This window comes from Pseudomonas sp. Lz4W (assembly GCF_000346225.2).
GTDB classification, from domain to species: Bacteria; Pseudomonadota; Gammaproteobacteria; order Pseudomonadales; family Pseudomonadaceae; genus Aquipseudomonas; species Aquipseudomonas paraversuta.
Window position 1 is genome coordinate 1,709,441 of record NZ_CP017432.1, and the last position, 57,017, is coordinate 1,766,457.

At 59.3% G+C, this 57,017-nt stretch carries 49 protein-coding genes and 1 other RNA gene (2 of these 50 running past the window's edge); 17 read left to right on the plus strand and 33 right to left on the minus strand.

Going from position 1 to position 57,017, the window contains the following annotated elements; translation table 11 throughout:
* Nucleotides 1-114, minus strand: partial view of an NADP-dependent oxidoreductase gene (locus B195_RS08115; RefSeq protein WP_003447151.1) — the 5' end (the start) only. It extends 891 nt beyond the left edge of the window; 114 of the gene's 1,005 nt are visible here — the first part of the coding sequence; the start codon lies at nt 112-114; its stop codon lies beyond the left edge, outside the window.
* Nucleotides 115-322: 208 nt separating this feature from the next.
* Between B195_RS08115 and B195_RS08120 the strand changes: the two genes are divergently transcribed.
* Nucleotides 323-1,084 carry an SDR family oxidoreductase gene (locus B195_RS08120; protein WP_003447153.1) on the plus strand — a complete coding sequence of 254 codons (762 nt, stop codon included), beginning with the start codon at nt 323-325 and terminating at the stop codon, nt 1,082-1,084.
* Nucleotides 1,085-1,181: 97 nt separating this feature from the next.
* Here the strand turns inward: B195_RS08120 and B195_RS08125 are convergent, their stop codons facing one another.
* On the minus strand, nt 1,182-2,372 hold the full coding sequence (locus tag B195_RS08125) for a benzoate/H(+) symporter BenE family transporter (protein ID WP_003447155.1): 1,191 nt from the start codon (nt 2,370-2,372) through the stop codon (nt 1,182-1,184).
* 229 nt (nt 2,373-2,601) lie between these two features.
* Here B195_RS08125 and B195_RS08130 point away from each other — a divergent pair, with 229 nt between their 5' ends.
* On the plus strand, nt 2,602-3,369 hold the full coding sequence (locus B195_RS08130) for a GntR family transcriptional regulator (protein WP_003447157.1): 768 nt from the start codon (nt 2,602-2,604) through the stop codon (nt 3,367-3,369).
* Between the two features lie 87 nt (nt 3,370-3,456).
* On the opposite strand, the gene guaD is transcribed toward B195_RS08130, so the two are convergent.
* Genes guaD through xdhA form a run of 4 tightly spaced genes read right to left on the minus strand, consistent with a single transcriptional unit; the run spans nt 3,457 to nt 9,439 of the window.
* Nucleotides 3,457-4,755, minus strand: coding sequence for a guanine deaminase (guaD, locus tag B195_RS08135; RefSeq protein ID WP_003447159.1), 1,299 nt, complete (start codon nt 4,753-4,755; stop codon nt 3,457-3,459).
* A complete protein-coding gene (gene xdhC / locus B195_RS08140) occupies nt 4,752-5,621 on the minus strand; it encodes a xanthine dehydrogenase accessory protein XdhC (protein WP_003447161.1) in 870 nt (289 codons plus the stop codon). The genes guaD and xdhC overlap by 4 nt, the downstream gene beginning before the upstream one ends.
* On the minus strand, nt 5,614-7,989 hold the full coding sequence (gene xdhB / locus B195_RS08145; protein ID WP_003447162.1) for a xanthine dehydrogenase molybdopterin binding subunit: 2,376 nt from the start codon (nt 7,987-7,989) through the stop codon (nt 5,614-5,616). Before xdhB ends, xdhC begins: the two co-directional genes overlap by 8 nt.
* Nucleotides 7,982-9,439 (minus strand): xanthine dehydrogenase small subunit, encoded by a 1,458-nt coding sequence (gene xdhA, locus B195_RS08150; protein ID WP_003447163.1) that lies wholly within the window; start codon nt 9,437-9,439, stop codon nt 7,982-7,984. The genes xdhB and xdhA overlap by 8 nt, the downstream gene beginning before the upstream one ends.
* A 224-nt stretch (nt 9,440-9,663) precedes the next feature.
* Between xdhA and B195_RS08155 the strand changes: the two genes are divergently transcribed.
* The 8 genes from B195_RS08155 (at nt 9,664) to recR (ending at nt 21,201) form a co-directional block, all read left to right on the plus strand.
* Complete coding sequence (locus B195_RS08155; protein ID WP_003447165.1) at nt 9,664-10,323, plus strand: GntR family transcriptional regulator; 660 nt, start codon at nt 9,664-9,666, stop codon at nt 10,321-10,323.
* A 2-nt stretch (nt 10,324-10,325) separates the two neighbouring features.
* A complete protein-coding gene (gene smc / locus B195_RS08160) occupies nt 10,326-13,814 on the plus strand; it encodes a chromosome segregation protein SMC (protein WP_003447167.1) in 3,489 nt (1,162 codons plus the stop codon).
* A 256-nt stretch (nt 13,815-14,070) separates the two neighbouring features.
* On the plus strand, nt 14,071-14,949 hold the full coding sequence (gene zipA / locus B195_RS08165) for a cell division protein ZipA (protein WP_003447169.1): 879 nt from the start codon (nt 14,071-14,073) through the stop codon (nt 14,947-14,949).
* A 96-nt stretch (nt 14,950-15,045) separates the two neighbouring features.
* Nucleotides 15,046-17,403: an NAD-dependent DNA ligase LigA gene (gene ligA, locus B195_RS08170; RefSeq protein WP_003447181.1), complete on the plus strand. Its 2,358-nt coding sequence runs from the start codon at nt 15,046-15,048 to the stop codon at nt 17,401-17,403.
* A 222-nt stretch (nt 17,404-17,625) separates the two neighbouring features.
* An RNA gene (gene ffs / locus B195_RS08175) (signal recognition particle sRNA small type) lies at nt 17,626-17,722 on the plus strand.
* 236 nt (nt 17,723-17,958) lie between these two features.
* The gene (gene dnaX / locus B195_RS08180) at nt 17,959-20,025 is read left to right on the plus strand and encodes a DNA polymerase III subunit gamma/tau (protein WP_003447183.1); all 2,067 of its coding nucleotides are present in this window, start codon (nt 17,959-17,961) and stop codon (nt 20,023-20,025) included.
* Nucleotides 20,026-20,099: 74 nt separating this feature from the next.
* Entirely contained in the window at nt 20,100-20,438 is a 339-nt protein-coding gene (locus B195_RS08185) for a YbaB/EbfC family nucleoid-associated protein (RefSeq protein WP_003447184.1), read from the plus strand.
* 160 nt (nt 20,439-20,598) lie between these two features.
* A complete protein-coding gene (gene recR / locus B195_RS08190; RefSeq protein WP_003447185.1) occupies nt 20,599-21,201 on the plus strand; it encodes a recombination mediator RecR in 603 nt (200 codons plus the stop codon).
* 33 nt (nt 21,202-21,234) lie between these two features.
* On the opposite strand, the gene B195_RS08195 is transcribed toward recR, so the two are convergent.
* Both B195_RS08195 and fnr read right to left on the minus strand, forming a co-directional pair.
* The gene (locus tag B195_RS08195; RefSeq protein WP_003447187.1) at nt 21,235-21,780 is read right to left on the minus strand and encodes an adenine phosphoribosyltransferase; all 546 of its coding nucleotides are present in this window, start codon (nt 21,778-21,780) and stop codon (nt 21,235-21,237) included.
* A gap of 55 nt (nt 21,781-21,835) precedes the next feature.
* Nucleotides 21,836-22,570: a fumarate/nitrate reduction transcriptional regulator Fnr gene (fnr, locus tag B195_RS08200; protein ID WP_003447190.1), complete on the minus strand. Its 735-nt coding sequence runs from the start codon at nt 22,568-22,570 to the stop codon at nt 21,836-21,838.
* Nucleotides 22,571-22,883: 313 nt separating this feature from the next.
* Here fnr and B195_RS08205 point away from each other — a divergent pair, with 313 nt between their 5' ends.
* Nucleotides 22,884-23,198 carry a hypothetical protein gene (locus B195_RS08205; protein ID WP_232286848.1) on the plus strand — a complete coding sequence of 105 codons (315 nt, stop codon included), beginning with the start codon at nt 22,884-22,886 and terminating at the stop codon, nt 23,196-23,198.
* Nucleotides 23,199-23,227: 29 nt separating this feature from the next.
* Here B195_RS08205 and hemN read toward each other — a convergent pair whose 3' ends face one another.
* From hemN to ccoN (B195_RS08275), 14 genes are all read right to left on the minus strand, one after another.
* Nucleotides 23,228-24,610, minus strand: coding sequence for an oxygen-independent coproporphyrinogen III oxidase (hemN, locus tag B195_RS08210; protein WP_003447195.1), 1,383 nt, complete (start codon nt 24,608-24,610; stop codon nt 23,228-23,230).
* 717 nt (nt 24,611-25,327) lie between these two features.
* Nucleotides 25,328-26,011, minus strand: coding sequence for a sulfite exporter TauE/SafE family protein (locus B195_RS08215; protein ID WP_003447197.1), 684 nt, complete (start codon nt 26,009-26,011; stop codon nt 25,328-25,330).
* On the minus strand, nt 26,004-26,234 hold the full coding sequence (ccoS, locus tag B195_RS08220) for a cbb3-type cytochrome oxidase assembly protein CcoS (RefSeq protein ID WP_003447199.1): 231 nt from the start codon (nt 26,232-26,234) through the stop codon (nt 26,004-26,006). Before ccoS ends, B195_RS08215 begins: the two co-directional genes overlap by 8 nt.
* 20 nt (nt 26,235-26,254) lie before the next feature.
* Complete coding sequence (locus B195_RS08225) at nt 26,255-28,705, minus strand: heavy metal translocating P-type ATPase (protein ID WP_003447201.1); 2,451 nt, start codon at nt 28,703-28,705, stop codon at nt 26,255-26,257.
* Nucleotides 28,706-28,797: 92 nt separating this feature from the next.
* On the minus strand, nt 28,798-29,340 hold the full coding sequence (locus B195_RS08230; RefSeq protein WP_003447203.1) for a FixH family protein: 543 nt from the start codon (nt 29,338-29,340) through the stop codon (nt 28,798-28,800).
* 16 nt (nt 29,341-29,356) lie between these two features.
* Nucleotides 29,357-30,772 carry a cytochrome c oxidase accessory protein CcoG gene (ccoG, locus tag B195_RS08235; RefSeq protein ID WP_003447205.1) on the minus strand — a complete coding sequence of 472 codons (1,416 nt, stop codon included), beginning with the start codon at nt 30,770-30,772 and terminating at the stop codon, nt 29,357-29,359.
* 316 nt (nt 30,773-31,088) lie between these two features.
* Nucleotides 31,089-32,066, minus strand: coding sequence for a cytochrome-c oxidase, cbb3-type subunit III (ccoP, locus tag B195_RS08240; RefSeq protein WP_003447207.1), 978 nt, complete (start codon nt 32,064-32,066; stop codon nt 31,089-31,091).
* Nucleotides 32,063-32,254, minus strand: coding sequence for a CcoQ/FixQ family Cbb3-type cytochrome c oxidase assembly chaperone (locus tag B195_RS08245; RefSeq protein ID WP_003447209.1), 192 nt, complete (start codon nt 32,252-32,254; stop codon nt 32,063-32,065). Before B195_RS08245 ends, ccoP (B195_RS08240) begins: the two co-directional genes overlap by 4 nt.
* Before the next feature lie 5 nt (nt 32,255-32,259).
* Nucleotides 32,260-32,868: a cytochrome-c oxidase, cbb3-type subunit II gene (gene ccoO / locus B195_RS08250; RefSeq protein WP_003447211.1), complete on the minus strand. Its 609-nt coding sequence runs from the start codon at nt 32,866-32,868 to the stop codon at nt 32,260-32,262.
* Nucleotides 32,868-34,310, minus strand: a complete 1,443-nt coding sequence (ccoN, locus tag B195_RS08255) for a cytochrome-c oxidase, cbb3-type subunit I (RefSeq protein WP_003447214.1) — start codon at nt 34,308-34,310, stop codon at nt 32,868-32,870. Before ccoN (B195_RS08255) ends, ccoO (B195_RS08250) begins: the two co-directional genes overlap by 1 nt.
* Before the next feature lie 480 nt (nt 34,311-34,790).
* The gene (gene ccoP / locus B195_RS08260) at nt 34,791-35,729 is read right to left on the minus strand and encodes a cytochrome-c oxidase, cbb3-type subunit III (protein ID WP_003447216.1); all 939 of its coding nucleotides are present in this window, start codon (nt 35,727-35,729) and stop codon (nt 34,791-34,793) included.
* On the minus strand, nt 35,726-35,917 hold the full coding sequence (locus tag B195_RS08265; protein ID WP_003447218.1) for a cbb3-type cytochrome c oxidase subunit 3: 192 nt from the start codon (nt 35,915-35,917) through the stop codon (nt 35,726-35,728). The genes ccoP (B195_RS08260) and B195_RS08265 overlap by 4 nt, the downstream gene beginning before the upstream one ends.
* A gap of 12 nt (nt 35,918-35,929) precedes the next feature.
* Complete coding sequence (gene ccoO, locus B195_RS08270) at nt 35,930-36,538, minus strand: cytochrome-c oxidase, cbb3-type subunit II (protein ID WP_003447220.1); 609 nt, start codon at nt 36,536-36,538, stop codon at nt 35,930-35,932.
* A 10-nt stretch (nt 36,539-36,548) separates the two neighbouring features.
* On the minus strand, nt 36,549-37,973 hold the full coding sequence (gene ccoN / locus B195_RS08275) for a cytochrome-c oxidase, cbb3-type subunit I (protein ID WP_003447222.1): 1,425 nt from the start codon (nt 37,971-37,973) through the stop codon (nt 36,549-36,551).
* Nucleotides 37,974-38,046: 73 nt separating this feature from the next.
* On the opposite strand from ccoN (B195_RS08275), the gene B195_RS08280 reads away from it, so the two are divergent.
* Nucleotides 38,047-38,751 (plus strand): alpha/beta family hydrolase, encoded by a 705-nt coding sequence (locus B195_RS08280; RefSeq protein WP_003447224.1) that lies wholly within the window; start codon nt 38,047-38,049, stop codon nt 38,749-38,751.
* Between the two features lie 74 nt (nt 38,752-38,825).
* Here B195_RS08280 and B195_RS08285 read toward each other — a convergent pair whose 3' ends face one another.
* The 3 genes from B195_RS08285 to acnA form a co-directional block, all read right to left on the minus strand.
* A complete protein-coding gene (locus tag B195_RS08285) occupies nt 38,826-40,391 on the minus strand; it encodes a PAS domain-containing methyl-accepting chemotaxis protein (protein WP_003447226.1) in 1,566 nt (521 codons plus the stop codon).
* Between the two features lie 108 nt (nt 40,392-40,499).
* Entirely contained in the window at nt 40,500-41,291 is a 792-nt protein-coding gene (locus tag B195_RS08290) for a CPBP family intramembrane glutamic endopeptidase (RefSeq protein WP_003447228.1), read from the minus strand.
* Between the two features lie 182 nt (nt 41,292-41,473).
* Nucleotides 41,474-44,215, minus strand: a complete 2,742-nt coding sequence (gene acnA / locus B195_RS08295) for an aconitate hydratase AcnA (protein WP_003447230.1) — start codon at nt 44,213-44,215, stop codon at nt 41,474-41,476.
* A gap of 215 nt (nt 44,216-44,430) precedes the next feature.
* Between acnA and rlmM the strand changes: the two genes are divergently transcribed.
* The gene (gene rlmM, locus B195_RS08300) at nt 44,431-45,507 is read left to right on the plus strand and encodes a 23S rRNA (cytidine(2498)-2'-O)-methyltransferase RlmM (protein WP_003447232.1); all 1,077 of its coding nucleotides are present in this window, start codon (nt 44,431-44,433) and stop codon (nt 45,505-45,507) included.
* 14 nt (nt 45,508-45,521) lie between these two features.
* Nucleotides 45,522-45,770 carry a sulfurtransferase TusA gene (gene tusA, locus B195_RS08305; protein ID WP_003447233.1) on the plus strand — a complete coding sequence of 83 codons (249 nt, stop codon included), beginning with the start codon at nt 45,522-45,524 and terminating at the stop codon, nt 45,768-45,770.
* Nucleotides 45,771-45,815: 45 nt separating this feature from the next.
* On the opposite strand, the gene B195_RS08310 is transcribed toward tusA, so the two are convergent.
* Entirely contained in the window at nt 45,816-47,213 is a 1,398-nt protein-coding gene (locus B195_RS08310; protein ID WP_003447235.1) for an MATE family efflux transporter, read from the minus strand.
* A 175-nt stretch (nt 47,214-47,388) separates the two neighbouring features.
* Here B195_RS08310 and pdxB point away from each other — a divergent pair, with 175 nt between their 5' ends.
* Entirely contained in the window at nt 47,389-48,531 is a 1,143-nt protein-coding gene (gene pdxB, locus B195_RS08315) for a 4-phosphoerythronate dehydrogenase PdxB (protein ID WP_003447236.1), read from the plus strand.
* A 140-nt stretch (nt 48,532-48,671) separates the two neighbouring features.
* Here pdxB and B195_RS22975 read toward each other — a convergent pair whose 3' ends face one another.
* Nucleotides 48,672-48,848, minus strand: coding sequence for a PA1571 family protein (locus B195_RS22975; RefSeq protein WP_003447239.1), 177 nt, complete (start codon nt 48,846-48,848; stop codon nt 48,672-48,674).
* Between the two features lie 229 nt (nt 48,849-49,077).
* Here B195_RS22975 and B195_RS08320 point away from each other — a divergent pair, with 229 nt between their 5' ends.
* Entirely contained in the window at nt 49,078-50,853 is a 1,776-nt protein-coding gene (locus B195_RS08320; RefSeq protein ID WP_165439657.1) for an ABC transporter transmembrane domain-containing protein, read from the plus strand.
* 55 nt (nt 50,854-50,908) lie between these two features.
* Here the strand turns inward: B195_RS08320 and B195_RS08325 are convergent, their stop codons facing one another.
* Nucleotides 50,909-51,190 (minus strand): pyrimidine/purine nucleoside phosphorylase, encoded by a 282-nt coding sequence (locus B195_RS08325; RefSeq protein ID WP_003447243.1) that lies wholly within the window; start codon nt 51,188-51,190, stop codon nt 50,909-50,911.
* Nucleotides 51,191-51,269: 79 nt separating this feature from the next.
* Nucleotides 51,270-51,812 carry an exonuclease domain-containing protein gene (locus B195_RS08330; RefSeq protein ID WP_003447245.1) on the minus strand — a complete coding sequence of 181 codons (543 nt, stop codon included), beginning with the start codon at nt 51,810-51,812 and terminating at the stop codon, nt 51,270-51,272.
* Between the two features lie 180 nt (nt 51,813-51,992).
* On the opposite strand from B195_RS08330, the gene B195_RS08335 reads away from it, so the two are divergent.
* The gene (locus tag B195_RS08335; protein ID WP_369826376.1) at nt 51,993-52,811 is read left to right on the plus strand and encodes a substrate-binding periplasmic protein; all 819 of its coding nucleotides are present in this window, start codon (nt 51,993-51,995) and stop codon (nt 52,809-52,811) included.
* A gap of 45 nt (nt 52,812-52,856) precedes the next feature.
* On the opposite strand, the gene B195_RS08340 is transcribed toward B195_RS08335, so the two are convergent.
* From B195_RS08340 to dsbD, 4 genes are all read right to left on the minus strand, one after another.
* Nucleotides 52,857-53,405, minus strand: a complete 549-nt coding sequence (locus tag B195_RS08340) for an RNA polymerase factor sigma-70 (RefSeq protein WP_003447249.1) — start codon at nt 53,403-53,405, stop codon at nt 52,857-52,859.
* A 259-nt stretch (nt 53,406-53,664) separates the two neighbouring features.
* Nucleotides 53,665-54,441: a thiol:disulfide interchange protein DsbG gene (gene dsbG / locus B195_RS08345; RefSeq protein ID WP_003447252.1), complete on the minus strand. Its 777-nt coding sequence runs from the start codon at nt 54,439-54,441 to the stop codon at nt 53,665-53,667.
* Nucleotides 54,420-55,292 carry a TlpA disulfide reductase family protein gene (locus B195_RS08350; protein WP_003447255.1) on the minus strand — a complete coding sequence of 291 codons (873 nt, stop codon included), beginning with the start codon at nt 55,290-55,292 and terminating at the stop codon, nt 54,420-54,422. The genes dsbG and B195_RS08350 overlap by 22 nt, the downstream gene beginning before the upstream one ends.
* Nucleotides 55,293-57,017, minus strand: partial view of a protein-disulfide reductase DsbD gene (gene dsbD / locus B195_RS08355; RefSeq protein WP_003447258.1) — the 3' portion only. Its footprint extends 15 nt past the window's final position; only the last 1,725 of its 1,740 coding nucleotides appear in the window; its start codon lies off the right edge, out of view — the gene reads right to left on this strand; the stop codon is at nt 55,293-55,295.

The window sequence follows — 57,017 nt, forward strand, 5'->3', positions numbered from 1 at the left end:
CTGGCCTGCGCCCGGCTTGGCCACAGGCACTTGCTGAAAGCTGAAGGTGTCCCGTGTTGCGGCGCCGACGGGGCGTTTGGCAAGAAGAAACTGGCGGTTGGTCTCGGCGGTCATGGTCTGCACTCAGCTAAAAGACAAAGACTGTTGATAGCCCTTCTTGCCTGGCCCAGCAAGTGAATCTCGGCTCACGAATGCTTTTTCATCACCTTGAGTGATTGTGGTGGGCAGGGATTTATCATTTCGATAAATAAGGGGCTGATCTGTGTGTGTGCCTGTGCGTGCCTACACTCTGCACAGCTTCTCCCCTTCGAGGACAAAAATAATGAGCATGAGCTTTTCCGGGCAGGTGGTGGTTGTCACGGGGGCAGGGGCCGGTATTGGCCGGGCAACCGCGCTGGCCTTTGCCGCAGAGGGTTTGAAAGTCGTAGTGGCCGATCTGAATGTTGCCAGCGGTGAAGGCACGGTTGAGCTCATCAGGGCTGCGGGCGGCACATCCGTGTTCGTACCCTGCAATGTGACCCTCGAAGCCGAGGTAAAACACTTGATGGCGCAGACCATCAGCACTTACGGCCGCCTGGACTATGCCTTCAATAATGCCGGGATCGAGATTGAACAGGGGCGTCTGGCAGAGGGTACACAGGATGAGTTTGACGCGATCATGGGGGTTAACGTCAAAGGTGTCTGGTTGTGCATGAAGTATCAGTTGCCGCTGCTGCTGGCCCAGGGCGGCGGTGCAATCGTCAATACCGCGTCGGTGGCGGGGCTGGGGGCGGCTCCGAAGATGAGTATTTACTCGGCATCCAAGCATGCAGTGATTGGTTTGACCAAGTCAGCGGCCATTGAATATGCAAAGAAGGGGGTTCGGGTGAACGCGGTATGCCCGGCGGTTATTGATACCGACATGTTTCGCCGTGCCTATGAGGCAGATCCGAAAAAGGCTGAGTATGCAGCGGCAATTCATCCCGTGGGGCGTATAGGCACAGTGCAAGAGGTGGCCAGTGCGGTGCTGTATTTATGCTCTGACGGTGCAGCCTTTACCACGGGCCACGCCCTGGCCGTGGACGGCGGAGCGTTGGCGATTTGAGCGAGCGCCAACCAATTGTGCAGGAGTCGGGCTTGCTTGCGAGCTCCTTACCTCAGCATCGCCAGCGAGCCCGGCTCCTATAGAGTTGCATTGCCGGTCAGCGCGCTTTCCAGTTCAGGATGATCAAGGTCAACACGCCCGCGACAATTCCCCAGAAGGCCGAGCCAATCGAGAACAGGGTCATTCCGGACGCTGTGACCATAAAGGTGATGAGTGCGGCTTCGCGTTCTTTCGATTCAGCCATGGCGATGGTCAGGCCATTGCTGATGGAGCCGAACAGGGCCAGTGCTGCAATCGACAGTACCAATTCTTTGGGGAAGGCTGCGAACAGTGCCGCCAGCGTTGCACCAAAGGTCCCGGCAATACCGTAGAAAATGCCGCACCACATTGCCGCCGTGTAGCGTTTTTTAGGGTCTTCGTGGGCATGGGGGCCAGTGCATATGGCGGCACTGATCGCGGCCAGGTTAATCCCGTGGGAACCGAAGGGTGCGAGCAGCAGCGAGGCGACACCGGTGGTGGTGATCAGCGGCGAAGCGGGGACGTTGTAACCATCGGCCCGCAGCACGGCGATGCCCGGCATGTTCTGGGAGGTCATGGCCACCACAAACAGCGGGATACCGATACTGATGGTCGCGGCTATCGAGAACGAGGGTGTAGTCCATACCGGGACCGCGACTTCCAGGGCGAAACCGCTGAAATCCAGGAGTCCAAGCAAGCCCGAGATCAAGGTGCCGATCATCAGGGCCGCGAGCACGGCATAGCGCGGCAACAGGCGCTTGACGATCAGGTAAGTGACCAGCATCCCGACCACCAGCCCGGTGCGATGTTGTGCCGCGACGAAGATCTCGCTACCGATCTTGAACAGGATGCCCGCCAGTAAAGCCGCTGCCAGTGACCCGGGGATACGTTTGACCAGGCGCTCGAAGCTGCCGGTCATGCCGCAGATAATGACCAGCAGTGCACAGGTGATGTAGGCGCCGATAGCCTCGCCATAGCTGACGCCACCGAGGCTGGTGATCAGTAGCGCGGCCCCGGGCGTAGACCAGGCGATGGTGATGGGGGTGCGGTAACGCAATGACAATCCTATGCTGCAAACAGCCATGCCAATTGACAAGGCCCATATCCACGAGGAAATCTGTCCGCTGCTCAGGCCTGCTGCCTGGCCGGCCTGAAACATCAGCACCAGGGAACTGGTGTAGCCGGTCATCATTGCGATAAAGCCTGCGACCACGGCTGAAGGCGAGGTGTCGGACAGCGGATGTAACCGCGGCAGAGGGGCGTCGGACATGGTGCGCAATTCCTTGTTCTTGAAGAGAGTTCTGACAGCACGCAAGCCTAAACGCAAAGCTAACCTGTCATTGCGATACAGCCGGGATCGCAAATGACCGTACAGTCGTACTGGCACTCTGGCTTGTGTACAATGCGCCCTGATTTTATGCATTAATTCTTTGCCAGCGACGCCCGTTACCGTACTGAGGTAACGTCTAATTCGCCGCCGCTTTCCCACACGAGTGCCCATGAACGAACAGTTGCAGCCTCTCAAGAAACAATCCCGCGCAGGCAAGGCCGGCCGCAGTGGAACCCAGGACGATATCGTCTACGCGCATATTTTCGAGGCGATTCTCGAACAGCGTCTGGCGCCTGGAACCAAGCTGAGTGAAGAAGCGCTGGGTGAAATCTTTGGGGTGAGCCGTACCATCATTCGTCGTGCCTTGTCGCGTCTGGCCCACGAAGGGGTCGTATTGCTGCGGCCAAACCGTGGTGCGGTGGTGGCCAGCCCCAGTATTGAGGAAGCGCGTCAGGTGTTTTTTGCCCGGCGGCTGGTAGAAAAGGCCATCACCGAACTGGCTGTGGTGCATGCCTGTGCCGAGGACCTGGCGCAGTTGCGCAAAATGGTGGAAGACGAGCGTGACAGCTTTTCGCGGGGCGATCGCGGGGCCGGGATCCGCTTGTCAGGCGAGTTTCACCTGAAACTGGCAGAGGCTGCCAAAAATGCGCCCCTGATCAGCTTCCAGCGCAGCCTGGTGTCGCAAACGTCACTGATTATTGCCCAATACGAGAGCGGCAACCGCTCGCACTGCTCCTACGACGAGCACATGCAATTGATCGATGCGATTGAAGCGCGTGATGCCGCGCTGGCTGTAGACCTGATGATGCACCACATGGATCACATCGACAGCAAACTCAACCTTGACGAAGAGAGCGCCTCGGACGATTTGCATGCGGTGTTCTCGCACTTGCTGCAAACCAAGGGCAAAAGCCCCCGGCCTGCAGCCAAGCTGTAAACCCGCCATCGATTCCTGAAGGAGCGAGCCTGCTCGCGATGTCATCGCCGGCAAGCCGGCTCCCACAAGGTAGCGGTGTATTCAGGTTTAGCGCTGATGCACCAGATTGCCCGCTGCATAGGTCTGTTGCACGGTGCGGTCATCGCCCAGGGTCATCAATACAAACAATGTTTCGGCAATGTTTTTCGACTGCTTGAGGCGATAGCTCATCAACGGTGTGGCGTTGTAGTCCAGGACCACAAAGTCCGCATCGCTGCCCGCTTGCAGGTTGCCGATACGGTCTTCCAGACGCAGGGCCCGCGCGCCGCCCAGGGTGGCCAGATACAACGACTTGAACGGATCGAGGCGTGCACCCTGCAGCTGCATGACCTTGTAGGCTTCGTTCAGGGTGTTGAGCAGCGAGAAACTAGTGCCTGCACCCACATCCGTGCCCAGCCCGACATTGAGCTTATGCTTCTCTGCCATCGGCAAGTTGAACAGGCCGCTGCCAAGGAACAGGTTGGACGTCGGGCAGAAAGCCACTGCCGAGCCGGTTTCAGCCAGTCGGGCGCATTCCTCGTCACACAAATGCACGCCATGGGCAAATACCGAGCGCTCTCCCAGCAGTTGGTAGTGGTCGTACACGTCCAGATAGCCTTTACGCTCCGGGAACAGCGACTTTACCCACTCAATTTCTTGAAGGTTCTCGCTGATATGGGTGTGCAGATACAGATCCGGGTATTCACCCAACAACTTGCCCGCCAGGGTTAATTGCTCTGGCGTACTGGTCGGCGCGAAGCGTGGGGTCACCGCGTAATGCAGGCGGCCCTTGCCGTGCCAGCGCTCGATCAGCGCCTTGCTTTCGCTGTAGCCGGTTTCGGCGGTGTCGGTCAGATACTCCGGCGCGTTACGGTCCATCATCACTTTGCCGGCAATCAAACGCAGGTCCAGACCCTGGGCGGCTTCGAACAGGGCATCCACTGATTGCGGATGCACGCTGCCAAATACCAGGGCCGTGGTGGTGCCGTTGCGCAGCAGTTCCTTGAGGAAAATGCCTGCCACTTCGTCGGCATGGGCTTTATCGGCAAACTGGTTTTCGCACGGGAAAGTGTAGGTGTTGAGCCAGTCGAGCAACTGCTCGCCGTAGGCACCGATCATCCCGGTTTGCGGGAAGTGGATATGGGTGTCGATAAAACCGGGCGTGATCAGCGCATCGGTGTATTCCGTGATCTCGGTATCGGCGGTCAGTGTCGCAAGCAGCTCGCTGGCTGCTCCGACGGCTTTGATCAGGCCGTTTTCGACCACCAGCAGGCCATCTTCGAAATACTCATAGGAGGCTTCGATGCCGACTTCGGCGGGGTCGGCAATGCTGTGCAGGATGGCGGCGCGATAGGCTTTACAGGTCATGACAATTCTCGGTGCGTGGCATGGCTGCGTCGTGAAGACGGCAGCAATTGTTTAATGGGTTCAGATGACGCGGTGTTGCCACTGGCCGTGTGCTGGCCAAAGTGGGCGTTATAGGTGGCGATGATTTCGCCGGCGATGGATATGGCGATTTCCACAGGCAGTTTGCCTTTGACTTCGCTCAAGCCCATCGGGCAGCGCAAGCGCTGCAAATGTTGCGGGCTGAAACCGCGGTCGCGCAGGCGATGCTCGAACTTCACGCGCTTGGTTTGGGAACCAATCAAACCGAAGTAGGTAAAGTCGTTACGTTTGAGCAAGGCGGCGCTGAGTTCCAGGTCCAGGGCGTGATTATGCGTCATGACGATGCAGTAGCAACCTGTTGGCAGCGCATCCACCTCGTCGACGGGTTCATCGGTGACGATTTTTCGCACGCCTGCAGGTATTTGCGTCGGGAATTCCTGTTCCCGCGAGTCGATCCAGCGCACCCGGCACGGCAGGCCGGCAAGCAGCGGCACCAGTGCACGCGCCACATGGCCGGCGCCAAAGACGGCGATCTGGGCCTGCACCTGGCCCATGGGCTCGAACAGCAACAGGGTTACGCCGCCACAACATTGGCCCAGGCTGGCGCCCAGGCTGAACCGCTGCAGATGGGTGTCGTGCTTGCCGCTGTCGAGCATCTGGCGGGCAATCTCCATCGCCTTGTATTCCAGATGACCGCCGCCGATGGTGTCGAAGGTCTGCGCGGCACTGATTACCATCTTCGAGCCGGCATTGCGCGGGGTCGAGCCTTGCTCCTCGATAATGGTCACCAGGACGCAAGGTTCGCCTTGTTGCTGCAGGTCGGCCAGGGCGCTGATCCAGTTATTCATACGGTTTCCCCCGGGCTGCTTTACGCATTTGCTCACACCCCCACAACACCCGCTCCGGCGTTGCCGGCGCGTCGATCTCGGGTTGCAGGCGATAATCGGCGAGGCTGGCGACTGCATCCTTGATCGCACACCAGGCGGCGATGCCGAGCATGAACGGTGGCTCGCCTACGGCCTTGGAGTGGAACACCGTGTCTTCCGGGTTCTTGCGGTTCTCCACCAGGGTTACCCGCAGGTCCAGGGGCATGTCCGCCACGGCCGGAATCTTGTAGCTGGCCGGGCCGCTGGTCATGAGTTTGCCTTTGGCATTCCACACCAGTTCTTCCATGGTCAGCCAGCCGGCGCCCTGGATGTAGCCGCCTTCGACCTGGCCAATATCAATGGCCGGGTTCAGGGAGGCGCCCACGTCGTGGAGGATGTCTGTGCGCAACATCTTGTACTCGCCGGTCAGGGTGTCGACTATGACTTCGGCGCAGGCGGCGCCAAAGGCAAAGTAGTAAAACGGCCTTCCGCGTGCCTGGTTGCGGTCATAAAAGATCTTTGGTGTTTTGTAGTAGCCGGTGCTCGATAGTGAGACCTGGCCGAAATACGCCTGCTGGATCAGGGTTTCAAAGCTGATGATCTGCTCGCCAACGCGGACCTGGCCATTGTGAAACATCACATCCTGCGGCTCGACCTGATACTTGCCGGCTGCAAACTCGATAAGCCGTTGCTTGATGTTTTCAGCAGCGTTTTGCGCGGCCTTGCCATTCAGGTCGGCACCGCTTGAGGCGGCAGTCGGCGAGGTGTTTGGCACCTTGTCAGTGTTGGTCGCGGTGATTTGCACGCGACTGATCTCCACTTGAAACACCTCGGCCACCACCTGGGCCACCTTGATGTTCAAGCCCTGACCCATCTCGGTGCCACCGTGGTTGAGGTGGATGCTGCCGTCAGTATAGATATGGATCAGTGCCCCGGCCTGGTTGAGAAAACTGGCGGTAAAGGAAATACCGAATTTAACCGGGGTCAGTGCCAGGCCTTTTTTCAGCACCGGACTGCTGGCGTTAAACGCCTTGATCGCTTCGCGTCGCTCGTAATACTGGCTGCTTGCCTCGAGATCTGCGGTCATTTCCTCCAGCAGGTTGTGCTCCACGGTCTGGTAATAGTGGGTCACGTTGCGTTCAGTCTTGCCGTAGTAGTTGGCCTTGCGCACGGCCAGCGGATCGAGGGCCAGGTGGCGGGCGATACGGTCCATGACCTCTTCGATGGCAACCATCCCTTGGGGCCCGCCAAAACCGCGATAGGCGGTGTTTGAAGCGGTGTTGGTTTTGCAGCGATGGCCATTGATCGTTGCGTCGCCCAGGTAATAGGCGTTGTCGGCATGGAACATGGCGCGGTCGACGATGGAATTGGACAGGTCCGGCGAGCACCCGCAGTTACCGGCCAGGTCCAGCTGAATGCCTTGCAATTGGCCCCTGGCATCGAAGCCGACGTCGTATTCGATATAGAACGGATGGCGCTTGCCGGTCATCAGCATGTCTTCGACCCGTGGCAAACGCATTTTGCTCGGCTGGCCGGTCAGGCGCGCGACTACCGCGCACAGGCAGGCGGGGCTGGCCGCCTGGGTCTCCTTGCCGCCAAAGCCTCCGCCCATGCGCCGCATGTCGACGACGATTTTGTTCATTGATACATCAAGGACTTCGGCGACCAGTTTCTGCACTTCGGTCGGATTTTGCGTCGAGCAGTAAACAATCATGCCGCCATCTTCGGTAGGCATTACCGAGGAGATCTGGGTTTCGAGATAAAAGTGTTCTTGCCCGCCGATATGCAGGCTGCCTTGCAAGCGGTGAGTGGCCCGGGCCAGTGCACCGCTCGAGTCGCCGCGTTGATGGGTGTGGCTTTCGAGCACGAAGTGCTTGTTGCGCAGGGCCTGCACCACATCGAGCACCGGCTCCAGGTCTTCATACTCGATAATCGCCGCCATTGCGGCCTTGCGGGCGGTATCCAGGTCCTTTGCGGCCACTACCAGTACCGGCTGGCCAACAAACTCCACCTTGTCGATGGCCAGCAGCGGGTCGCCGGGCAGCAGCGGACCAATGTCCTTGAGGCCGGGAATATCCTCATGGGTGATTGCCAGGCGCACTCCGTCAAAGCCATAGCAGGGCGCTGTATCGACGCGAATGATTCTGGCGTGAGCCCGGTCGGACAAGCGCGCGTAAAGATGTAGCTGATTGGGAAACTCAAGTCGGTCATCGATGTACTGTGCTTCACCCGAAACGTGCTTTTCGGCACTGTCATGTTTGACACTGCGGCCAACGCCGGTCTTCAGGTCTTGCCGGAAGAGGGCGGTCAACTCGGCCTGGGTTGGCTCAATCTTGTGATGATTAGACATATGCTGTTACCCGCGTCTCAAGGTGTGGCGTTTGCTGCTCGATGAAAAATTTGCGCAGCAGGTTTTGCGCGCTCAGCAGGCGGTATTCCTTGCTGGCGCGAAAGTCGGACAGCGGGGTGAAATCTTCGGCCAGTGCCGCACAGGCCCGCTCAAGGGTCGACGGGTTCCAGGGGGCGCCGAGCAGGGCATCTTCACAGGCTTTGGCCCGTTTGGAGATGGCAGCCATCCCGCCATAGGCGACCCGTGCCTCAACCACCAGGCCGTTGTCGATATGCAGGTTGAAGGCCGCGCACACGGCGCTGATGTCGTCATCCAGGCGCTTGGATACTTTATAGGCGCGAAAGGTATGACTCTGGCTGGCGCGAGGGATGATAATTTTCTCGATAAACTCGCCTTCCTGACGAGCCGTCACCCGGTAGTCGATGAAGTAATCCTCAATCGCCAGGGTGCGCCGGGCTTCCCCTTTGCACAGCACCAACTGTGCACCGAGAGCGATCAGTAGTGGAGGCGTGTCACCAATGGGCGAGGCGTTGCCAATATTGCCGCCAAGGGTGCCCTGATTGCGGATTTGCAAGGACGCGAAGCGTTGCAGCAGTTCGCCGAAGTCCGGGTATTCAGCCTTGAGCGTGCTGTAGGCGTCAGTCAGTGAAACGGCAGCCCCGATTTCAAGGCGGTCCTCAAAGCGTTCGATCAGTTTCATTTCGGCCACGTTGCCGACATAGATCATGACCGGTAACGGGCGATGAAACTGGGTAACTTCCAGGGCCAGATCGGTCCCTCCGGCCAGCAGGCGGGCCTGGGGGTGCGACTCATATAGCTGAGCCAGATCGCTGATGGTCAAGGGCAGCAGGCAGCGTTTGTCGCCGCTGTTCAGTTCTGCGGTCTGGGTCGGGGTAATGGCTTCGAGTTGAGCGATGGTCTGGCTCTGTTGCGCATCGAACTGATCGCCCCGCTCTGCGTTGCAGGCCTGCTCGGCGGCGGCCAGGATGGGGCGGTAACCGGTACAGCGACACAGGTTGCCGGCCAGCGCTTCGTGCGCCTGATGACCATCATGGAGGCCGGTGCTGTTCTTTTGCAGGGCGAACAGCGACATCACGAAGCCCGGGGTGCAGAAACCGCACTGTGAACCATGGCAGTCGACCATTGCCCGTTGCACGCTGTGCAGCTGGCCCTGGTGTTTGAGGTCTTCAACGCTGATCAGTTGCTTGCCGTGCAAGGTCGAAACAAAGGTCAGGCACGAATTGATACTGCGATAGCGCAGGCTCCGGGTGCCTGTATCGTCGCTATGCAACTCACCCACCACCACAGTGCAGGCACCGCAGTCGCCGCTGGCGCACCCTTCCTTGGTGCCGGGTTTGTGCAGGTGCTCGCGCAAGTATTCAAGCACGGTCATGTTCGGGTCCAGCGCATGCTCGCAGCGCAGCGTCTGGTTGAGTAGGAACTGGATCACGGAAGGCCTCGCAAAATCATTATTGTTATAGAGCGGGATGGACTGAATCTAGCTAAAGCTGACTCTCAGGTCAAGAAATTAGGCTCGACTGTCCCGGTGATTTAAATAACGGGAATTTATTTGCTTATTTCGTGCCAAATTCAGGGTTTGCGGCACTCCGCTAGCACCGGGCAAGTGAGTTACACTGCGCCGCTTGTACTGATCGAAGATTTTGAAGGTAAAACATGACGTTCAAGGCGCCGGATAGCCTCGCCGAGCAAATCGCTCACCACCTCGCCGAACGCATCATTCGGGGCGAGCTCAAGCCTGGGGAGCGCATTCAAGAGCAGAAAGTGACTCTGGCACTTAACGTCAGTCGCGGTTCTGTGCGCGAAGCGTTGCTGATTCTCGAGCGCCGGCACCTGATCGCCATCCTCCCGCGGCGCGGCGCCCATGTCACCGAGCTCACTGCGCACAAGGTGCAGAGCCTGTGCACGCTGATGAGCGAGATGTACATTCTGCTGGGCAACGCCGTGGCCCGCCGCTGGGCGGTACAGGCTGATCTGGGGCCTTTCCTGCAGATTCAGCAGCGTCTGGTCGCCAGCTACGAGCGTCAGGACATCAGTGCATTTGTCGAAGACAGTTTCAATGTGATGCGTGCGGCGTTTCCGTTTGCCGACAACCCGTATTTGCAGGAAACCGTTGAAAACCTGCATCCGGCCATGAGCCGTGCCTATTACCTGGCGCTGGATCAGCGCAAGGCTGAAATGAGCGAATACCTGGAACTCTTCGCGCAGTTGCTCGAGGCCGTAGTGGCGCGTGATTTGCCGCAGATTCGCGAGGTTCTGAGCCGCTATGCCCAGCGCAGTTGTGACCTGGTGCTGTCTGCCTTGACGGTTGCCTGAGCGTGCGCCTCACTTGCATCAAACTCGCGGGCTTCAAGTCCTTCGTCGATCCGACAACCGTTAACTTCCCGAGCAATATGGCGGCCGTTGTAGGCCCTAACGGCTGCGGCAAGTCGAACATCATCGACGCCGTGCGCTGGGTGATGGGTGAAAGCTCGGCTAAAAACCTGCGCGGCGAGTCGATGACGGATGTCATCTTCAACGGTTCCACCACACGCAAGCCGGTGAGTCAGGCCAGCATCGAACTGGTGTTCGATAACTCCGACGGCACGCTGCTGGGCGAATACGCGGCCTACGCCGAGATTTCCATCCGTCGTAAAGTGACCCGCGACAGTCAGACCACCTATTACCTCAACGGTACCAAGTGCCGTCGGCGTGATATCACCGATATTTTCCTGGGAACCGGTCTCGGGCCGCGCAGTTATTCGATTATCGAGCAGGGCATGATCTCGAAACTGATCGAGTCCAAGCCCGAGGATCTGCGTAACTTTATCGAAGAGGCGGCAGGCATCTCCAAATACAAGGAGCGTCGCCGCGAGACTGAAAATCGTATTCGCCGTACCCACGAAAACCTCGCCCGCCTGACCGACCTGCGTGAAGAGTTGGGGCGTCAGCTTGAGCGCTTGCATCGCCAGGCCCAGGCAGCTGAGAAATATCAGGAATACAAGGCCCAAGAGCGTCAGCTCAAGGCTCAGCTGTCAGCTTTGCGCTGGCAGGCACTGAACGAGCAAGTGGGCCAGCGCGAAGCGGTTATTGGCAACCAGGAAGTCAGTTTCGAAGCCCTGGTGGCCGAGCAGCGCAATGCCGATGCCAGCATCGAACGCTTGCGTGACGGGCACCATGATCTGTCAGAACGCTTTAATTTGGTGCAAGGGCGCTTCTATTCGGTCGGCGGTGATATTGCCCGGGTCGAGCAAAGCATTCAGCACGGTCAGCAGCGTTTGCGTCAGTTGCAGGATGACCTGCGCGAAGCCGAGCGTTCCCGTCTCGAAACCGAGGCCCATCTGGGGCATGACCGGACGATGTTGGCGACGCTGGGTGAAGAGCTTGAAATGCTCGCACCAGAGCAGGAACTGACCAGCGCTGCGGCCGAAGAAGCGGCAGCCGCGCTGGAAGAATCCGAACACACCATGCATGGCTGGCAAGAGCAGTGGGATGATTTCAACCAGCGCTCGGCAGAGCCCCAGCGTCAGTCCGAAGTCTTGCAGGCGCGTATCCAGCAGCTGGAAACCAGCATGGAGCGCGTGGCCGAGCGTCAGCGCCGGTTGGCAGAAGAGCGCGCCTTGCTGGCGGCCGATCCTGAAGATGCGGCGATTCTCGAGCTGAGTGAGCAGCTGGCTACCAGCGAGCTGACCCAGGAAGAACTGCAAGCCAGTGAAGAGCTGCTGGTCGAGCGGCTGGAGCAGGTGCGTCACGATTTGCAGCAGGCGACACAGAATCAGCAGCAGGCACAGGGTGAGCTGCAGCGGCTCAACGGTCGCCTGGCCTCCCTTGAGGCCTTGCAGCAGGCAGCTCTGGACCCGGGCACCGGTGCAGCGCAGTGGTTGCAAGACCAGCAGCTCGCCGATCGCCCACGTCTGGCCGAAGGCCTGCGCGTTGAAGCCGGCTGGGAGCTGGCGGTCGAGACGGTTCTTGGCGCCGACTTGCAGGCCGTGCTGGTGGATGACTTTGCGCAACTGGACCTGGCCGGTTTTGCCCAGGGCGACCTGCGCCTGTTCAGTGCCGGTACCCAGGGCGGTCGTTTGGCCGGCAGTTTGCTGGACAAGGTCGAGGCCGACTTCGATCTCTCGCCATGGCTGGGTCAGGTCAGGGCGGTGGAAACCCTGGAGCAGGCGCTGGCCATGCGCGTGCAATTGGCCGATGGCCAGAGCCTGATCAGCCGGGACGGGTATTGGGTCGGGCGCAACTTTTTGCGGGTTCGGCGTGCCAGCGAAGCGCAAAGCGGCGTGTTGGCCCGGGGGCAGGAAATTCAGCATTTGGGTGCTGAGCGCGAAGAGCGTGAAGCCGCACTGGCCAGCCTTGAAGAACAGCTACAGCGTTTGCGCGAGCAACAGTTGACCCAGGAAGACTCCCGCGAGCAGGTGCGTCGTCGTCTGCAGGACGAAGCCCGTCAGCAAGGTGAGATCAAGGCCCTGCTATCTGCCAGTAAAGCCAAGGTCGAGCAATTGACCTTGCGCCGGCGTCGCCTGGATGAAGAGCTGGTCGAGCTGGGAGAGCAGCGAGCCCTGGAGCATGAGCAGGTTGGCGAGTCCCGCCTGCAGCTCCAGGATGCGCTGGATGCCATGGCCACCGACACTGAGCGGCGTGAGCTGCTGTTGGCCCAGCGCGACAGTCTGCGCGAGCGCCTGGACCGGGTGCGCCAGGAAGCGCGTCAGCACAAGGATCACGCTCACCAGCTGGCGGTGCGTCTGGGCTCGCTCAAGGCGCAGCACGACTCAACGCGTCAGGCCCTTGAGCGGCTGGAGCTGCAGTCCGAGCGTCTGGCGGAAAAGCGTGAGCAGCTCAGTCTTAATCTGGAGGAGGGCGAGGCTCCCCTCGAAGAATTGCGCCTCAAGCTTGAAGAGTTGCTCGACAAGCGCCTGACCGTGGATCAGGAGCTCAAAATTGCCCAGACCGCCCTTGAGGATGCTGACCGTGAATTGCGCGACGCTGAAAAGCGCCGCAATCAGGCCGAGCAGCAATCGCAGCTGATTCGCGGGCAGCTTGAACAGCAGCGCATGGAGTGGCAGGCGCTGACAGTGCGTCGAACCACGTTGCAGGATCAGTTGCTGGCCGATGGCTATGACCTGCACGGGGTGCTTGCAACCCTGAATGCCGAGGTCAATGAGCAGCAGGCTGAAGAAGAGCTGGAACGTATTGCAGCGCGGATTCAACGTCTGGGGGCCATCAACCTCGCGGCCATCGATGAGTACCAGCAGCAGTCCGAGCGCAAACGTTATCTGGATGCCCAGGATGCCGACCTGGTCGAGGCGTTGGATACTCTGGAAAACGTTATTCGCAAGATCGACAAAGAGACGCGCAGTCGCTTCAAAGACACCTTTGATCAGATAAATGGTGGATTACAGGCACTTTTCCCAAAAGTTTTCGGTGGTGGCAGCGCTTATTTGGAACTGACGGGCGAAGATTTACTCGATACAGGGGTAACTATCATGGCGCGTCCACCGGGCAAGAAGAACAGCACCATTCATTTGCTGTCCGGTGGCGAGAAAGCATTGACTGCCCTGGCACTGGTTTTTGCCATTTTCAAACTCAATCCTGCGCCGTTTTGCATGCTTGATGAAGTTGACGCACCGCTTGATGACGCTAACGTGGGCCGCTATGCCCGCCTGGTAAAAGAGATGTCACAGACCGTGCAATTCATTTACATCACCCACAACAAAATCGCCATGGAAATGGCCGATCAGTTGATGGGGGTGACAATGCATGAGCCCGGCTGCTCTCGTCTGGTGGCGGTTGATGTCGAGGAGGCAATGGCAATGGTCGATGCTTGAGCTATAAGCATGTAGGGGGATTTTTCTTCTCGAAAGAGAATTCCTGAATATTTGTCTGGCATGACTGATGGGTCGTGGGCTATATGGGCATTAGCCCAATGCGACAGACGGTGTAAAGTTATCTTTGGTCGTGTTAATTTAGCGTCTAATTTTTTGTACGTGGGTAAAACGCCATTCAGAACATAGAGTTGGCGCCACGTTTTAAAGGGCTTTAGGCTCTTCTTCATAGAATCATTTTTTAGGGGCACGGGATTACATGGAAATCGGTCTGCGCGAGTGGCTGATAGTCATCGGCATAGTGGTCATCGCCGGTATTCTTTTTGATGGCTGGCGCCGTATGCGCGGCGGCAAGGGCAAACTCAAGTTTCGCCTTGACCGCAGCTTTTCCAACGTCCCTGACGAGGAGACCAGCGCCGAGCTGCTGGGTCCTTCGCGAGTCCTGGACACGCCGGCCCATAAAGAGCCCCAGCTTGACGAGCACGACCTGCCATCGGTCAGCATGTCGCCACGGGACAAGGGTTCCAAGCGCAGCAAGCGTGGCGGGGAGCCGAGCCAGGGTGACCTGAACCTCAATCTGGATCTGGAAGACGGTCCGAGCATCAGCGCCCGCGATGATGACTTCGCCCAGGAAGCCAAACCACGTGGGCGTTCAGCGCCAAGTGTGGCGGCGGTTGAAGCGAAGGAGCCCGCAGCACAACAGGCCGCTGAAGAAGTGCTGGTCATCAGTGTGATCAGTCGCGATCCTGCCGGCTTCAAGGGGCCTGCATTGCTGCAGAACATCCTTGAAAGCGGTTTGCGCTTTGGTGAGATGGATATTTTCCACCGCCACGAAAGCATGGCCGGTAATGGCGAAGTGTTGTTCTCCATGGCCAACGCCGTGAAACCGGGCGTGTTTGATCTGGATGATATTGACCTGTTCAGCACCCCTGCCGTGAGCTTCTTTCTCGGCTTGCCGGGCCCGCGTCATCCCAAGCAGGCATTCGATGTGATGGTTGCCGCTGCACGCAAGTTGTCCCAGGAGCTCAACGGTGAGCTTAAGGATGACCAGCGCAGTGTTTTGACGGCTCAGACCATCGAGCATTACCGTCAGCGCATCGTCGAGTTCGAGCGTCGTGCCCTGACCCAGAAACGCTAAACAGGTGGGGGCAGGCATGCTTGCTCCCGCAGAAACGCAAAATGATTAACGCAAGAGCAGCCTCGGCTGCTCTTTTGCTTTGTGAGAGAACACCCCATGACCGCCGCCAATACCCGAATTCTAGAGCTGCGCGCTGAACTGGATCAGCACAACTATCGCTATCACGTACTCGACGAGCCCAGCATTCCGGACGCCGAGTACGATCGTCTGTTTCGCGAGCTCAAAGCGCTGGAGACCGAGCATCCGGAGCTGATCACTCCGGACTCGCCGACCCAGCGAGTCGGCAGCGCGGCGTTGTCGGCTTTTACTCAAGTGCGCCACGAAGTGCCGATGCTGAGTCTTGGCAACGCCTTTGATGAAACAGACATGCGTGAATTCGACCGGCGCGTCAGCGAAGGTCTGGATTTGCCGGCGGGCGATCTGTTTGGCGGCGGCGCCGAAGTTGAATACAGCTGTGAGCCCAAGCTCGATGGTCTGGCGGTCAGCTTGCTGTATCGGGACGGCAATCTGGTGCGCGGAGCTACTCGCGGAGACGGCACCACGGGCGAAGACATCAGTGTCAACGTGCGCACGGTACGCAATATCCCGCTCAAGCTGCATGGCAGCGGTTGGCCCGCAGTCCTGGAGGTGCGGGGCGAGGTCTTTATGTCCAAGGCCGGCTTTGACCGTCTTAACGAGACCCAGCTCGCCGCAGGCGGCAAAACCTTTGCCAACCCGCGTAACGCCGCAGCAGGCAGTTTGCGGCAGCTGGACTCGAAAATTACCGCCAGTCGTCCTTTGGAGTTTTGCTGCTACGGCCTTGGCCAGGTGTCTGAGGAGTTTTCAGACACCCATATCGGCAATCTCAAGCAGTTGCAGCAATGGGGCATGCCGATCAGTCATGAATTGAAACTGGCCCGGGGCATTGGCGAATGCCTGGACTACTACCGTGATATTGGCGAGCGCCGCGCGTCCCTGTCTTATGAAATCGATGGTGTGGTGTTCAAGGTCAATAGCCTGGCATCGCAGCGTGAGCTGGGCTTTCGTGCCCGCGAGCCGCGCTGGGCTATTGCTCACAAGTTCCCGGCGATGGAAGAGCTGACCGAGCTGCTGGATGTGGAGTTTCAGGTCGGTCGTACCGGTGCGGTCACGCCGGTGGCGCGTTTAAAGCCGGTCAAGGTGGCGGGGGTCACGGTCTCCAATGCCACGCTGCACAACATGGATGAAGTGGCGCGTCTGGGGCTGATGATTGGTGACACGGTGATTATTCGCCGTGCCGGTGATGTGATTCCGCAGGTGGTGCAAGTGGTGCTGGAGCGGCGTCCTGAAAACGCTCGCCCGGTGCAGATCCCGGAGAGCTGTCCAGTGTGCGGTTCCCACGTAGAGCGCACGCAACTGATCAAGCGCAGCAAGGGTCGCGAAACCATCAGTGAAGGGGCGGTGTACCGCTGTGTCGGGCGACTGGCCTGCGGGGCCCAGCTCAAACAGGCGATCATTCACTTTGTTTCGCGTCGGGCCATGGATATTGAAGGCCTGGGCGAAAAAAGCGTCGAGCAGTTGGTGGATGAGGGGTTGGTGAGTTCGCCGGCCGATCTGTACACCCTGACCTTCGAAAAAATTGTCGATCTTGAAGGGTTTGCCGAGCTGTCGAGCAAGAATTTGCTGCAGGCAATAGCGGACAGCAAGCGTCCGGCATTGGCGCGTTTTATATACGCTCTGGGAATTCCCGATGTAGGAGAGGAGACGGCCAAAGTACTGGCGCGCTCATTGGCCTCTCTGGAGCGTGTACAGCGTGCTTTGCCGCAAGTACTCACCTACTTGCCGGATGTCGGGCTGGAAGTGGCCCACGAGATTCACAGCTTCTTCGGTGATGCCCATAACCAGCAGGTGATAGCGCAATTGCTTGAGCGTGGACTGGAATTGCAGGACCAGGGGGATCTGGGGGCCGAGTTCGCGGCCAGTGCCACCTTGGGCGGGTTGATCGACAAGCTGCATATCCCCTCGGTTGGGCCGGGTGGTGCGCAAAAGCTGGCCGAAAAGTTTGTAACCCTTGAGGGGGTAATCAACGCTGACTGGCTCGATATGCGTCAGGCGCTGCCTGAGAAACAGGCCAAAGCGGTGCGCGAATTTTTCGACAACCCAGAAAATGCCCGGGCGGCTCTGGCTGTCGAGGCGCAGTTGCGCGACTTCGGCATGCACTGGCAGAGCGAGAAAAAGACCGTGGAAGGTTTGCCGCTGGCCGGGCAGACCTGGGTGCTGACCGGCTCGCTGGAGTTGATGAGTCGCGACGTCGCCAAAGACAAACTCGAAAGCCTGGGAGCCAAGGTTTCGGGTTCGGTCTCCGGCAAGACCCATTGCGTGGTGGCGGGCCCCGGCGCGGGCTCGAAACTGGTCAAGGCCAATGAGCTGGGGCTCAAGGTGCTGGATGAGGAAGCCTTTGTGGCGTTCCTGGGTGAGCAGGGCATCCAGATCTAGAGTGGTAGCCCCCTGCAGGAGCGAGCTTGCTCGCGAGCTCTTCGCGGCTTTGTTGAAAAGCTCGCTCCTGCAGAGTCTGCTGCCCGGTCCCCGCCATGTATGGCACCAATCCAAGTGCTTGAGCCCGCTCATTTTTTTATTCTTGCCGCAGCGGTTGTAAGTTTTCCTCAGACAGGTACAATGGCGCCGTTCGCTGCTAAGCGGATGTTGTTATGGTGACCCTATCGGTCCCTCCGCAACGATTACCCGTTAACCTGGTCAGATCCGGAAGGAAGCAGCCACAGCGGGAACATTGTGTGCCGGGGTGTGGCTGGTGGGGTTGCCTCCATTTTAAAAATCCTCAGTTGTGCAGGGTTTTTAGTCGATACACAGCATCTCTCCATTCTCTTTTGTTCAAGCCCCTCCCGGCGTTTATTCCGCGGTCGATGTCTTTTTGTGCGCGGCATAAAACATGCGGCTGTACGGCATGAGCAGTTTAAAGTGCGCATCGGATGCAATTTTGCCCCTGCTCCGCTAGCATTAGCCCCTTCCGCTTTTCTGACGCGACGGTTATCAATGAGTTATCAGGTTCTTGCACGTAAATGGCGTCCGCGCTCGTTCCGCGAAATGGTCGGCCAGACCCATGTGCTCAAGGCTCTGATCAATGCCCTGGACAGTCAGCGCCTGCATCACGCCTACCTGTTTACCGGTACCCGTGGTGTCGGCAAGACCACCATTGCGCGGATCATCGCCAAATGCCTGAACTGTGAGACAGGTATCACCTCGACCCCGTGCGGAACGTGTTCGGTGTGCCGCGAAATCGACGAAGGGCGCTTTGTCGATCTGATCGAAATCGATGCCGCGAGCCGGACCAAGGTCGAGGACACCCGCGAGCTGCTCGATAACGTGCAGTACGCGCCAAGCCGCGGGCGCTTCAAGGTCTACCTGATCGACGAAGTGCACATGCTCTCCAGCCACTCCTTCAATGCGTTGCTCAAAACCCTTGAAGAGCCGCCGCCCTACGTCAAATTCATCCTGGCGACCACCGATCCGCAGAAACTGCCGGCGACAATCCTTTCCCGTTGCCTGCAGTTCTCCCTGAAAAACATGACCCCCGAGCGGGTAGTCGAGCACTTGAGCCATGTGCTGAGTGTCGAAAACGTACCCTTTGAAGATGACGCGCTGTGGTTGCTGGGTCGGGCTGCGGACGGCTCGATGCGTGACGCGATGAGCCTGACCGACCAGGCCATTGCCTTCGGTGAAGGCAAGGTGCTGGCGGCTGATGTGCGCACCATGCTGGGTACTCTCGACCACGGCCAGGTGTTTGACCTGCTGCACGCCTTGATCGAAGGCGATGCCCGGGGACTGCTGGAGGCTGTGCGCCATCTGGCCGAGCAGGGCCCGGACTGGAACGGCGTGCTGTCCGAAATCCTCAACGTCTTCCATCGCGTTGCCATTGCCCAGGCGTTGCCCGAAGGGGTCGACAACGGCCACGGCGACCGTGATCGCGTACTGGCCCTGGCCAAGGTATTGCCTGCCGAAGACGTACAGTTTTATTACCAGATGGGCCTGATCGGCCGGCGTGATTTGCCGCTGGCACCAGACCCCCGTGGCGGTTTTGAAATGGTCCTGCTACGGATGCTGGCCTTCCGTCCGGCAGACGCGACAGACTCGCCGAGTCAGCCGCTAAAGCCAGTGGGGATCAGCCAGGCCACAGTTGATTCCGCCCAAACCGTGGCTGGCCCGACCGCTGTTGCGCCAGTAGTTGCTGCACCTGCACCTGCACCTGCCGCTGTGGCGGTGGTTGAAGTGCCCAGGTCTGAGCCTGAGCCGGCACCTGCACCTGTGGCGGCCCCCAGGGCGCCAGCAGTGCCGGTAGTGGACTTGCCGTGGAACGAGCCTGCTGTTGCCGTGATCGAAGAGCCGCTGGCGCCCCAAGCGATGCTCGATACGCTCGGCGAACAACCCGAGTTGCCACCGATGCCGTTGCCTACGCCTGACAGCGTGGTGCCGGACGCGCCGCAGTGGGAAGACGCGCCTGTACCTGAGCCAACGCCGGAGCAAGTGGACTCGGCGCTGTCGGGCCTGGATCGCGATGACGAGCCGCCACTGGACGAAGATTACATTGAGCCGGACATGGACTCGGCGGCCTATAGCTACCTTGACGAACTGGCCAGCGAGCATGGGGGCGAGCCTGCACCTGAACCCGAGCCATTGCCTGCTGCCGAGCCTGCGACCGGGCTGGCCCTTGAATGGCTGAATATGTTCCCCAAATTACCGGTATCGGGCATGACGGCGAGCATTGGCGCCAACTGCACATTGATCTCGGTTGATGGTGATGACTGGTTGCTGCATCTGGACCCGGCCCACAGCGCGTTGTTTAACGCGACTCAGCAGCGCCGGCTCAATGATGCGTTGAACCAGTATCATCAGCGCACACTCAAAGTGACTATCGAGCTGATCAAGCCGGAGCAGGAAACCCCGGCCCAGGCCGCCTCGCGCTTTCGTGCAGAGCGCCAGCGCCTGGCAGAAGAATCCATCTATGCCGATCCGCTGGTGCAGCAAATGATTGAACAATTCGGTGCGGCAGTCCGTGACGATACGATTCAACCTGTGGACGTTGTTGAGGCTCAGGCTTCATAACGCCAGGAAAAACTTACAGCCCGAGGTTTCTTGGCCGCGGGTGCATTGTCCAAATAACGTTTGAGGTGATTCCCATGATGAAAGGTGGCATGGCCGGCCTGATGAAGCAGGCGCAGCAGATGCAGGAAAAAATGGCCAAAATGCAGGAAGAACTGGCCAATGCTGAAGTCACTGGTAAAGCCGGTGGCGACATGGTGACTGTGGTCATGACCGGTCGTCATGACATCAAGCGTGTGAGCATTGATCCGGCTCTGCTTGAAGGCGTCAGCGATGATGACCGTGAAGTGCTGGAAGACCTGTTCGCGGCTGCAGTCAACGATGCCGTGCGCAAGGTCGAAGCCAATAGCCAGGACAAAATGTCCGGCGTGACCTCCGGCATGCAACTGCCGCCAGGCATGAAGCTGCCGTTCTAAGGCGCTGCACAAAATGCCAGGCCCCGGGCCTGGCATTTTTTTGCCTGGCTGTTTTTGATTAATGGTGCAGGCTGCCCGGGTGCACGGGATTGCTGGCATTTGACGCTGGCCCGGACCGCGGGTATAAACCGCCTCTCGTTGTTTTGTCGGACCTTTCCCTATGAGCTTTAGTCCCCTGATTCGCCAACTGATCGATGCCTTGCGCACCTTGCCGGGCGTAGGTCAAAAGACTGCACAGCGCATGGCTCTGCAATTGCTTGAGCGTGATCGCAGCGGTGGTTCGCGTCTGGCGCTGGCCTTGAGTCAGGCTATGGAGGGCGTGGGTCATTGCCGTCTGTGCCGGACCCTGACCGAGGATGACTTGTGTCCGCAGTGCGCCGATGTGCGCCGAGACGACACCCTGCTTTGTGTGGTTGAAGGGCCGATGGATGTCTATGCCGTCGAGCAGACCGGCTATCGCGGTCGTTACTTTGTGCTCAAAGGGCATTTGTCGCCGCTGGACGGCCTGGGGCCGGAGGCGATAGGTATCCCGCAACTGATGACGCGCATCGCGGAACAGGGCACCTTCACCGAGGTGATCCTCGCCACCAACCCGACGGTCGAAGGCGAGGCTACTGCACATTACATAGCGCAATTGCTCGGCAACAAAGGCCTTATTGCTTCGCGCATCGCCCACGGTGTACCGCTGGGTGGGGAGCTGGAACTGGTTGACGGCGGAACCCTGGCCCACTCGTTCTCCGGGCGCAGACCGATCGTTCTGTAAGCATCAGCTTGCCGGCGAGCAGGCGACACGGCCTTACTCCGTCAGGGAAAATTCAGTCAGGCAAAACGTCGGGACGCCCATTTCCTGCAGGCGTTTCGACCCGCCCAGTTGCGGCAGATCAATAATCGCAGCGGCTTCAAACACCTGTGCCCCCATGCGCCGCACCAGATTGACAGCGGCAATCAGGGTCCCGCCCGTAGCGATCAGGTCATCGACGATCAACAGCGAGTCGCCTTCACACAGGCTGTCGGCGTGAACCTCGAGAAACGCTTCGCCATATTCGGTCTGATAGCCTTCGGCTAAAACGTCAGCGGGCAATTTGCCCTGCTTGCGAAACAGGATCAGCGGCTTGTTGAGTTGATGCGCCAGTACCGAGCCAATCAAAAAGCCGCGGGCATCCATGGCGCCGATGTGGCTGAAATCAGCCTCAACGTAGCGTTCGATAAAGGTATCGGCAATCACGCGCATGGCGCGGGGGGATTGATACAGCGGCGTGATATCGCGAAAAATCACCCCTGCTTTGGGGAAGTCAATTACTGGGCGAATCAAGGATTTGAGGCAAAAGTCGTCGCGGATCATATCGGGCTGTCCTGGCGTGCGTTAGCTCGCCAGTATAGCCCGATGAATGACGGATTCAGACTTCCAGCGAGCCACCGGCCAGGGCGCACAGCTTGATGGGGTCAAGAATGTGAACTTCCTTGCCATCAGCGGTGATCAGCTGGTTTTCTTGCAGGCGGGTAAATACCCGGGAAACCGTTTCAACTGCCAGGCCCAGGTAATTGCCGATTTCATTGCGCGACATGCTCAGACGGAACTGGTTGGCCGAAAAGCCACGGGCGCGGAAACGGGCAGACAGGTTGACCAGAAAGGTCGCGATACGTTCGTCAGCGGTCTTTTTCGACAGCAGCAACATCATCTGCTGATCGTCACGAATTTCCCGGCTCATGATGCGCATCAGCTGGCGACGCAGTTGCGGCAGCTGTACCGAAAGCTCGTCCAGACGCTCGAAGGGAATTTCGCAAACCGGCGTGGTTTCCAGTGCCTGGGCAGATACCGGATAGGATTCGGTGTCCATGCCTGACAAACCGACCAGCTCGCTGGGCAAGTGGAAACCGGTGAGTTGCTCTTCGCCGCTGTCACTCAAGCTGAATGTCTTGAGGGCGCCGGAGCGTACTGCGTAGACCGAGACGAACGGGTCGCCCTGACGAAACAGAAATTCGCCTTTTTTCAATGGGCGGCCGCGTTTGACGATTTCCTCTAACGCATCCATGTCTTCCAGGTTTAACGAAAGTGGCAAACATAAAGGCGCGAGACTGCAATCCTTGCAGTGAGCCTGGCTATGAGCGCGCACTTTTACTGGCTCGGACATTTCTTAAATCCTTATAGGAAAACACACATAAGATGCAAGGTTACCCCAGGGAGGGGGCTGAGGCCAGTGCGCCAATTCAGTGCACTTCACTCAAGTAACCTGCCGCCGTGCCGATAGCCCGGTAACGGCTTAAGCACAGGGAGCAGGTCAGATGTCATCGATGGGTGGAGTTGGCCTTAGTCAGAGTGGCATGTTGACCATAAACACGCCTGCGATAAACAGACAGAATGTCGCAGTGGCCGACGAGGACACGGGCCTTGGCCAGGTGGCAGCTCCCGCTGAGGGCGTCAAAGTGGTGATTTCAGGTGCGGCCATGAAGTTGGCAAAAGCGCAGAAAGATCAGAACGACGACATTGAAGGCAGCGGCTTGCCGGATCAGGTTCAGAAAATTCTGAAGATGATTCGCGAGATCAAGAAGCAGATAGCTGAAAAGCAGGCTCAACTGCAGCAAGTCATGGCCAACAGCAATTTGAATCCTGAGCAGGCCAAGGCTCAGGCCGCCGGCTTGCAGGCGGCAATTGCCGGTTTGAGTGCTGCATTGCTCAATGCCAATGCCAGCCTGGTCAAAGCCATGAAAGACTTGAGCGGTGAGGACGCGCTCAAGGCTTCTTCACTGATGGCCAGTTAGCGGGCGTTATCACCGGTTGCGAGCGCTCCCTATATCACCCGGGAAAATCGCTGCCGACTGGCCTGTTCCAGGTAGCCATCAAACACCATGCACACCGAGCGCACCAACAGCCGCCCGGCGGGCAGTACGGTCAGTTGCTCATGGTCCAGGGTGATCAGGCCATCGGCGGCCATTCTCTGCAGGGCAGGCCACTGCTGGGCAAAGTAGCCTCGAAAATCAATATTGAATACTTGCTCTATGTGGGCGAACGGCAAGTTCAAATTGCAGATGATTTGTTGAATCACCTCGCGCCGGATCCGGTCATCCTGATTGCACAGCAGGCCACGGGCAGTGGCGAGCTGGCCGCTGGCCAGGGTGCGCTGATACTGGGTGATGTCGCTGTCATTCTGGCAGTACAGCTCGCCGATCTGGCTGATGGCTGATACGCCGAGGCCGATCAGGTCGCAATGACCGTGGGTGGTGTAACCCTGGAAGTTGCGTTGCAGGGTGGCTTCTTCCTGGGCGATGGCCAGTTCGTCATCCGGCAGTGCGAAGTGATCCATGCCGATATAGCGATATCCGGCAGCTGTCAGCTGGGCGATGGTCCGCTCAAGCATTTCCAGTTTGGCGGCAGGCGAGGGCAGATCGCTGGTATTGATCCGCCGTTGCGGCATGAAGCGCTCTGGCAAGTGCGCGTAATTGAACACCGACAAACGATCCGGCTGCAGGCTGATCACTTCGTTGATGGTTTGTGCGAAGGCTTCGGGGGTTTGCTTGGGCAGGCCGTAGATCAGGTCGATATTGATCGAGCGAAACTGCAGGGTGCGCGCAGCATCGATCACGGCACGGGTTTCTTCCAGGCTTTGCAGGCGATTGACCGCTCGCTGTACCTGGGGGTCGAGATCTTGCAGGCCAATGCTGACGCGATTGAACCCCAGCTCGCGCAGCAGGCCCATGGTCGACCAGTCGGCTTCCCGGGGGTCGATTTCGATGCCGTAATCGCCGGAGTCGTCGTCCAGCAAGGTGAAGTTTTCGCGCAGGCTGGCCATCAATTGGCGCAATTCGGCGTGGCTGAGAAAGGTCGGCGTTCCTCCGCCAAAGTGCAGTTGCTCGACGGTTTGTCTGGGGTCGAGGTGGCAGGCGACCTGGCGGATTTCCTGCTCCAGTCGCTGCAAATAAGGCTGCGCCCGGCCACGGTCTTTAGTGATCACTTTATTGCAGGCGCAGTAGTAGCAAATATTGGCGCAGAACGGCACGTGTACATACAGCGACAACGGCCGCGACGCCTTGCGGCTTTCGCGCAGGGCGTGCAGCAGATCGAAAGTACTGACCTGATCAGTGAACTGCATGGCTGTCGGATATGAGGTATAGCGCGGGCCGGCCAGGTCATAGCGGCGAATCAAATCTGAGTCCCAACGAATGGCGTCGAGCATGCGGGCATTCCCCTGGGATGGTTGGCAATGCGCTGGAGTCTAGGGGCTCGGGATTTGGATGGCCTTGATTTGTATCAATGGCGGCGTGTACTGCATCGCCGGCAAGCCAGCTCCCACAGAGTGTCTCTCGGGGTTGCACAGCTGCTGTGGGAGGTCAGGTCATCCAGCACCCACAGAGTGTCCTTGGGGGTTGCACAGCTATTGTGGGAGCCAGCTTGCTGGCGATGGTATCGGTGAGGTCATCCAGTTGAACTGGGTTGCCTGTATCGCTGGCAAGCCAGCTCCCACAGTGTGTTCCTTGAGGTTGCACAGCTGCTGGGGGAGGTGAGGTCATCCAGTTGAACTGGGTTGCCTATATCGCTGGCAAGCCAGCTCCCACAGTGTGTTCCTTGGGGTTGCACAGCTATTGTGGGAGGTCAGGTCATCCAGCTCCCACAGAGTGTCCTTGGGGGTTGCACAGCTATTGTGGGAGCCAGCTTGCTGGCGATGGTATCGGTGAGGTCATGCAGTTGGGCTGTGTTGCCTGTATCGCTGGCAAGCCAGCTCCCACAGTGTGTTCCTTGGGGTTGCACAATCAGGTCATCCAGCTCCCACAGAGTGTCCCTCCCGGTTGCATAGCTATTGTGGGAGCCAGCTTGCTGGCGATGGTATCGGTGAGGTCATCCAGTTGGGCTGCGTTGCCTGTATCGCCGGCAAGCGCTCGCACAAGTGACTGGGCTAGTGCCCCATCAACCAGTGCTGATGGGGGCCGGGCAGGGTCCAGATGCCGAACAGGATCACCAGCAAGCCCCCGGCCATGCGTACGCTGCGCTTGCGCAGCAGTGCCGTGACACGCTCGGCAGCCAGGCCGGTCGCCAGCAGCACGGGCCAGGTACCAAGCCCGAATGCCAGCATCAGCAGTGCACTGTCGATCGCGCTGCCCTGGCTGGCCGACCAGATCAGCGTGCTGTAGACCAGGCCACATGGCAGCCAGCCCCACAGCGCGCCCAGCAGCAATGCCCGGGGCAGGCTCGACACGGGCAGCAAGCGGTTGGCAACGGGCTGGATATGCCGCCACAGGCCGCGTCCCAGGCTTTCGATGCGGGTCAGGCCGCTCCACCAGCCGGCCAGGTACAAGCCCATGCAGATCAGCAGCAACCCGGCGAGGATGCGCATGTACATCGCCGCCGGACTGTTGGCCACCGCCCATCCGGCGAGCCCCAGCAGCAAACCTGCGGCGGCGTAACTGAGGATCCGCCCCAGGTTATAGGCCAGTAGCAGCCTGAAGCGGCGACTGCGTTGCTCTTTGGGGATGGCCAGGGTCAATGCCCCCATCAGGCCGCCGCACATGCCCAGGCAATGGCCGCCCCCGAGCAGGCCCAGAATCACGGCCGAAACCAGTAGTGGCGCCAGCTCAAACATGGGGTGGGGCCTTGCTGTCGGTGTCCTGCTCCGACTCCGGGTGATGCAGCCTGGCTTCTTCGACGGCCGCTGTATGTTTCGGGTCCTGGTCGTCAAACAGGATGCTGTGGGCCGGGCTGTCGAGGTCATCGTACTGGCCGCTGTCCACTGCCCAGAAGAAGATGTAGATGGCGATTGCGACAATCAGCAAGGCCGCGGGAATCATGATGTAAAGCGCTGGCATAAATACTCCAGGCGACCGGTTCAGATCGGCAGCGGACGGGGTTGTGACGCAGGCCGGGCATGGGGCTGTCGGGGCATGCGGGTCAGGCGCAAGGCATTGAGTACCACGGTCAACGAGCTGATCGACATGCCGATGGCAGCCCAGATCGGCGTGATCCAGCCCAGTGCCGCAAAAGGCAGCATAAGGCCATTGTACAGGCCGGCCCAGAGCAGGTTTTCGATGATTACCCGCCGTGTGCGGCGGGCCAGGCTGAAGGCTTGCACCAGGGCATCCAGGCGATTGGAGAGCAATACCGCATCGGCACTGGTTTTGGCCAGGTCAGTGGCCGAGCCCATGGCCACGCTGATATCGGCAGCGGCCAGCACCGGCACATCGTTGACCCCGTCACCGAGCATCAACACCTTGCGGCCCTCGGCGTGCAGTTGCTGCAAGGCCTGCAGTTTGTCATCCGGGCGCAAGCCGCCCCGGGCCTCATCGATACCCAGCTCGGCGGCCACACTGGCCACCATCGGCGAGCTGTCTCCCGAGAGCAGCAGCGTGCGCCAGCCCCGCGCCTTGCAAGCCGCCAGTAGCGCGGGGGCGTCGTCGCGCAGATGGTCGTCGAGCACCAGCCAGGCCAGCGCGCCGGCGGTATCACCCAGCAACAGCCATTGCCCGGGCTCATCCGGCATCGGCGGCACCGGGCAGAGGCTCAGTTCGCAGACAAAGTCCGGCTGGCCGATGCGTAACTGGCGGTCACCCACCAGGCCTTCAAGGCCCCGGCCTGGTGTGCTGTGTACCTGTTCGGCGGCTTGTGCAGCGCGGCCGAACGCGCGGGCGATCGGGTGTTCCGAGCGGTTCTCGAGGGCCGCTGCCAGGGCCAGACACTGATCGCTGTCCAGTTCGCCCAGGGGGCGAATCGCGCGCAAGGTCAGCCGGCCTTCGGTCAGGGTCCCGGTCTTGTCGAAGATCACCGTGTCGATCTGGTTCAGCCCTTCGAGTACATGGCCGCGGGTCAGCAACAGGCCCAGCTTGTGCAGAGTGCCAGTGGCCGCGGTGAGCGCGGTGGGGGTCGCCAGTGACAGGGCGCAAGGGCAGGTGGCTACCAGCATCGCCAGCACGATCCAGAACGCCCGTGAAGGATCGAGTTGCCACCACAGCAGACCAATTGCCACGGCAGCGAGCAACGAAAACAGCAGGAACCACTGCGCCGCTTTGTCAGCGATCTCGGCCAGGCGCGGTTTTTCGCTCTGGGCCCGGTCCAGTAGACGCACGATGGCGGACAGGCGCGTGTCCTGGCCCAGGGCCAGAACCTCGACGGTCAGCGCGCCTTCGACATTCAGGGTGCCGGCGGTGACCGCATCACCAGCCCGGCGTGCCTGTGGCAGGTATTCGCCGGTCAGCAGAGACTCGTCGATGCTGGACTGGCCTTGCAGGATCTTGCCGTCGGCCGGAAGAATCGCGCCGGGGTGCACCAGCACCTTGTCACCGACTTTGAGTTCGCTCAGCAGAATGCGCTCGCTCTGGCCGTCATCACTCAATCGCAAGCAGGACGCCGGCAGCAGGTTGACCAGTTGTGCGGTGGCGGCGGCAGTGCGTTCCCGGGCGCGGCGTTCCAAGTAGCGCCCGGCCAGCAAAAACAGGGCGAACATGCCCACCGCATCGAAATACAGCTCGCCGACTCCGGTAATGGCAGTCCAGATGCCGGCGATATAGGCGCCGCCGATGGCCAGCGAAACAGACACATCCATGGTCAGATGGCGGGTGCGCAGATCACGCATGGCGCCTTTGAAAAAAGGCGTGCAGCTGTAAAACACGATGGGTGTTGTCAGAAACAGTGCAACCCAGCGCAGGATGGTGTGCATCTCGGGGCTGAGATCAATGTTGAATTCCGGCCAGGTGGCCATGGTCGCCATCATCGCCTGGAACCACAGCAGTCCGGCGACACCCAGCTGGCGCAAAGCCAGGCGATTTTCACTGGCCAGTTGTTCCGTTGCCCTGTCTGCCTGATACGGGTGCGCGGCATAACCGATGTGCCGCAGTTCGCTGAGGATTTCACTCAGCGGCAACTGGCTGTCAGCCCAGCGCACATGCAAACGGTGGTTGGACAGATTGAGGCGGGCTTCGCTCACGGCAGGCAGGCGCCGCAGATGTTTTTCAATCAGCCAGCCACAGGCGGCGCAACTGATGCCTTCGATCAGCAGGGTGGTTTCGGCCTGTTCGCCTTCATGCCGGACAAAGGGTTTTTGCACATCGGCGCGGTCATACAGAGCCAGCTCTTCCACCAGTTGCACGGGTAATGCCTGGGGGTTGGCAGAGGCTTCGCTGCGATGCTGGTAATAGCTTTCCAGGCCGCCGGCCACGATCGCCTCGGCCACCGCCTGGCAACCAGGGCAGCAGAACTCGCGGGTCTGGCCCAGAACAACGGCAGTAAAGCGGCTGCCGGGCGGGACGGGCAGGGCACAGTGATAGCAGGGAACGGGAGAGGTCATGGCGGTCTTTCGCGAGAGGGTGTCGCCGGAACTGCGACATTGCGCTCCGGCCCGCCCCTGCAGGTGCGGGATCGGGCTGGCGCGCAATGGGGTTAATTGGTCTTGTGCACTTCAGCGCCCTGAAGCGGCTCGTCGCCCAGCAGCAGGTCTTTGTCATGGCCCACCAGCTCTTCTTCAAACAGGCGCCAGGTTTTGCCGTCTTCAACGCCCAGCAGCTCAACAAAGCGCCGGCCTTCGATTTTGTCATCCAGCTGGCCGATGTAGCGGCCCGGCTCTGATTCGCTCTGGCTGAGGCTGATCTTGCGATCTTTCTCGGGTTGGGTCGGCGAGATCAGATTCAGTTCCAGTACCTTCGGCTTGCTGTTGCCATCAAGCAGCAGCACCACTTCGCCGGTCATTTCGTCCAGCCGCAGCTTGGCCTTGAGCTGCAGGGTCTGGCCCAGCAGTTCGCGGTCAAGTGCGCGGTTAATGCCTTTGCCGGCCTCGTAGTAGTTGTCGTTGACCAGGTTGTCCGGGTTGTTCACGGCAATGGTCACCATGGACAGGGTCAACGTCACCGAGCAGGCGAGAATGGCAATGATGATCCACGGCCAAAGATGCTTGTACCAAGGGCTGGAGGCGTTTGCTGCGGGCATGGCAGGTTCTCTTCTCTTATCTGATTTGTGGGCCGATGAAGCGGCTCTTGGCTTTGACGCTGATGTCGTTGTGATCGGCATCCTTGAGGGTGAAGAACACTTCGTTGGTGCTGGACGGCAGCTGCTCCGGAGCAATCGAGAGCTCGACCGGCAGGCTGACGATATCGCCCGCGGCGACCCTGATTTCGCGTTTGCCTTGCAGCTTCAGGTCCGGCAGGCCTGTGGCCTCCAGTACATAGGTGTGGTCTTGCTGATCCTTGTTCATGATCTTCAGGCTGTAGACGTTTTCGATCCGTCCTTCAGCGTTTTCGCGGTAGAGCACGCGGTCTTTGCTGACGTCGAACCCCACCAGGGTACGGGTATAGAACGCAGCTGCCAGCAGACCCATCATGGTCAGCAACACCAGTGCATAGCCAAGCAGGCGCGGACGCAACTTGTGGGTTTTCTGGCCCGACAGGTTGTGCTCGGTGGTGTAGCTGATCAGGCCGCGAGGATAGTTCATTTTGTCCATGATGCTGTCGCAGGCATCGATACAGGCGGCGCAGCCGATGCATTCAATCTGCAGGCCGTCACGAATGTCGATCCCGGTCGGGCATACCTGCACGCACATGGTGCAGTCGATGCAGTCACCCAGGCCTTGGGCCTTGTAATCAGTGTCTTTTTTGCGCGGGCCGCGGACTTCGCCGCGCCGCGGGTCGTACGAAACGATCAGCGTGTCCTTGTCGAACATCACGCTCTGGAAGCGGGCATACGGGCACATGTAAATGCACACCTGCTCGCGCAGCCAGCCGGCGTTGCCGTAGGTGGCGAGGGTGAAAAAGCCGACCCAGAAGTAAGCCCAGCCATCAGCCTGGCCGGTAAAGAAATCGAATACCAGTTCGCGTATCGGCGAGAAGTAACCGACAAAGGTCATGCCGGTGACAAAACCGATCAGCAGCCACAGGCTGTGCTTGCTGAATTTGCGCAGGAACTTGTTGGCGCTCATTGGCGCCTTATCGAGCTTGATGCGCTGGTTGCGGTCACCTTCAGTGACCTTCTCGCACCACATGAAAACCCAGGTCCAGACGCTTTGTGGGCAGGTGTAGCCACACCACACGCGACCTGCATACACGGTAATAAAGAACAGGCCAAAGGCCGCGACGATCAGCAGCCCGGAGAGCAGGATGAAATCCTGTGGCCAGAAGGTGGCGCCAAAAATAAAGAATTTACGCTCGGGAAGGTTCCACCAGACGGCCTGGTGCCCACCCCAGTTGAGCCATACCGTACCGAAATACAGCAGGAACAGCACGGCGCCACCGGCGATGCGCAGGTTGCGGAAAATACCAGTAAAGGCCCGGGTGTAGATCTTTTCCCGGGAGGCATACAAATCGACGCTGTCACCAGGTTTTTTGGCAGGCGGCGTGACGTTGTGTACAGGAATCTGATTGCTCATTAGTGCGTCCCACGGCAGTGGAAAATGCCTCGGTCAGTACATGCCGACCGCGGTCAGAAGGTGTTGCAGTGGCGTAATGATACGCCTGTGACTCTAGCTCAAGGGTGCGACCTTTGGTCGCGTTCCGGAAATCACCAACTTGGTATAGGAGATGTAACAAGTCGTGACATGGATCAATTGACTTGGGGTCGCGGTTCAAGTGCAGGGCAATTGCGCACCGGGCAATGGTGGCGTCCAGCGAAAGCACGGCGGTAATAAAACGGCCCCGCCAACGTGGGTTGGCGGGGCCGTTTTCTGCAGCAGTTACAACCCTGCTTTACTCGGCTGCCTTGGCGTCATCGCCATGGGACAGACTGTAAACGTAGGCCGCCAGCAGGTGAACCTTGTCGTTCCCTTGCAGGTCGGCCTGTGCAGGCATCTGGCCCTGACGGCCGTAACGGATGGTCTGTTGCAATTGAGCGAAGCTCGAACCGTAGATGAATGCACCCGGGTGGGTCAGGTTAGGTGCGCCCATCAACGGGTTGCCCTTGCCTTCCGGACCGTGGCAAACCGCACAGTTGGTCGCGAACAGTTCCTTGCCCTTGGCAGGGTCGGCTTTCGCGCCTTCCGGCAGCTTGCGGCCGTCCAGGCCGGTCAGGACATAGGCGGCCACGTCGCTGACGCCTTGCTCGCCGATCACTTCGGACCAGCCCGGCATGATGGCGTGGCGACCGCCCATGATGGTGGCCTTGATGTCTGCCGGTGTACCGCCCCAGCGCCAGTCGGCGTCGGTCAGGTTGGGGAAGCCATAGGCGCCTTTGGCGTCGGAACCGTGGCACACCGAGCAGTTGGAGGCAAACAGGCGGCCACCCATCTTCAGTGCTTGCGGGTCTTTGGCCACTTCCTCAATGGGCATGGCGGCGAATTTGGCGAAGATCGGACCAAACTTGGCGTCCGATTTAGCCATTTCCTTTTCCCACTCGTGAACACCGGTCCAGCCTGTCTGGCCATTGGCAAACGCGGTCTTCTCTTTGGTGTCCAGGTACTCGTAGCCCGGCAGCAGGCCTTTCCAGTTACCCAGGCCCGGGTACAGCACCAGGTAGCCGAGGGCGAAGATGATGGTGCCGATGAACAGCATGAACCACCATTTCGGCATCGGGTTGTCGTACTCTTCAATCCCGTCGTAAGAGTGCCCAACTGTCTCGTCAGTCTGCTCGCTGCGTTGGCCCTTGCGGGTGGCCAGCAACAACCAGGTCAAGGCGAAGATGGTACCCAGACTGAGGACTGTGACGTACAGACTCCAGAACGTAGTCATTCTTTGTTACTCCTAGAAGCTTGCTCTTGCTCTACGTGCTTGATGGCTTCGGGATCATCCTTGAACGGCAATAAGGTTGCGTCATCAAACTCCGACTTGCGTCGCGGACTGAAAACCCACAATGCCAAACCGATAAAAGCCACCATCACGACGACAGTGCCCAGGCCACGAATCATCCCGATATCCATCTAGATCACCGTTTGCTTTTGATGATGGTGCCCAGGCCCTGGAGATAGGCCACCAGCGCGTCCATTTCGGTTTTGCCTTTCACTGCATCCTTGGCCCCGGCGATATCTTCGTCGGTGTAAGGAACGCCGAGCACGCGCAAGACTTCCATTTTTTTCGCCGTGTCCTTGCCGTCCAGCTTGCGTTCTACGAGGAACGGATAGGCAGGCATGATCGACTCGGGGACCACGTTGCGCGGGTTGTACAGGTGCGCACGCTGCCAGTCATCGGAGTAACGACCGCCAACCCGGGCCAGGTCCGGCCCGGTACGCTTGGAGCCCCACAGGAACGGGTGATCCCAGACGCTTTCGCCGGCTACCGAGTAGTGGCCATAACGCTCTGTTTCTGCGCGGAACGGGCGGATCATCTGCGAGTGACATTGCACACAGCCGTTGGCGATGTAGATGTCGCGACCTTCCAGCTCAAGAGCGGTACGCGGCTTCATGCCTTCAACCGGGGTATTGGTCACGTCCTGGAAGAACAGCGGAACGATTTGGGTCAGACCACCGATGCTCACGGCGATGACCATGAAGAAGGCCATCAGGCCAATATTCTTCTCGATTGTTTCGTGCTTCATCAGTGGGCTCCAACTACAGCGATTTTGCTCGCTGCTTCAGCTTCTACCGGGTTCGAGGCGCGTACGGTACGGAACACGTTGTAGGCCATGAACAGCATGCCGCTGGCGAAGATAGCCCCGCCGATGGCGCGAACGATAAAGCCAGGATGGCTGGCTTGCAGTGCTTCCACGAACGAGTAGGTCAGGGTGCCATCGTCGTTGATTGCGCGCCACATCAGGCCCTGGGTGATGCCGTTGACCCACATCGAAGCGATGTAGAGCACGGTACCGATAGTCGCCAGCCAGAAGTGCGTGTTGATCAGGCTGGTGCTGTACATCTGCTTCTGGCCATAGATGCGCGGGATCATGTGGTACATGGCACCGATCGAAATCATCGCTACCCAGCCCAGTGCCCCGGCGTGTACGTGGCCGATGGTCCAGTCGGTGTAGTGCGACAGCGAGTTGACGGTCTTGATTGCCATCATCGGGCCCTCGAAGGTCGACATGCCGTAGAAGGCCAGGGACACCACGAGGAAGCGCAGGATCGGGTCGGTGCGCAATTTATGCCAGGCGCCCGACAGGGTCATCATGCCGTTGATCATGCCGCCCCAGCTTGGAGCCAGCAGGATGATCGACATTGCCATGCCCAGCGACTGGGCCCAGTCCGGCAGAGCGGTGTAGTGCAAGTGGTGCGGGCCGGCCCAGATGTAGAGGGTGATCAGGGCCCAGAAATGCACGATCGACAGACGATACGAGTAGATCGGACGCTCGGCCTGCTTCGGCACGAAGTAGTACATCATGCCCAGGAAGCCTGTAGTCAGGAAGAAACCTACAGCGTTGTGGCCGTACCACCACTGGATCATGGCGTCAGTCGCACCGGCGTAAGCCGAGTAGGACTTGAAGAAGCTCACCGGCAGGGACGCGTGGTTGACGATGTGCAGCATTGCCGTGACGACAATGAATGCACCGTAGAACCAGTTACCTACATAGATGTGCTTGGTTTTGCGCTTGGTAATGGTGCCGAAGAACACAATACCGTAGACCACCCAGACGATGGCCAGCAGGATAGCCAGGGGCCATTCCAGCTCTGCGTATTCCTTGGTTGTGGTGTAGCCCAGCGGCAACGTGATGATCGCGCCGATAATGACCGCCTGCCAGCCCCAGAAGGTGAAGGCAGCCAGGGCGTCGGAGATCAGGCGTGTCTGGCAGGTGCGCTGCACGACGTAGTACGAGGTACCAAACAATGCACAGCCACCGAAGGCAAAAATCACAAGATTGGTATGCAGGGGACGCAGACGGCCAAAGGTTGTCCACTCAAGACCAAGGTTTAATTCAGGCCACACAAGCTGTGACGCGATAAAAACCCCGAGCCCCATGCCAAGGATCCCCCAGACCACCGTCATGATGGCGAACTGGCGGACTACCTTATAGTTATAAGCAGTCGGACTGATTGCTGTGCTCATTCTAAGGTTCCACGGTTTTGGTGTTTTATTAGGAGTAAAAATCGGTCGCAAGTATGTATAAAACGTAGGGGTATTGCAACGCGGCTTGACCTCGGTCAATGCGTTCCAACGCTTATTCTGCGGCCTTTCCATGCGTGCAGTAGGGTCAAGTCGACCGCCAACAAAACACCCCGTGGAAGGCAAAAATGAAAGGGCCGGGCAGGGCAAAACCGGGAGGGGGGCAGTCATGGCAACTTGATGGCGAAGATCGCAATCAACGATAGCCGTTGTAAACCCACCAGTGTGGCCTGTAACTGCACCCTTCAACTTACCGATTAAATTCACTTGACGTGAAACCGGTGACCCCGGGATCACTGAGAATTTGAGCTTAGTCCTGAATGGCGGGAGAGCAACGGCGGACTAAAAAGAGGTGCGACACTTGGTCGCGCTTTTAGGCGGGAACTGCCGCACCAAAATGATGCGGCAGGAAATGTCTGGTAATTATTCGGCTGTTTTTTCCTCTTGATTACCATGGGACAAGCTGAACACATACGCAGCCAGCAATTGCACCTTGTCGTTACCCAGCAACTCGTTCTGCGCCGGCATGTGGCCCTGGCGGCCATGGCGAATGGTTTGCTGCAATTGCGCCAGGCTGGTGCCGTAAATAAAACCCGCTGGCACCGTCAGATCCGGCGCGCCCATCAGTGGCATGCCTTTGCCGTTGGCACCGTGGCACGCCACGCAGGTGGTTTCGAAGGCTTGCTTGCCAGCCACCAGATCCACGGTCGTGCCCTGGGGCAAAGGCAGGCCGGCCAGATCGTGGCGCACATAGGCGGCAACGTTCTTCACACCCTCGTCACCCAGTACCGGGCCCCAGGCCGGCATTGCAGCGATGCGTCCGCCCATGATCGTGGTTTTAATGGTGTCGGCATCGCCGCCCCAGCGCCAGGTGTTGTCGGCCAGGTTGGGGAAGCCGAAGGCGCCCTTGGCATCCGAGCCGTGGCACACCGAGCAATTGGAGGCAAACAGACGACCGCCCATTTTCAGTGCCTGGGGATCCTGGGCCACTTGCTCAACCGGCATGGCGGCGTATTTGGCGAAAATGGGGCCAAACCTGGCGTCTGCCTTGTCCATCTCCTTTTGCCACTCGTTCACCCCTGTCCAGCCATCCTCGTAACCCGGCAGCAGGCCTTTCCAGTTGCCAAGGCCCGGGTAAAGGATCAAATAGCCCACACCAAACACCAGCGTGCCGACGAACAACATGAACCACCATTGTGGCAGCGGGTTGTCGTACTCCTCGATGCCGTCAAAACTGTGGCCCATGGTCTCGACGGTTTCGCTTTTTCTTTCCCCCTTGCGGGTACTGATCAACAGCCAGGTCAGGCCGATCAGCGTGCCAATGGTCAGCACGCAGATATAAACACTCCAGAAGGTGGTCATTGCTTATTACTCCTAGACGCTTGTTCTTGCTCGACGTGTTTGATCGCCTCTGGATCGTCTTTGAATGGCAGCAGGGTCGCGTCTTCGAACTCCGACTTGCGCCGCGGGCTGAATACCCACAGCGCCAGGCCGATAAACGCCACCGCCACCACCACAGTGCCCAGGCCGCGGATCATTCCACTACTCATGTCAAACATGGCTCACCTCTTGCTCTTGATGGCAGTGCCGAGCACTTGCAGGTAGGCCACCAGCGCGTCCATTTCGGTCTTGCCCTGTACCGACTGTCTGGCATTGGCGATGTCTTCGTCGGTGTAAGGCACGCCCAGGGTGCGCATCACTTCGAGTTTCTTCTGGGTATGGCTGTCATCCACCGGTTCGGAGACCAGCCACGGGTAGGCGGGCATTTTCGACTCGGGTACGACGTTGCGCGGGTTGTACAGATGCGCGCGGTGCCAGTCATCCGAGTAGCGGGCGCCGACCCGCGCCAGATCCGGCCCGGTACGCTTGGAACCCCACAGGAACGGGTGATCCCAGACACTTTCACCGGCGACCGAGTAATGGCCATAGCGCTCGGTCTCGGCCCGGAACGGACGAATCATCTGCGAGTGACATTGCACGCAGCCTTCGCGAATGTAGATGTCACGACCTTCCAGTTGCAGCGCGGTATAAGGCTTCATGCCTTCGACCGGGGTATTGGTGACATCCTCAAAGAACAGCGGGACGATTTGCGTCAGGCCGCCGACACTCACACAGAGAATCATCAGCAACAGCATCAGGCCGATATTTTTTTCAACGATTTCGTGTTTCATGGCGAACTCCTCAGGCCATCTGCGCGGCGGCTACGACTTCAGCGGGCTCGGCGTTACGCACGGTGCGCCAAGTGTTGTATGCCATCAGCAACATGCCGCTGAAGAAAATCGCGCCGCCGATCAGGCGCACGACATAGCCCGGATGGCTGGCCACCAGGGTTTCGACGAAGGAGTAGGTCAGCGTGCCGTCTTCGTTGACTGCGCGCCACATCAGGCCCTGGGCGATGCCGTTGACCCACATCGAGGCGATGTAAAGCACTGTGCCGATAGTGGCTAGCCAGAAGTGCGCGTTAATCAGGCCCATGCTGTACATCTGCGGGCGACCGAAAATTTTCGGGATCATGTGATACAGCGCGCCGATGGAAATCATCGCCACCCAGCCCAATGCCCCGGCGTGTACGTGGCCGATGGTCCAGTCGGTGTAGTGGGAGAGGGCGTTGACGGTCTTGATCGCCATCATCGGTCCTTCGAAGGTCGACATGCCGTAGAACGCCAGGGACACCACGAGGAAACGCAGGATCGGGTCGCTGCGCAATTTATGCCAGGCGCCCGACAGGGTCATCATGCCGTTGATCATGCCGCCCCAGCTTGGCGCCAGCAGAATCAGGGACATCACCATGCCCAGTGACTGGGCCCAGTCCGGCAGTGCGGTGTAGTGCAAGTGGTGCGGGCCGGCCCAGATGTAAAGGGTGATCAGGGCCCAGAAGTGCACGATCGACAGACGATAGGAATAGATGGGACGTTCGGCCTGTTTCGGCACGAAGTAGTACATCATCCCCAAAAAGCCGGCCGTCAGGAAAAAGCCCACAGCGTTATGGCCGTACCACCACTGCACCATGGCGTCAGTCGCACCACCGTACAGCGAGTAGGACTTGGTGAAGCTGACCGGGATTTCCAGGTTGTTGACGATGTGCAAGATGGCCACGGTCACGATAAATGCGCCGAAGAACCAGTTGCCCACGTAAATGTGTTTGGTCTTGCGCTTCATGATCGTGCCGAAGAACACGATGGCATAAGCGACCCAGACGATGGTGATCAGGATATCGATCGGCCACTCAAGCTCGGCGTATTCCTTGGAGCTGGTGTAGCCCAGCGGCAAGCTGATGGCAGCCAGCAAAATCACCAGTTGCCAACCCCAAAAGGTAAACATGGCGATCTTCGGCGCGAACAGTGTTGCCTGGCAGGTACGTTGCACTGCGTAAAAGGACGAGGCAAACAGTGCACAACCGCCGAAGGCGAAGATCACCGCGTTGGTGTGCAATGGGCGCAAGCGCCCGAAACTGGTCCAGGGCAAATTGAAGTTGAGTTCCGGCCAGACCAGCTGCGCGGCGAGAAAAACGCCGAGCCCCATACCGACGATGCCCCAAACCACCGTCATAATGGCAAATTGGCGGACCACCTTGTAGTTGTAGGCAGTACTTGTAGAAGTGTTCATGGTTCCCCATCCACGGTTCAGGCGCATACAAAGGTACGCCTGGAGTTATAGGCAGACTAAAAGCGAGGCAAGCATGGGCGTAGCAGGCAAGGCCGGTATTGACAGGGATCAATGGGCGCAATGCGTGCAGGAGCAGGGCTGGTTATGGAGTCCGGCCACCGGCGAGGTGAAAAACCCGCAACCGCAGACCCTGATCCTGGCCCATGGTGCCGGTGCTCCGATGGACAGTGCCTGGATGACCGGTATGGCTGAACGCCTTGCGGCACGAGGGGTGAACGTATTGCGCTTCGAGTTCCCGTACATGGCGCAACGCCGGCTCGATGGTGGCAAAAGGCCGCCAAACCAACAGGTCAAATTGCTAGAATGCTGGCGCGAGGTGTATGCCGGGGTGCGACAGCATGTCGCCGGGCAAATTGCGATTGGCGGCAAGTCCATGGGCGGGCGCATGGCCAGTCTGGTGGCTGATGAGCTGGGGGTTGCTGCTCTGGTCTGTCTGGGTTACCCGTTTTACGCCTCCGGCAAACCGGAAAAACCCCGGGTGGCGCACTTGGCCGGGCTGCAGACAGCCACCCTGATCGTGCAGGGCGAACGTGATGCCCTGGGCAACCGGCAAGCCGTCGAGGCTTACACCCTGGCGCCGGGCATTGAACTGCACTGGTTAGTGGCGGGGGATCACGACTTGAAGCCGCTCAAGGCATCGGGGTTTAGCCATGAACAGCATCTGGACGCTGCTGCCGACAAAATCGCCCAATGGCTCCAGGCCGGTGATGCCCTGTAGGAGCGAGCTGTTCAATATGCCAGCGAAGAGCTCGCGAGCAAGCTCGCTCCTACAGGTTAAAGGGGGGGCAGTGCTTAACGGTTGAACCGCTCCACCAGCGAATACTGGGTGTTTACCGTCTGGGTCAGCTCTTCGCTCAAGCGCGCCGAATGCTGGGCCTGCTCTGAGGTCTGGTCAGCGAGGTCGGCAATGGTGCTGATGTTGCGGCTGATTTCTTCCGCCACTGCACTTTGTTCCTCGGTGGCTGCCGCGATCTGGGTGGTCATGTCGGTGATATTGGCCACCGCTTCACTAATGCCCACCAGGGCCTTGTCGGCTTCCAGTACCCGGGCCACGCCTTCTTCAGCCTGACGATGCCCGGCATTCATGGTCTGTACGGCAGTGGCCGCTGTCTGCTGCAACTTGGCGATCAGGCCATGAATCTGTCCGGTCGACAGGCTGGTGCGTTGTGCCAGTTGGCGCACTTCGTCAGCCACTACGGCAAAGCCGCGGCCCATTTCACCGGCACGTGCGGCTTCGATGGCCGCGTTCAAGGCCAGCAGGTTGGTCTGGTCGGCAATGCCTTTGATCACGTCAACCACGCCGCCGATTTCATCGCTGTCCTTGGCCAGCTGAGTGACTGTCGCGCCGGTTTCGCCGACCACGATGGACAGGCGTTCAATGGCTTCGCGGGTCTCACCGGCAATGTCGCGACCGCGGCTGGTCAGGCGATTGGCTTCTTGAGTGGCGTCAGCCGTGCGCTGTACGTGGCTGGCAACTTCCTGGGTGGTGGCTGCCATCTGATTGACCGCGGTAGCCACTTGTTCGGTCTCCACCCGCTGGCGCTCCAGCCCCTTGGAGCTTTTGTGTGCCAGCTCATCGGATTGACGGGCTTGCCCGCTCAAATGCTCGGCGGTGTCCTGCAGGCGGGTCAGGCAGGTCTTCAGTCGTGCTTCCTGACTCAGAATCGACATTTCCAGGCGCGCTTGCGGGCCGCGGCTGTCGGTGTACATCTGCGCAATCAGCGGGTCCGACGTGGTTTGTTCGGCCAGGCGCAGCAAGCGCTTGATCCCGCGCTGTTGCCAGCTCAGCCCCAGTAACCCCAGCGGAATCGACAACAGGGCCGCCAGGGCAAAGCCCCAACTGGAATTGAGCAGGGCACCAATCATGAAACTCAGTTGGCTCACCAGAATGAACGGCAGCCAGTCCTGCAGCACGGGGATCCATTTATCGCGCTGTGGCACCGCCGACTTGCCGCGATTAAGGCGCGAATACAGGGCTTCGGCACGGCGGATCTGTTCGGCGCTCGGCTTGACCCGAACCGACTCATAGCCCACCACGCGCTCATTCTCGAATACCGGGGGCACGTAGGCGTTGACCCAGTAATGGTCGCCGTTGCGGCAACGGTTTTTCACGATGCCCATCCACGGAGCGCCTTTTTTCAAGGTGCTCCACATGTGTTCAAAGACGGCAGAGGGAACATCCGGATGGCGCACGAGGTTGTGTGGTGCGCGGATCAGATCTTCACGCAAAAACCCGCTGATCTCGACAAAGTCGTCGTTGCAATAGGTGATTACACCTTTGGCATCGGTGGTGGAAATCAACCGTTGCTGAGCGGGGAACGTACGTTCGCGTTGGGTGATGGGCTGGTTATTCCGCATGTCATATCTATCCGCAAGACTTTGACAGGCTGTCGGCATGGCCAGGGATTTGTTTAATTTATATTTCGGCTGCCGGGTGCGGCGAAACGCCCCGGTAGCCGTTGTGTGCTAGATAGCCCGCATCGGGTAGGTAAAAAACACGAAGTGCAGCAGGTTCAGCCCGAAGTGAGTAGCGATTGCCGCACCCAGCCCGCCGAAGCGCCAGGCCAGGCCATAACCAAGGCCGGCAATCCCCGACAGCAGCACCCAATGCCAGCCAGCGGCCATGTGCGCCAGACCGAACAGCAGCGCAGCCATGACCAGGGCCAGAGTCTGGCCATGGGGCAGTTGTTTGAACCAGCGACTCAAGCCGCCCTGGATGTAGCCGCGAAACAGGGCTTCTTCCACCAGGGTCACCAGCAGTAAATTGTTCAGCACCCATATCCAGCCAGAGGCTGGCCATTTTGGGGCCCAGGTAATCATGCCCAGCAGCATGGCGCCGCCCAGAGCCGCAATCGCCACCAGGGTCAGGGCCATCAACGTGGCGGCAAACGAAACCCGCCAGCCGAAGCGTGGCGCAATCCAGGGGCACACCAGCAATAGCCAGAAGCCGATCAGCGGCTTGTCCAGATTGAGGTACAGCGAGAAGGGCACGGCGTCCGGTGTCAGCCGCTCAGGGTTGATGGCGCGGCCATTATGGAAACCGGGTAACCAGTGCAGGGCCAGCGCCAGGGCGAGCAATACAAACAGCCCGTGACCGGCATAACGCAGCCATTGCTGGCGCTGCTGACGGGCTGCGAGCCCGGCCAGGATCAAGGCAAACAACGGGATAAGGGCCTGGGCGGTCAATTGGCCGTAACTCAAGGCCAGGCAGTAGCCCAGGCTCAGAAATGCCAGATAAGGCCATGGCAGAGCAATCATGAAAATCCTTGTAATTGTTAAAAAAACGCCCCGAATGCAGATCGGGGCGCTGAGGATACATCGCGAGACAAGCTCGCTCCTGCACAAGGTTAACCTATGTCGCGGTATACGATCTCACTGACACAACCCCACCTGCAGGAGCGAGCTTTTCTACGGGACCGGCCAGAGGTAGCCAGAGCGTTTCAGGAGGCAATCAACTGGCGCAATACATAGTGCAGGATCCCGCCTGCCTTGAAGTATTCCACCTCATTCAGGGTGTCGATGCGGCACAGCACTTCGATTTTTTCCTGTTGACCATCCTCGCGGGTGATGACCAGCGTCAGGTTCATCCTTGGCTGCAGTTCGGCATCCGTCAGCCCCAGGATATCCAGGGTTTCCTTGCCGGTGAGTTTCAGGTTCTTGCGATTCTGGTCCAGTTTGAATTGCAGCGGCAGCACGCCCATGCCCACCAGGTTCGAGCGGTGGATGCGTTCAAAACTCTCGGCAATCACCGCTTTGACCCCCAGCAGGTTGGTGCCTTTGGCCGCCCAGTCGCGACTGGAACCGGTGCCGTATTCCTGGCCGGCAATCACCACCAGTGGTGTCCCCGCTGCCTGATAACGCATCGCCGCATCATAGATTGGCAGCTTTTCGCCGCTCGGGATGAAGATCGTATTGCCACCTTCTTCGCCGCCGAGCATTTCGTTGCGAATGCGGATGTTGGCAAAGGTGCCGCGCATCATCACTTCATGGTTGCCGCGCCGCGAACCATAGGAGTTGAAGTCCCGCGGTTCGACGCCTTTCTCGCGCAGATAGCGTCCGGCCGGGCTGTCCGCCTTGATATTGCCGGCAGGAGAGATGTGATCGGTGGTGACCGAGTCGCCAAGCAACGCCAGCACCCGGGCACCCTTGACGTCCTTGATCACCGGTAGCGGGCCGTCGATGTCATCGAAGAAAGGGGGATGCTGGATGTAGGTCGAATCTTTCTGCCAGACATAGGTTGCGGCCTGTGGCACCTCAATGGCCTGCCATTGTTCGTCACCGGCAAACACCTCGGCGTATTCCTTGTGGAACATGGCGGTAGTCACCTGTGCCACGGCATCGGCGATTTCTTTCTGGCTGGGCCAGATATCGCGCAGGTATACCGGTTTGCCGTCTTTACCGGTGCCCAGCGGTTGAGTGCTGATATCAATACGCACGCTGCCGGCCAGGGCGTAGGCGACCACCAGCGGTGGCGAGGCCAGCCAGTTGGTTTTCACCAGAGGGTGCACGCGTCCTTCAAAGTTGCGGTTGCCCGACAACACCGAAGCCACGGTCAGGTCAGACTGGGTGATGGCTTTTTCGATCGGCTCGGGCAACGGCCCGGAGTTGCCGATGCAGGTGGTGCAGCCATAACCCACCAGGGCGAAGCCCAACTGGTCGAGGTACTGGGTCAGGCCTGCGGCCTTGTAGTAGTCAGTCACCACCTTGGAGCCGGGCGCCAGGGAAGTTTTCACCCACGGCTGGCTTTTCAGGCCTTTTTCAACGGCTTTTTTTGCCACCAGCCCGGCAGCCATCATCACACTCGGGTTGGAGGTGTTGGTGCAGGAGGTAATGGCCGCGATCACCACCGCGCCGTTTTTCAGGCGATAGGTCTGACCTTCAACGCTGTAGTCCACCTCACCGATCAAGTCGGCATTGCCCACGGCCACGCCACCACCGCCTTCACTTTCAAGGCGGCCTTCTTCTTTATTGGCCGGTTTGAATTGCAGGCTCATAAACTCGTCAAAAGCCTGGCTGACATTGGGCAGCGAAACCCGGTCTTGGGGGCGCTTTGGCCCGGCCAGGCTGGCTTCGACGCTACCCATGTCGAGTGCCAGGGTTTCGCTGAAGACCGGCTCCTGGCCCGGCAAGCGCCACAGTCCCTGGGCTTTGCAGTAGGCTTCGACCAGTTTCACGGCGGCTTCGGGGCGCCCGGACAGGCGTAGATAGTCCAGGGTGATTTGATCGACCGGGAAAAACCCGCAGGTGGCGCCATATTCCGGTGCCATGTTGGCAATGGTGGCGCGGTCAGCCAGGGGCAGATCCGCCAGTCCATCGCCGAAAAATTCGACGAACTTGCCGACAACCCCCTTGCTGCGCAGCATTTGCGTCACCGTCAGCACCAGGTCGGTGGCGGTGATGCCTTCTTTGAGTTTGCCGCTGAGTTTGAAACCCACCACTTCCGGGATCAGCATCGAAACCGGCTGGCCGAGCATCGCGGCTTCGGCTTCAATCCCGCCCACGCCCCAGCCCAGTACACCCAGGCCATTGATCATGGTGGTGTGGGAGTCGGTGCCGACCAGGGTGTCCGGGAACGCATAAGTGCGGCCGTCTTCGTCCTTGGTCCAGACTGTCCGTCCCAGGTACTCCAGGTTCACCTGATGGCAAATCCCGGTGCCGGGCGGTACCACGCTGAAATTGTCGAAGGCATCCTGGCCCCAGCGCAGGAACGCATAACGTTCGCCGTTGCGCTCCATCTCAATATCAACGTTTTGTTCAAAGGCACTGGGGCTGGCAAATTTGTCGACCATTACCGAGTGGTCAATCACCAGGTCTACCGGGGACAGCGGATTGATTCGCTGTGGATCGCCTCCGGCCCTGGCCATCGCCGCACGCATGGCGGCCAGGTCGACCACCGCCGGCACGCCGGTAAAGTCCTGCATCAACACCCGGGCCGGGCGGTACTGGATTTCCCGGTCGCTGCGCCGCGCCTTGAGCCAGGCGGCCAGTGCCTTGAGATCCGGTTCGGTGACGGTCTTGCCGTCTTCCCAGCGCAGCAGGTTCTCCAGCAGCACTTTGAGCGACATGGGCAGCTGGCTTAAATCCCCCAGTGACTTGGCGGCAAGCGGCAGGCTGAAATAGTGATAAGTCTTATCGTCGACTTTTAGTGTGGCGAGGGTGTTCAGGCTATCAAGGGAGGACATGAAATGACTCCTTTTGATCCGCACGGTACGGATCGTGTGGAACGAACAGAGCTTCTAACGTAGCCCTGAATCATTGATCTGGCTAATAACTGGACTGTCTATAAGGGTTCAAGGTTCCGAACTCAGTTATCATGCTGGCCTTTTCGTGACAGTCCTTGCTCCAAATCAAGGATGCGCAGCCGGCCAATTCCCGCCTGCTGCCCAGGAGTAATTCAATGAACACCGTTTTTATGCACTGCCGGCCCGGTTTTGAGGGAGAAGTCTGCTCCGAAATCGCCGAGCATGCTGCCCGCCTCAATGTCTCTGGTTATGCCAAGGCCAAGCCGAGCAGTGCCTGTGCCGAATTTGTCTGTACCGAAGAAGGCGGCGCCGAACGCCTGATGCGCGGTTTGCGTTTTGCCGAACTGATTTTCCCGCGTCAATGGGCCCGGGGCGGTTTTATCGAACTGCCGGAAACCGACCGCATCAGCGTGATTCTCGGGCACATGGCCGACTTTCCGGTCTGTGGCAGCCTGTGGCTGGAAATGGTCGATACCAATGACGGCAAAGAGCTGTCCAACTTCTGCAAGAAGTTCGATGCTCACCTGCGCAAAGCCCTGATCAAGGCCGGCAAGCTGGTGGAGGACGATGAGCAGAAGCCGCGGCTGCTGTTGACCGTTAAAAGTGGACGCGAACTGTTCCTTGGTCTGGCCGAGTCGAACAACTGTGCCATGTGGCCCATGGGCATCCCGCGGTTGAAATTTCCCCGTGAAGCGCCTAGCCGTTCGACCCTCAAGCTGGAAGAAGCCTGGCACCACTTCATCCCCCGCGACCAGTGGGATGAGCGCCTGCACAGTGACATGACCGGGGTTGACCTTGGCGCAGCGCCCGGCGGCTGGACCTGGCAGCTGGTCAATCGCGGCATGATCGTCACCGCCATCGACAACGGCCCGATGGCAGAGAGCCTGATGGACACCGGACTGGTGCAGCACTTGATGGCGGATGGGTTCACCTTCAAGCCCAGGCAGCCGGTGGACTGGATGGTCTGCGATATCGTGGAAAAGCCTGCGCGTAATGCGGCGATGCTCGAAGAGTGGATCGGCGAAGGTCATTGCCGCGAAGCGGTGGTCAACTTGAAATTGCCCATGAAACAGCGTTATGCCGAAGTGCGGCGTTTGCTTGATCGCATTGCTGACGGTTTCAAGGAACGCGGTATCCAGGTCGAAATCGGCTGTAAGCAGCTGTACCACGACCGCGAAGAAGTGACCTGCCATTTGCGTCGACTGGACGTGAAAAAAACCAAATCCCGTTGATTCAGGAGTAACTGATGAGTTTTGCTGATTTGCCGGTTGACGGCACTCTGGACGCTACCGGCCTTAACTGTCCGGAACCGGTGATGATGCTGCACCAGCACATTCGTGACCTGGTACCGGGCGGTTTGCTGAAAGTCATCGCCACCGATCCCTCGACCCGGCGCGACATCCCCAAGTTCTGCGTGTTTCTCGACCACGAACTGGTAGGGCAGCAGGAAGAGGCGGGCAAGTACCTGTACTGGATTCGCAAGAAGCAGGACTGAGCAAGATCCTGCAGGAGCGAGCTTGCTCGCTCCTGCAGTGTGGGTCTATGCCATGCGAATCCGCTCTTTGGCGCTGCGGGTCAGGCGTACGCTGAGCATCAGCGCCGCGCAGGTCAGGCCCACAATCAGGCCCTGCCACAGCCCGCTGGGGCCATTGGCCGGGCCGAACCAGTCGGTCAGGCCCAGCGCATAGCCCACCGGCAAACCAATCCCCCAATACGCGAACAGGGTCAGGATCATCGTCACCCGCGTGTCCTGATAGCCGCGCAACGCGCCCGCCGCAGTCACCTGAATCACATCCGAAAACTGATACAGGGCGGCAAACATCAACAGCATGGTCGCCACCTCGATCACCAGCGGATCGGCCGTGTAGACGGTGGCAATCTGCTCGCGCAACAACAGGATCAGACTGGCAGAGATGCCCGCCCATACCAGCGCAGTGCCCATGCCGACCCCGGCGACGAAACGTGCTTCGCGCGGTTGCTGGCGCCCCAGTGCCTGGCCCACGCGGACGGTGATTGCCATGCCCAGGGAGTAGGGGATCATAAACACCAGCGAGCTGAAGTTCAGAGCGATTTGATGGCCTGCCACCACCGTTGCCCCCAAGCTGCCGATCAACAGGGCAATCACCGCAAAAATGCTCGACTCGGCAAATACCGCAATGCCGATCGGTAGCCCCACACTCAGCAAACGCTTGATGATTGCCCATTGCGGCCATTCAAAACGGCTGTATACCCGGCTCGACTGGTAGATCGCACCACGCCAGGTCCAGGCCACCATGCCCAGGGCCATAAACCACATTACAATGGCCGTCGCCCAGCCACAGCCCACGCCACCCATGGCCGGGACCCCAAAGTGCCCATAAATGAACACGTAGTTGATCGGGATGTTGAGCGCCAGGGCACACAACCCCAGCACCATGCTTGGCCGCGTACGGCCCAGGCCATCACTGAAGTTACGCAGCACGCAATACAGCCCCACCGCCGGCATGCCGCTGGCGATCCCGTGCAAATAGCCCATGCAGGGTTCAATCAGGTCCGGGGCGACTTTCATCAGATGTAACAGCGGCTCTGCACCCAGCAGGATAAATGTCGCACACAGCCCGGTAATCAGCGCCAGCCACAGGGCCTGGCGCACGATCGGGCCGATCTCCCGGTGATTGTTGGCGCCAAAACGCTGGGCAACTTTAGGCGTGGTGGCCAGCAGGATGCCCGACATCAACAGAAACACCGGTATCCAGATCGAATTGCCCAGGGCCACGGCCGCCAGGTCCCGAGGCCCGACGCGTCCGGCCATGACGGCATCGACAAAACCCATGGCCGTGGTGGCCACTTGGGAAATGATGATCGGAAACGCCAGCGCCAATAGCGCCCGCACTTCCGTGCGAACCCGGGCCGGGCGGCTGACAGGGGCGGCAGGGGTGTTATCAGTGACAGAGTTCACAAGCGTGCATCCACAGTGTTTAACGCGCAAAGCCGGCGATTGTACGCCTGCCCCGGAGCTCGGCAAACCTTGAGTTGTAGGGGCTTTGTAAGCGCGATTGAAAGTGCTTGGCACAGCTTGCTGGCCCATTGATGACTACAACGCCTACACTGCCACTCCGCCAAAGGAGCCTGCCATGTTGATTGTTGCTGACGAAAATATTCCGCTGATCGAAGAGTTCTTTGCCGGCTTCGGTGAAATACGCCGTCTGCCGGGACGCCAGATCACGCGTGCAGACGTGCATGCTGCGGATGTGTTGCTGGTGCGCTCGGTGACCAGGGTCGATCGCGACTTGCTGGAAGGCAGTGCGGTACGTTTTGTCGGTACCTGCACCATTGGCACCGACCATTTTGATCTCGATTACTTTGAACAGGCAGGTATTGCGTGGTCCAGTGCCCCGGGCTGCAATGCCCGCGGCGTGGTGGACTATGTGCTCGGCAGCCTGCTGACCCTGGCCGAAATCGAAGGTGTCGATCTTATTCAGCGCACCTACGGGGTTATTGGCGCCGGGCAGGTGGGCGGGCGTCTGGTCGATGTGTTGCGGGCACTGGGCCTCAAGGTGCTGGTCTGCGATCCACCGCGCCAGGCGGCTGAAGGTGGCGACTACGTCAGCCTTGAACACATCATCGAGCACTGCGATGTGCTCAGTTTGCATACTCCGTTAAGCACCAGCGGCAGCTTCCCGACCCGGCATTTGCTTGACCGCCAGCGCCTGGACCGGCTCAAGCCGGGGACCTGGCTGATCAACGCCAGTCGCGGTCCGGTGCTCGACAATAAGGCGCTGCGCGAAGTCCTGACCCGGCGCGATGACCTGCAGGCAGTGCTCGATGTGTGGGAGCACGAGCCTGAGGTGGATCTGCAACTGGCGGACATGTGTGTGCTGGCGACGCCTCATATCGCCGGCTACAGCCTGGATGGCAAGCAGCGGGGTACGGCGCAGATCTATCAGGCACTGTGCGACTTCCTCGGGCAGCCGGCTGTGGTCAGCCTGTCAGACTTGTTGCCGGCACCCTGGCTGGCGAGGGTCGCACTGAGTGCCAATACTGATCCGGGCTGGGCCCTGGCCATGCTGTGTCGGGGTGTCTATGACCCGCGTCGCGATGATGCGGACTTTCGCCGCAGCCTGATCGGCAGCGTCGAAGAGCAGAAGCTGGCGTTTGACGGATTACGCAAAAACTATCCGGTACGTCGTGAGATAGAAGGCCTGGAGGTGCATGTCGAGGGCGAGTCGGTGGCCTTGAAGCAATTGGTCAAGGCGCTGGGTGGGGTGTTGGTTTAAGCACCGGGCACAAAAAAACGGCCCTTTCAGCGGGGCCGTTGTATGTTCTGAGCGCTGTTGCAGGAGTGGGCCGCGCGACGCATGGGACCCGGTTAAACCCTGTCGCCTGCATCGCGGGCAAGCCGCGCTCCTGCCGAGGATCAGTCTTTGTGCACAGGTTTGACCAGACGCAGCTCCAGTTCGTGGCAGGCGTCCTGAATCATCTCTTCAGTGATCGAAATTTCCTGGCCATTTTCATCGATAATGGCGCACCCCAGTGATTGCTTGGCTTGCGTACGAATCACTGGAACCGCTTGAGCATTGTGTTGCAAATCCATGGCCTGTCTCCTCATCAGGGTGTCTCGCTACTTTAGGTCCGTTTAGTGACCAAGCTGTGACATGGCTTGGCGACGGACCCAGTCCAACAGAAATATCCTGAAACTTCCACCCTCACTTTAGAACGATAATGCCTATGGCTTGTTGTCTCAGGTCATATTCAAAACGATTGAGAAAGGTTTAGCTCTGCGCAGCTGACTTCGTTGTAGGCTGTTTCACGCTTTCTTCTGGATGCCTTCCATGCTTTCTTCGCGTCAACGCCGGGCCATTCGCTTGGCCGCCCATTTTGTAGCGCCTTATCGTTGGCAGGCGGTGGGTGCCTTGCTGGCCCTGATCGTCACTGCGGGTGTCACCCTTTCGATGGGGCAGGGCATTCGTCTGCTGGTCGACAAAGGCTTCATGACCCAGTCGCCACACTTGCTCAACCAGTCCATCGGTTATTTTCTGCTGCTGGTGCTGGCTTTGTCGGTGGGTACATTTGTGCGCTTCTATCTGGTGTCCTGGATTGGCGAACGGGTGGTGGCTGATATCCGGCGACAGGTGTTCAACCACCTGATCGGCCTGCATCCGGGCTTTTATGAGAACAATCGCAGTTCGGAAATCCAGTCGCGGCTGACCACCGACACCACGCTGTTGCAATCGGTGATCGGGTCGTCCTTGTCCCTGTTCCTGCGCAACAGCCTGATGGTGATAGGTGGTGTGATCCTGCTGTTTATCACCAATCCCAAACTCACCAGCATCGTGGTGGTCGCGCTGCCACTGGTACTGGTGCCGATCCTGTTCTTTGGCCGCCGCGTGCGTACCCTGTCGCGCCAGAGCCAGGATCGTATCGCCGATGTCGGCAGCTACGTGGCCGAAGCCCTGGGCCAGATCAAAACGGTCCAGGCTTACAACCACCAACAGCAGGATCAACAGCGCTTTGCCAGCACCGTCGAAAATGCATTTGCCACCGCCCGCAAACGCATCCTGCAGCGCTCATGGCTGATTACCCTGGTGATCCTGCTGGTGCTGGGGGCGGTCGGCGTGATGCTGTGGGTCGGTGGCATGGACGTGATCGCGGGGCGCATTACCGGCGGTGAGCTGGCGGCATTCGTGTTTTACAGCCTGATCGTCGGCAGTGCCTTTGGCACCCTGAGCGAGGTGATCGGCGAGCTGCAACAGGCTGCGGGAGCAGCTGAGCGAATTGCCGAGCTGCTGCAATCGAAAAGCCTGATCATGGCGCCGAGCAGCGATTTGCTGGTATTGCCCCGGCGGGTGGCCGGTAACTTGCAGCTTGAGAACCTGTACTTTTCTTATCCGTCACGGCCTGAAAGCTATGCCATTGAAGGGCTGAGCCTAACGATCAATGCGGGCGAAACCCTGGCTCTGGTGGGGCCATCGGGGGCAGGCAAGTCGACGTTGTTCGATTTGCTGCTGCGTTTTTACGATCCCCAGGCGGGCCAGGTCCTGCTCGAAGGCCTGCCCATTACCCGGCTGGACCCCCACGACCTGCGCCGTTGCTTTGCACTGGTGGCGCAAACCCCGGCCCTGTTTTTCGGCACCATTGAAGACAACATCCGCTATGGCAATGCCCTGGCTACCGACGCCCAGGTCGAAGCTGCGGCACGGATTGCCCATGCCCACGATTTCATACAGCAAATGCCCGAGGGTTATAAAACCCATCTGGGAGATGGCGGTCTGGGCTTGTCTGGCGGGCAGCGTCAACGGTTGGCCATTGCCCGGGCGCTGCTGGTGGATGCGCCGATTCTGCTACTGGATGAGGCCACCAGTGCCCTCGATGCGCAAAGTGAGCACTTGATCCAGCAAGCCCTGCCGAGCCTGATGCAAGGCCGCACCACGCTGGTCATCGCCCACCGCCTGGCCACCGTACAAAATGCCGACCGGATTGCGGTGATGGATCAGGGCAAGCTGGTGGCGATAGGTACCCACGCGCAATTGATCGCCAGCAACCCGCTGTATGCGCGGCTGGCGGCGTTGCAGTTCAATGTGGATATGGGCACGCAATGACGTGTAGGAGCGAGCTCTTTAAACAGCTCGCGAGCAAGCTCGCTCCTACAGATTTTTAGCGGTATTCACACAGGTAAGCAGTCTCAACCACGACCTTGAGCTGGAACTTGCTGTTGGCCGGTACGTTGAACTGGCTGCCGGTGGCGAAAGTCTGAAACTGCTCGCTGCCTGGCAGTTTGACGCTCAACTCGCCCGATACCACGTGCATGATTTCGCGCTCGGCGGTGCCGAACTCGTATTCACCCGGGGCCATGACGCCAATGGTGGCTTTGCCTTCGGCTTGTGCGAAGGCAATCGACTTGACGGTACCGTCGAAGTATTCGTTGACTTTAAACATGGCGATTCCTCGGAATGGGCTAAAAAGGGCTGGCCAGTATGCAGAAGCCGTTTTATCCCGTCACGCCATTTTATGGCCGCTAAACCTTGAGGATCAGCGGCAACAGGCGGGCAGTGTTACGGGCATCTTCCAGTGCCCGATGCTGCTGCCCGTTGAACTGCATGCCTGCCAGTTGCAGGGCACTGTTAAGCCCCGGCGCACTCTTTAGCTGGCGGGCCTGGGCAAATTGCTGCTTGAGGTTCATGTGTGGCAAACGAGCCAGCGCACTGTCGAGTTTTTTCTGCTGCCATTCCTGCTCCAGCTGCTTGCGGTCGTAGTCACCCCAGCTGGCCCAGCCTTCAAGTTTGGGCAGGTGCTGGCCGAGCCAGCGCTCGAACTGCTCCCACACCTGCGGCAGCGGAGCCCCGGCATCAATATTGGCCTGGGTGATACGGGTCAGATGACGGCAAAAAGGGGTCAGCAGCGGACGCCGTTGCGGGCGGATAAAGCGCTGGAAGTGGTCCACCTCCCGCCCGGCTCGAGTGACTACACTGGCGCCGATTTCAATGACTTCCATTTCTTCTATCGGCCAGCCGCCATCATCGGTAGTCGCTTCCAGGTCAATAACCAGCCAGTGAGGCATGTGCAGCTTCCTTAAACAGCATCGGCGTTGAGAAGGGGAGCGTAGCTAAAGCAGCGCAAATTTGTAGTGGGCCGGTCCGGCTCTTGCTTGATAACCTGTGCACCCTTAAATTACGCGCACGCATGATGTCAGGTTGTGCGCAGATCAATAAGTTCCAGTGATGGGCTCGACCAGGGGTGCATGGCTTTGAAGTGTTTGCCAGTGTGGATGGTCCATTGTGCAGTGCTGTCCTTGGGCACATTTTTTCTGACACCCGCCTGGGCTGTCCAGGAAGTCAGAGTGGGGGCGGCCCATTTTCCGCCCTATACCGTGCGCCCGGAAATCGGCGTTGATACCGGCCTGTTGCCGCAACTGCTCGACGCCCTGAATCAATTGCAGGGGGACTACCACTTCGTCATCGTCCCTACCTCCAATGCTCGGCGCTACCGTGAGTTCGAGCAGGGGCGCATGGACATGGTGCTATTCGAAAACCCGACCTGGGGCTGGAATACCATTGCGCATAATCCGGTAGACATGGGGCTGGAAGATGTCGAAGTGTTTGTCGCCAAGCGCCAGCCTGGCCGTGGGCAAACCTATTTTGGCGACCTGGCCAACAAGCGGCTCGCGCTCTTTAACGGCTATCACTATGCCTTTGCCGGATTCAATACTTCGCCCAAGGCCCTGACCGAAAAATTCCACGCCAGCCTGACTTACTCCCACGCCAGCAATTTACAGATGGTCCTGCGCGGGCGGGCAGATATCGCGCTGATTACCCGTTCCCATCTCATCGACCTGCTGAACAAGAATCCGCAGATTGAACCAACGGTGCTGGTGTCCGACCGGGTCGACTATATCTACCATCACTACGCGTTATTGAGTCCCCGGGCGCCGATCCAGGGTGCGCAGTTGGCGAAGATGCTGCAGGCGCTGCGTGACAATGGCCAGTTTGCCTCGATCTTCGCGCCTTATAAAATTGCCCAGGTACCCGCGCAAATACCCGGGGCCCAGGCCGTACCCTAGGGGCGCCGGGTATTTGCCGCAGCGAGCTCCTGCAGGTGGGGGTTCTCAGTGTCTGGCAAAGATATCCGGCTGGGTTCCCGACACTTTTCGGCAATGCACCAGCGCATCCCGAATCATGAAGTTCACCAGGGTCGGTGATACTCCCAATTCCTTGGCGATATCTTTTTGCTGCACGCCGTGCAGGCGATACATCTCGAACGCATAACGGGTGCGGCTCGGCAGTTCGGTCAGGGCGACCGCGATGTGCTCCAGCGTCGAAAAATTGATGTGCGAGGTTTCTGGAGACGCGCCGTGAATGACCACATTCAAACCTTCCTCTTCAGTTCCCGAATACTTCTGTTCGAGCGCCTGCTTGCGGTAGTGGTCAATCGCCAGGTTGCGCACGATCTGGAACAAGTAACTCAGTTGCGCCTTGAATGATGAAGTGATCTGCGGCGCAGACTGCAAGCGGAAGAAAGCGTCCTGCACCACATCTTCAGCCCTGGATCGGCAGCCGGTGATACGAGCTGCGATTTTGACCAGGATCAGCCGGTTATCAACGAAGGCTTGGAGTAGGGGTGAGTCGCACCTGCTTGTGGACACTTGTTCCGTCATGGAGATCACCTGTTGCGAGTGAATGAGTGCAGGGCTCGGTAAGCGTCCTACACAGCTCGCAACAAATTAGGCTGAATGATAATTATTGTCAATTGAGAAAGAGAATTAATGGCGCTTGAGATGGAGGATTGAGAGGTTGTTCACATCGCCCGGCAGTGCCTCTAAAACGCCACTATTGGCCGGTCCCATGATCTGTCCGGCACAACCGTTCTCAAGGCAAATCTGCAGGAGCGAGCTTGCTCCTGCAGGCATTGCGGGGTTATTTGGGACCGAGGATTTTCACCAGTTTGTCCGGTGACGGTGCGCCTTGCTGCTGTTGCAGGTTGCCTTGCTCGTCGAGGTAGAAAATCGCCGGGGTGGCCGACACATCGAGGTCAGTCATCAACTGTGCATTGGCATCCAGCTTGGCTTGAACGTCAGCCGGGATCTTGGTCAGGGGCTTGAGCTTGCTGGCCTTGCCGGCTTGCTCATGTTCGTGCAGGGCCTGCTGCGGGTCTTTGGCGGCCAGCAACGCAGCAGATTTTGCCGGGCTGTCTTCGCGGATGATGCCGACCATGATATGGCGCAGCTGTACCTTGCCCGACTCTACCCATGGACGGGCCTGTTCCCAGAACATGTTGCAGTACGGGCAGTTCGGGTCGCTGAACAGGTAAACGATGCGCGGTGCATCTTTCTTGCCGTCGGCAATCCAGTTGCTCTTTTCCATATTGGCCCAGACCTGCTTGGCCATCGGCTCGTACACCAGCTTTTGCAGCGGTGCCAGGCTCAGGTCCTTACCATCAGCGTCATACAGATTGCCCACCAGCACGTTTTTGCCATCCGGGGTCAAATACAGGGCCATGCCACGGTTCTGGTACTGCGCGGCATAGCCACGCATGCCGCTGGGCGCATCGAAACTGCCAATGATTTTTGCACCTTTGGCTTCAATCTTCTTGATCGGCGCCGGCCACTCTTCAGCGTGCACCAGCGACGATTGCAGCAGGGCGGCGCCCAGCAGGGTGGTTATGCTCAGGTTTAGCAGTTTGCGGTTAAACATTTTTGCAGATTCCTAGCAGGGTCGGCCTGGTGGGCCGACATTGAATTGTTCTGATCGAAGCTTTCCAGCGCACGGGCCAGGCTGGCTTCGGACAGCTCGCCCAGATGACTGCCCAGCAGGCGGCCTTCAGGACTGTAGAACAGGGTAGTGGGCAGGGCCATCGAACCCACTTTTTGTGCCAGTTGGCCGCCGCTGTCGAACAGCACGTTGCTGAGGTTCAGACCTTGGGTTTCAAGGAAGGTGCTGACGCTCTGCATGCTCTCGCCCTGATTGACGAACAGGAAGGTCACGTCCTGGTGTTGATGCTGAGCGTTTTGCAGCACCGGCATTTCCCGGCGGCAAGGCGGACACCAGGTGGCCCACAGGTTGATGACCAGCGGGCCGCCCTGATAACTGCTCAGTTGCACCGATTCGCCACTGGCATTGCGCAACACCAGTTCGGGCATGCGTGTGCCTTGTTCGTAGAGGCTGGACGAGAACGTGGCCAGCAGCCAGAACGCCAGGCCAGTACCCAGCCCCCAGCCCAGAGGGCGCCGCAGCCCCTGGCGGCGCCAGCCCCAGATCACTGCGCCGATCACCACCGCCAATAACCCCGGCCACAACACAAAACCACCGTCGCGCAGGTCGAGAATCTGCAGCAGGTCCTTCTGGAAGTAGCGCCAGTAGCTGATCACAAAGCCGATGCGGGCCACCAGCAAACCCAGCAAGAACAGGCTGAACAACACTGACTCAGGGTTTTCGCCACCGCGTTTGGCCACCCGCCAACCCACCAGCGTCGCCAGGGCGAGGGCCAGTATCAGCAGTAAGTGGTTGATGGCCAGGGCAAATGAACCAATGGTCAGAGTGAGCATTTAGAGGAGTTCCCGAGTGGCATTCCAGTTATTCAAAAAGGTCTCGGCGTTGACTTCGCCGGTGATGCGTTGCCCACGTCGCTCTGCACCGTCGGGGCCGATCCAGATGAAGCTGGGAGGCCCGGGGACTTGATAGCGGCTGAGCAATTCGCGGCTGGCGACATTATCGGCGGTCACATCAAGACGCAACAGGCGCACGCCCTCTAGCGCCTGCATCACCTGAGGCTTGGCAAAGACCTGTTTTTCCATGACCTTGCAGGACACACACCAGTCGGCGTAGTAATCGAACAACACCCATTGCCCTTGTTCCTTGGCACTGGCCAGTTCGCGCTCGAGGCTGGCGGGGTCCTTGATGGTGATGAAGGCATCATGGGCAGTCGTGGCGCTGCTGCCGGCGACTGTTTTGGCGGTATACACCTGCAACGGTTGCCACAGATCGGAACCGCCACCGGCTGCTCCCACCAGTAACAGGCTGCCCCACAGACCGGCCAGCAGACTGAGCGGGCTGAACAGCATTCTGGCGCGCAGGAAGGTCTGCGCCTGTTGCCACAGGCTGCACGCCACCAGAACCAGCAACACGCCCCACAAGCCGACCCACAGGGATTCGTCGAGCACCGGGCGGACCAGCAGCAGGGCCGTGCCCAGGAACAGGAAGCCGAACAGGCCTTTCATCAGGTTCATCCAGGCCCCAGGCTTGGGCAGGAAGCGGCTGCCGACGGTGACCAGCAGCAACAGTGGAACGCCGATGCCGAGCCCCATCACAAACAGCACCAGGCCACCTTGCACGGCATTGCCGCTTTGCGCGATATACAGCAGGGCGCCGGCCAGCGGGGCGGTCATGCACGGGCCGACCAGCAAGCCGGACAGCGCGCCAAGAATGCCCGCACCCAGCAGGCTCCCGCCTTTACGCCCGCGGCCGGCGGTTTCCAGCCGGTCACGCAGCGCTGCGGGCAATTGCAGTTCGAAGAAGCCAAACATTGGCAGCGACAGCACCACGAACAGGGCGGCAAAGCTGCCCAGTAACCAGGGTTGTTGCAGCAGTGATTGCAAGTTGGCGCCCAGCAGTGCGGCCAGCACGCCCAGCCCGGCATATACCAGCGCCATGCTGATGACGTAACTGCCTGCCACTGCAAAGCCGCGTCCGGCGCTGGCGCCGCTGCCCACCACCAGTCCGGCCAGAATCGGCAGCATCGGCAGCGAGCACGGAGTAAAGGCCAGCAACAGGCCCAAACCGAAGAACAGCAGCAAGCTCCAGCCCAGCGAGCTCTGTTGCAAGCTGGCGGCCAGGGACTGGTCCTGAGCCTGGCCTTGCGCTGCAACCGGTGCAGTGCCGCCCAGGTCCACTGTCTGGCTCTGCGGCGGGTAGCACAGGCCGGCATCGGCACAGCCTTGCCAGCTGACTTTGACCTGGCCGCTGGCACCTGCCGGAATCAGCAATTCAAGGCTGTCGCGATAGACCTGGGTCTCGCCAAAAAACTCGTCGCTGTGTTCCTGCCCTTGTGGCAGCGCAGGCTTGTGCGCTTCGTCCAGGCCGTCAAACTTCAAGCGCTTTTGATACAGGTAATAGGTGTCGGCGACCTTCCAGTGCAGGCGGGTTTCGCCGGACGGCATGGCTTCAGAGCTGAACTCGAAGGCTTTATTGGCAGGCAGGAAGTCGGGCTGTGCGAAAGGATCGTCCGTGCCCTTGGCTTGAGCCAGACCGGCGAAACACACCAGCAACAAAGT

What these genes read in the sequence shown, in the direction of transcription:
- B195_RS08120 (WP_003447153.1), top strand. Translation starts at nt 323, where the DNA reads ATGAGCATGAGCTTTTCCGGGCAGGTGGTGGTTGTCACGGGGGCAGGG.
- B195_RS08125 (WP_003447155.1), bottom strand. Translation starts at nt 2,372, where the DNA reads ATGTCCGACGCCCCTCTGCCGCGGTTACATCCGCTGTCCGACACCTCG.
- B195_RS08130 (WP_003447157.1), top strand. Translation starts at nt 2,602, where the DNA reads ATGAACGAACAGTTGCAGCCTCTCAAGAAACAATCCCGCGCAGGCAAG.
- guaD (WP_003447159.1), bottom strand. Translation starts at nt 4,755, where the DNA reads ATGACCTGTAAAGCCTATCGCGCCGCCATCCTGCACAGCATTGCCGAC.
- xdhC (WP_003447161.1), bottom strand. Translation starts at nt 5,621, where the DNA reads ATGAATAACTGGATCAGCGCCCTGGCCGACCTGCAGCAACAAGGCGAA.
- xdhB (WP_003447162.1), bottom strand. Translation starts at nt 7,989, where the DNA reads ATGTCTAATCATCACAAGATTGAGCCAACCCAGGCCGAGTTGACCGCC.
- B195_RS08155 (WP_003447165.1), top strand. Translation starts at nt 9,664, where the DNA reads ATGACGTTCAAGGCGCCGGATAGCCTCGCCGAGCAAATCGCTCACCAC.
- zipA (WP_003447169.1), top strand. Translation starts at nt 14,071, where the DNA reads ATGGAAATCGGTCTGCGCGAGTGGCTGATAGTCATCGGCATAGTGGTC.
- ligA (WP_003447181.1), top strand. Translation starts at nt 15,046, where the DNA reads ATGACCGCCGCCAATACCCGAATTCTAGAGCTGCGCGCTGAACTGGAT.
- dnaX (WP_003447183.1), top strand. Translation starts at nt 17,959, where the DNA reads ATGAGTTATCAGGTTCTTGCACGTAAATGGCGTCCGCGCTCGTTCCGC.
- B195_RS08185 (WP_003447184.1), top strand. Translation starts at nt 20,100, where the DNA reads ATGATGAAAGGTGGCATGGCCGGCCTGATGAAGCAGGCGCAGCAGATG.
- recR (WP_003447185.1), top strand. Translation starts at nt 20,599, where the DNA reads ATGAGCTTTAGTCCCCTGATTCGCCAACTGATCGATGCCTTGCGCACC.
- B195_RS08195 (WP_003447187.1), bottom strand. Translation starts at nt 21,780, where the DNA reads ATGATCCGCGACGACTTTTGCCTCAAATCCTTGATTCGCCCAGTAATT.
- fnr (WP_003447190.1), bottom strand. Translation starts at nt 22,570, where the DNA reads ATGTCCGAGCCAGTAAAAGTGCGCGCTCATAGCCAGGCTCACTGCAAG.
- B195_RS08205 (WP_232286848.1), top strand. Translation starts at nt 22,884, where the DNA reads ATGAAGTTGGCAAAAGCGCAGAAAGATCAGAACGACGACATTGAAGGC.
- hemN (WP_003447195.1), bottom strand. Translation starts at nt 24,610, where the DNA reads ATGCTCGACGCCATTCGTTGGGACTCAGATTTGATTCGCCGCTATGAC.
- B195_RS08215 (WP_003447197.1), bottom strand. Translation starts at nt 26,011, where the DNA reads ATGTTTGAGCTGGCGCCACTACTGGTTTCGGCCGTGATTCTGGGCCTG.
- ccoS (WP_003447199.1), bottom strand. Translation starts at nt 26,234, where the DNA reads ATGCCAGCGCTTTACATCATGATTCCCGCGGCCTTGCTGATTGTCGCA.
- B195_RS08225 (WP_003447201.1), bottom strand. Translation starts at nt 28,705, where the DNA reads ATGACCTCTCCCGTTCCCTGCTATCACTGTGCCCTGCCCGTCCCGCCC.
- B195_RS08230 (WP_003447203.1), bottom strand. Translation starts at nt 29,340, where the DNA reads ATGCCCGCAGCAAACGCCTCCAGCCCTTGGTACAAGCATCTTTGGCCG.
- ccoG (WP_003447205.1), bottom strand. Translation starts at nt 30,772, where the DNA reads ATGAGCAATCAGATTCCTGTACACAACGTCACGCCGCCTGCCAAAAAA.
- ccoP (WP_003447207.1), bottom strand. Translation starts at nt 32,066, where the DNA reads ATGACTACGTTCTGGAGTCTGTACGTCACAGTCCTCAGTCTGGGTACC.
- B195_RS08245 (WP_003447209.1), bottom strand. Translation starts at nt 32,254, where the DNA reads ATGGATATCGGGATGATTCGTGGCCTGGGCACTGTCGTCGTGATGGTG.
- ccoO (WP_003447211.1), bottom strand. Translation starts at nt 32,868, where the DNA reads ATGAAGCACGAAACAATCGAGAAGAATATTGGCCTGATGGCCTTCTTC.
- ccoN (WP_003447214.1), bottom strand. Translation starts at nt 34,310, where the DNA reads ATGAGCACAGCAATCAGTCCGACTGCTTATAACTATAAGGTAGTCCGC.
- ccoP (WP_003447216.1), bottom strand. Translation starts at nt 35,729, where the DNA reads ATGACCACCTTCTGGAGTGTTTATATCTGCGTGCTGACCATTGGCACG.
- B195_RS08265 (WP_003447218.1), bottom strand. Translation starts at nt 35,917, where the DNA reads ATGAGTAGTGGAATGATCCGCGGCCTGGGCACTGTGGTGGTGGCGGTG.
- ccoO (WP_003447220.1), bottom strand. Translation starts at nt 36,538, where the DNA reads ATGAAACACGAAATCGTTGAAAAAAATATCGGCCTGATGCTGTTGCTG.
- ccoN (WP_003447222.1), bottom strand. Translation starts at nt 37,973, where the DNA reads ATGAACACTTCTACAAGTACTGCCTACAACTACAAGGTGGTCCGCCAA.
- B195_RS08280 (WP_003447224.1), top strand. Translation starts at nt 38,047, where the DNA reads ATGGGCGTAGCAGGCAAGGCCGGTATTGACAGGGATCAATGGGCGCAA.
- B195_RS08285 (WP_003447226.1), bottom strand. Translation starts at nt 40,391, where the DNA reads ATGCGGAATAACCAGCCCATCACCCAACGCGAACGTACGTTCCCCGCT.
- B195_RS08290 (WP_003447228.1), bottom strand. Translation starts at nt 41,291, where the DNA reads ATGATTGCTCTGCCATGGCCTTATCTGGCATTTCTGAGCCTGGGCTAC.
- acnA (WP_003447230.1), bottom strand. Translation starts at nt 44,215, where the DNA reads ATGTCCTCCCTTGATAGCCTGAACACCCTCGCCACACTAAAAGTCGAC.
- rlmM (WP_003447232.1), top strand. Translation starts at nt 44,431, where the DNA reads ATGAACACCGTTTTTATGCACTGCCGGCCCGGTTTTGAGGGAGAAGTC.
- tusA (WP_003447233.1), top strand. Translation starts at nt 45,522, where the DNA reads ATGAGTTTTGCTGATTTGCCGGTTGACGGCACTCTGGACGCTACCGGC.
- pdxB (WP_003447236.1), top strand. Translation starts at nt 47,389, where the DNA reads ATGTTGATTGTTGCTGACGAAAATATTCCGCTGATCGAAGAGTTCTTT.
- B195_RS22975 (WP_003447239.1), bottom strand. Translation starts at nt 48,848, where the DNA reads ATGGATTTGCAACACAATGCTCAAGCGGTTCCAGTGATTCGTACGCAA.
- B195_RS08320 (WP_165439657.1), top strand. Translation starts at nt 49,078, where the DNA reads ATGCCTTCCATGCTTTCTTCGCGTCAACGCCGGGCCATTCGCTTGGCC.
- B195_RS08325 (WP_003447243.1), bottom strand. Translation starts at nt 51,190, where the DNA reads ATGTTTAAAGTCAACGAATACTTCGACGGTACCGTCAAGTCGATTGCC.
- B195_RS08330 (WP_003447245.1), bottom strand. Translation starts at nt 51,812, where the DNA reads ATGCCTCACTGGCTGGTTATTGACCTGGAAGCGACTACCGATGATGGC.
- B195_RS08335 (WP_369826376.1), top strand. Translation starts at nt 51,993, where the DNA reads ATGGCTTTGAAGTGTTTGCCAGTGTGGATGGTCCATTGTGCAGTGCTG.
- B195_RS08340 (WP_003447249.1), bottom strand. Translation starts at nt 53,405, where the DNA reads ATGACGGAACAAGTGTCCACAAGCAGGTGCGACTCACCCCTACTCCAA.
- dsbG (WP_003447252.1), bottom strand. Translation starts at nt 54,441, where the DNA reads ATGTTTAACCGCAAACTGCTAAACCTGAGCATAACCACCCTGCTGGGC.
- B195_RS08350 (WP_003447255.1), bottom strand. Translation starts at nt 55,292, where the DNA reads ATGCTCACTCTGACCATTGGTTCATTTGCCCTGGCCATCAACCACTTA.